This window comes from Pseudomonas silensiensis, from assembly GCF_050434865.1.
Lineage (GTDB): Bacteria > Pseudomonadota > Gammaproteobacteria > Pseudomonadales > Pseudomonadaceae > Aquipseudomonas > Aquipseudomonas fluorescens_W.
In genome coordinates, this window is the sequence record NZ_JBNDJH010000017.1 from 1 (window position 1) to 56,607 (window position 56,607).

Genomic DNA, 56,607 nt, shown 5'->3' on the forward strand with positions numbered 1-56,607 from the left:
AAGGGGTGGGACGAGAAGTCTCCCACGGTCTGTACTGGTCAGAGTCAGAATCGAGTCTGTAGTCCCACCCACCCCTTCAAGTCTAAACATACAAGTGAGCCTGCTCGCGATGGGCGCACCGCCGAATTGAATTGATAACCCCGCAATGGAACGCACGATTACGGCCAGGACCGCCGGGATGTTATGTCGACTTCCGCAATTGCCCACAACCACAACAAAGGCAACAGGAGCATTTCACATGAGTTCAACAAACGCCGGGCCAAGCGCCGGGCAACTGGAAACCCGTGGCATCGAACCGGTGCCGGAAGCAGAGTGCAACGGTCATCCGTTGCAACTGTTCTGGGTCTGGTTTGCTGCCAACATCTCCATCCTCGGCCTGCCGCTGGGTGCGACCCTTGTAGCCTTTCGCGGCTTGGCGATCTGGCAGGCGATCATCGTCGCGATCCTGGGGGCTGCCGGTTCCTTCGCGGTGGTCGGGATCATCTCCATTGCCGGTCGCCGTGGTCGCGCCCCGAGCCTGACGTTGTCGCGAGCGATCTTCGGCGTACGCGGCAACATCGGCCCGACCCTGGTCTCGCTGATGTCGCGTCTCGGCTGGGAAACCGTCAACACCACCACCGCCGCGTTCGTGTTGTTGTCGCTGTGCTCGATCCTGTTCGGCTCGCCGGTGGAAGCCAAAAGCGCGCCTGTGCTGACGTTGATCTTCATTGCGATTTTCGTGCTGCTGACCCTGTCGGTGTCGGGTCTTGGTCACGCCACCTTGCTGGTCATCCAGAAGTGGGCAACCTACGTGTTCGGTGCGCTGAACATTTTGGTCGGCGGTTTCCTCTGCGCCACCATCGACTGGAGCGCGGTGTTCAACGCCACACCGGCACCGCTGAGCGCGATGATTATCGGCGTCGGCACCATGGCTGCCGGCACCGGGATCGGTTGGGCCAACGCCGGTGCCGACATGTCGCGCTACCAGCACCGCAGCGTCAAAGCCGCACGCCTGGTGGCGTCGGCAGCGTTCGGCGCGGGGATTCCGCTGGTGCTGCTGATCACCCTCGGCGGTCTGCTGTCAGTGGGCAACAATGACCTGGCCTCCGCCACTGACCCGATCATTGCCATCCGCGACATGCTGCCGACCTGGATGGCCGTGCCGTACCTGATCACCGCGTTCGGCGGGTTGCTGCTGTCGAACAACCTGTCGGTGTACTCCGCCGGTTTGACCACGCTGACCCTCGGCCTGAAGGTCAAACGCGTTTACGCGGTGGTCGTCGACATCGTTGCGATTTTCGCCGGTTCGATCTATTTCATGCTGATCGCCGACAGTTTCTACGGCCCGTTCATTACCTTCATTTCGCTGCTGGCGGTGCCGATCACCGCGTGGGTCGGGATCTTCGTCGTCGACCTGATCCATCGTCATTACTACAGCCCCCAAGACCTGCTGGACGTCAGCCCGAGCAGCGCTTACTGGTACAGCGGCGGTATCGAGTGGCGTGCCTTCGGTGCATGGGCGGTGGCAATCGTGCTGGGCTTCAGCTTCACCACCATCGGCACCACCGAACAAACTGTCTGGTTCCGCGGTTTCCTGTCCGACTCCTGGCTGGGCCATAACGGCCTCGGCTGGATCGTGACGTTCCTGGTGGCCGGCGGCATTTACTTTGTACTCGGCGGGGCCAAGGATCGCCGCGCTGCGTTGGTCGAGAACGCTCATGCCTAGATTGCTGCACACCGGCCAGGTCATGATCGACCTGGTCATGGCCGTGGATAAACTGCCGCATTCGGGCGGCGACGTGCTGGCGCAATCCGCCAGTTTCGAGGCTGGCGGCGGCTTCAATGTGATGGCTGCCGCCCAGCGCAATGGCTTGCCGGTGGTGTACCTCGGTCGCCACGGCACCGGGCGTTTCGGTGATCTTGCCCGTGAGGCGATGAACGCTGAAGGTATTCGGATCGGCATCACTCACCGCGCCGAACGGGATACGGGATTGTGCGTCGCGTTGACCGAAGCCTCGGCCGAGCGCAGTTTCATTTCCTATATCGGTGCTGAAGGTGAGCTGAATGCCGAGGATTTGGCCAGCGTGCCGGCCAGGGCGGGTGACTATGTCTACGTCAGCGGCTACAGCCTGCTGCATGGCGGCAAAGCCCGGGCACTGGTGGATTGGGTGCTGGATTTGCCGCGAGGAATCAACGTGGTGTTCGATCCGGGCCCACTGGTGGATTCACCGGATGAGCCGTTGATGCAAGCCTTGCTGGCGCGCATCGATCTATGGACCAGCAACAGTGTCGAGGCGTTGAAGTTTACCGGTGCGTCGGACATTGCCGAGGCCTTGAGCCGGTTGGCCGATCACCTGCCGGCCGACGTGTTGATGGTGGTGCGTGACGGCCCGCAAGGGTGCTGGATCAGCCAGCGCGGAGACCGCCAGCATGTGCCGGGTTTCAAGGTTGAGGCGGTGGACAGCAATGGCGCGGGGGATGCGCATGCCGGGGTATTTGTGGCCGAGTTGGCGCAAGGGTTGGTCCCGGTTGACGCGGCGCGGCGGGCTAATGCGGCGGCGGCGTTGGCGGTGACTCGATGGGGGCCGGCGACTTCGCCGGGGGCTGCGGAAGTGGATGCGTTAATCAGCCAGACCTCCGGCGCCTGATCGGCCGCCATCGCGAGCAGGCTCGCTCCTACACTGAATCTGTGAACGACACAAATCCCCTGTAGGAGCGAGCCTGCTCGCGATGAGGCCATAAGATTCAACATCAATCCTGACCTTGCCCGGTCGCAGCCGCGCACGACTGCGACCTTATTCGTCTTGTTAAACGTCCAGCTTGCGCGCCGCCTCAACGCCAGCGGCACTGAGTTTGATCGGCAGGTTCAACGAGTGCTCACCGGCCTCGTTGCAGATCACATGGCCATGCTGGATCAATCCACGATCCTGCAGCGTGGCGAGGGTGCTGGCCACGACTCTCTCTCCGCGGTAATTGTCCAAGACCTCTTTGCCCAAACCGCTTGGATGGGCATGCAGCAGACGGGTCAGGACTTCATTCTCAAGGTTTTTATCGGCGTTCATGGTTACCTCTTCGTGGTGTGGATAGGTCCATTTAATTAGAGTCCTTATCTGATATTGGTCAGCCCCCGATTTGGATTGGTGCCTGATGAACGACGAACGGTCTAGGCCTGCTGCAACGCTTTGCTGGTAACGGCCCGACGCCAGATCAGACGACCGACGCTGATCAGCCAATTCAATACAGCAACCCCTAACACCGTGAGCAACAGCGTCGCCATCCCCTGTTCCACGATGATTTTCCCGGCCAGCAACGGAAAGCCAAACACGCCGATAAAGTAGGACAGGCTGAACAGCAGCAGGGATTGCGCGGTGGTGCCGTCCGGTGCCTCGTTGGCCGCCAGGCCGTTGATCACCGAATAGGTCAGCCCGTAACCGACCCCGAGCATCACCGCCGCCAGCACGTAGCTGAAGCCGTCGTTGACCACAAAAGCGAACATCAGGATCGAGACCATCATTAAGCCCGACAGCAGGCAGGACGCCCGGAACGGGTCGCGCTTGACCACGAAACCGGCGATCAGCATGCGGCTGCTGATCGCTGCGCTCATGAAACCGAGGAAGAACAGTGAATAGTCGAGTGAACGCGCCGCCGCGTAACTGGTTTGAAAACTCGACAGACCGCCGAAAACGCAACCACCGAGGCCGACCATGATGATCGGGAACACGGCTCTGGACGACAGCACTTGCACCGCCGCACGCCAGGAAATTCGTGACACCGCTGCCGAGTGCCCCGGCGCTTTTTTCAGCTGCGAATCCAACCGCCAGAACAGCAGCACACCGATCAGGCTGGCCAGCGCCGCGAGGTAAAACGCCGCGGTGATCGGATACCCGAGGGCACTGGCAGCGCGGCCTAACAAGGGACCGATGCCGATCCCGGTCATCATGCTGCCCGACAGCAGCGCAAAGTATTTCGCCCGTTGGGCAGGCGTTACCAGACTCGCCACAATGATCGGGCCGAGGGTATAGAACACGCCCCAACCCAGTCCCAGCAATAGCCCGAAAAACAACAGCAAATTGCCGAAGCCTGGCGCCAAGGCGAAGCCCAGGCTGGCGGCCACCAGCAGAATGCCGAACAACGCAATCGAACGCGCCGCGCCGAGCAAATCGGACAAGTGCCCGGAGACGATCACCGCTGCAAACGTACTGAGCATCGCCGCCGAAATCACGCTGCCGGCATCGTGCTCGTTGCCGCCGCGGGAACCGATCAACAACGACAGCAAAAAGGTCGAGCCATAGGACAGCGACAGCAAATAGCTGGCCAGGCAAAACAGGCCGAACAATCTGCTGGAGACTTGAGGTGTTGCACTAGGCATGACGCGGTTCCTTGACCCGATAGAAGAGAGCTTCATCTATCTATCACGCAAGGCGCTGATGTCAGGTATGAGGTTATCGATTTCAGGGTTAGCGCTGGCCGGAGTAAAGCCTTGGGCGGGTTCGGCGGATGACGTTTTGGCTTTGCCATGTGACGAGCGACGCGCGCCGACTTAGTATGGCGTTTTCCACTTTTGACGAAGGCACGTCCATGACGATCGAGATCCGCCCGGCGACCCCGAGCGATGCACCGCAAATCCTCGGGTTCATCACTGAACTGGCCGACTACGAACGTGCCCGCCACGAAGTCATCGCCAGCGTCGCCGACATCGAGCGCAGCCTGTTCAGCGAAGGCGCCACCGCTCACGGGCTGATCTGCCTACGCGATGGCTCGCCAATTGGCTTTGCGGTGTTTTTCTTCAGTTATTCCACGTGGCTGGGCAGCAACTGCCTGTACCTCGAAGACCTCTACATCACCCCCGAACAACGTGGCGGCGGGGCGGGTAAAACCTTGCTGCGCCACCTGGCGAAAATCGCCTGCGCCAATGATTGCGGTCGATTTGAGTGGAGCGTGCTGGAGTGGAATAAACCGGCGATCGAGTTCTACAAATCGTTGGGCGCGCAGCCGCAGGAAGAGTGGGTGCGGTATCGGATGGACGGGGCGGTGTTGCGGGAGTTTGCCGAGGGCTAGATCGCAACCGGCGTCTATTAAAGATCGCAGCCTTCGGCAGCTCCTACACCTATCCGTAGGAGCTGCCGAAGGCTGCGATCTTTTTTTGGTTTCGTCTCAATATATGGGATTGATATTTATATATTGAGATTTTGTTGCGTCCGGGTTTATAGTCCAGCTCACTCACTGCCAATAAACAAAACAGGTGAAGCGATGCTGGCGCAATTGATCGCGCTCGATTGGGGGACAACCTCATTACGTGCTTACAAACTCACCACGGGTGGCCAGGTGCTCGAACAGCGTTCGCTGTCGTCGGGGATCATGCAGCTGCCCAGGACGCCGCGAATGATCGCGGGTCAGGAATGTACCGACGGTTTTGAACTGGCCTTCGATGAGGCCTGCGGTGACTGGCTCGACGCGCAGCCCGATTTGCCGGTGATTGCTTGCGGTATGGTCGGCAGCGCACAAGGCTGGCGTGAAGCGGCCTACTGCGATACGCCGGCGAACGTCGCCAATCTCGGAACCTCCCTACAAACGGTTCGCAGTCTTCGCGGTGTCGATGTGCACATCGTGCCGGGCGTGATTCAGCGGTCTCGCTTGCCAAACGTGATGCGCGGCGAAGAAACCCAAGTGCTCGGCGTCCTGCAGAATCTGCCGGCCGAGGCGGGTGGCGATCTGTTGATCGGACTGCCGGGCAGTCATTCGAAATGGGTGGAAGTGGCCGACGGCTGCATCGTGCGGTTCGATACCTTCATGACCGGCGAAGTCTTCGCCGTGCTCAGCGAACACAGCATTCTGGGGCGCACCCAGCAAAAGGGCGCGTCCTTCGATGGCCAAGCCTTTGATCGTGGTGTGCAGGTGGCCCTGTCGGCGGATGGCGAGATCGGGCCGTTGTCGACGTTGTTCAGTGCCCGCAGCCTCGGGTTGACGGGCGAACTCAGCGCCACCGCCCAACCGGATTACTTGTCCGGTCTGTTGATCGGCCATGAACTGTCAGCGTTGGCGAGTGTTCAGCGACGCCGACGCAACAGCGTTCATCTGCCTTCGATCATCCTCATCGGTAATGCCCAACTCTGTGCCCGCTACAGCCGGGCGCTCGACGCCTGTGGTTTTGCCCGGGTGACCCTGGCCGAACAAGCCACCGAGCGCGGCTTGTGGCAACTGGCGGTTGCCGCCGGATTAATCGCACCCAACCCATCCCGTTAAACCTGACTGGAGGTCTGACATGCTCAAGCAAGCATTGGCGCAAAACGGTCTGATCGCGATTTTGCGTGGCCTGCGCCCGCAAGAAGCGGCAGCCATCGGCGAAGTCCTTTATGCCGCCGGATTTCGCGTCATCGAAGTGCCGCTCAATTCCCCTGAACCGTACGAAAGTATCCGCATCCTGCGCAGTACTTTGCCCGCCGATTGCCTGATCGGCGCCGGCACGGTGTTGACGCCGGAGCAGGTCGAGCAAGTGAAAGCGGCGGGCGGTCAGGTGATCGTCATGCCACACAGCGATGTCAAGGTGTTGCGCGCAGCGAAAGCGGCGGGGCTGTTCCTGTCGCCGGGTGTGGCCACACCGACTGAAGCCTTTGCTGCATTGGCCGAAGGGGCGGACGTACTGAAGATGTTCCCGGCCGAGCAGATGGGCCCGGCAGTGGTCAAAGCCTGGCTCGCGGTGCTGCCTGCGGGAACGATTCTGGCGCCGGTCGGCGGGATCACACCGGACAACATGCAGGTGTTTATCGACGCGGGCGTCAAAGGTTTCGGCCTCGGTTCCGGGTTATTCAAACCGGGGATGACGCCAGAGGAAGTGGCCGTAAACGCCAAGGCGTATGTCGCTGCCTGGAAAGCCCTTCGCTAAGACTTTTTGGCGCTGCGAGCGCTACATCTATAAGAGAGACAATGAGATGAAAATCACCAAACTGACCACCTTCATCGTTCCGCCGCGCTGGTGCTTCCTCAAGGTCGAAACCGACGAGGGCGTGACGGGCTGGGGCGAACCTGTGGTCGAAGGTCGTGCCCACACGGTGGCGGCTGCCGTTGAAGAATTGTCCGACTACCTGATCGGCAAAGACCCACGCAACATTGAAGACATCTGGACCGTGCTTTACCGCGGCGGCTTCTACCGGGGCGGCGCAATCCACATGAGCGCGTTGGCCGGTATCGACCAGGCGTTGTGGGACATCAAGGGCAAAGCCCTGGGGGTGTCGGTCAGCGATCTGCTGGGCGGGCAGGTGCGAGACAAGATTCGTGTCTATTCGTGGATCGGCGGCGACCGTCCGGCGGACACCGCTCGCGCTGCGAAAGAGGCCGTCGAGCGTGGTTTCACTGCGGTGAAAATGAACGGCACCGAAGAACTGCAATTCCTCGATTCCTTCGAAAAAGTCGACCTGGCCTTGGCCAACGTCGCCGCCGTGCGCGATGCGGTGGGGCCGAACGTCGGCATCGGCGTGGACTTCCATGGCCGGGTGCACAAGCCGATGGCCAAGGTGCTGATGAAGGAACTCGACCCGTACAAACTGATGTTCATCGAAGAGCCGGTGCTCAGCGAAAACTACGAAGCGCTGAAAGAGTTGGCGCCGCTGACCAGCACCCCGATTGCCCTCGGTGAGCGGCTGTTCTCGCGCTGGGATTTCAAGCGTGTGCTCAGCGAAGGCTACGTCGACATCATCCAGCCGGACGCGTCTCACGCCGGCGGTATCACCGAAACCCGCAAGATCGCCAACATGGCCGAAGCCTACGACGTGGCGCTGGCGCTGCACTGCCCGCTGGGCCCGATTGCACTGGCGGCGTGTTTGCAGCTGGATGCGGTTTGCTACAACGCGTTCATCCAGGAACAGAGCCTGGGCATTCATTACAACGAGAGCAATGATCTGCTGGATTACGTCAAGGATCCGCGGGTGTTCGACTACGACAAAGGCTTCGTGAAAATCCCCAATGGCCCGGGCCTGGGGATCGAGATCAACGAGGAGTACGTGATCGAACGCGCGGCCGTCGGCCACCGCTGGCGCAACCCGATCTGGCGCCATGCCGATGGCAGTTTTGCCGAGTGGTGATCGATCTCTGATCTACCACAAGTCCCTGTGGGAGCGGGCTTGCCCGCGATAGCGTCCTGTCAGTCACATCAATACCGAATGTGCCGCCGCCATCGCGGGCAAGCCCGCTCCCACAGGGTGCAGCGCAAGCCTTCAAATCGACCTCAATAAACATAAGAAGAGGCATTCCCCATGCAACCGCAAACCCTCGCAGGGCAGGCGTCGTTGGTGACGCCCAGTCGCAAGCGTTTTTTCATCATGGTGCTGCTGTTTATCACCGTGGTGATCAACTACCTGGACCGCAGCAACCTGTCCATCGCCGCTCCGGCACTCACCAGCGAACTGGGCATTGACCCAATCCACGTCGGGCTGATTTTCTCCGCATTCGGCTGGACCTACGCCGCCATGCAAATCCCCGGCGGCTGGTTGGTGGATCGCGTTCCGCCGCGCATCCTTTACAGCGTCGCGTTGCTGCTATGGTCGATCGCCACTGTCATGCTCGGCTTCGCGGCTAGCTTCATCGCACTGTTCGTATTGCGCATGGCAGTCGGTGCACTGGAAGCCCCGGCGTATCCGATCAACAGCCGTGTGGTCACCACCTGGTTCCCCGAGCGCGAACGCGCTACCGCCATTGGTTTCTACACGTCCGGGCAGTTCGTCGGACTGGCGTTCCTGACACCGGTATTGGCTTGGCTGCAACATCAATATGGCTGGCACATGGTGTTTGTCAGCACCGGTGCGGTGGGCATTCTCTGGGCGGTGATCTGGTACGCGGTGTATCGCGAGCCACGGGATTTCAAAGGCGCCAATGACGCCGAAATCGACCTGATCCGCGAGGGCGGCGGGCTGGTGGATATCCAGGCTGAACAAGCCAAAGTCAAAGCCAAATTCAGCTGGACCGACCTCGGCATCGTGCTGACCAAACGCAAGTTGTGGGGCATCTATCTCGGCCAGTTCTGCCTCAACTCGACGTTGTGGTTTTTTCTGACGTGGTTCCCGACCTACCTGGTGAAATATCGCGGCATGGACTTCATCAAGTCCGGCCTGTTGGCGTCGCTGCCGTTTCTCGCCGCCTTCGTCGGTGTGCTCTGTTCCGGGTTCTTTTCCGACTGGCTGATCCACCGCGGCTACACCATAGGTTTCGCCCGCAAGTTACCGATCATTGGCGGCCTGCTGATTTCCACTTCGATCATCGGCGCCAACTTCGTCGAGTCGACACCGCTGGTGATTGCCTTCCTCGCGTTGGCGTTCTTCGGTAACGGGCTGGCTTCGATCACCTGGTCGCTGGTTTCAACGTTGGCCCCGGCACGATTGCTCGGGTTGACCGGTGGGGTGTTCAACTTCATCGGCAACCTGTCGGCGATTACCACGCCGATCGTCATCGGTTTCCTCGCCACCGGTGATTCGTTCGCTCCGGCGATCACCTATATCTCGGTTCTGGCGTTGATTGGCGCGCTTTCCTACATCTTGCTGGTCGGCAAAGTCGAGCGTATCAAGTTGTAGTTGCGGCATGCGGGCGACCATAATGCCGCCCGTTCACTCGCTCAACGGTAAAGGCTGGATATGCAGGAAGACGCCCCAAAAATCGCCAAGGACGCCGCACCGACCGGCACCCAGACACTGCTTCGTGGATTGGGTGTGGTTCAGGCCGTGGCCAGCGGTGCCCGCGATCTCAAGGAGATCGCCCGGCTGATCGGCACCACGCGCAGCACCACTCATCGTCTGGCCAGTTGCCTGGTGGACGAGCGTTATCTGCGCGTGGTGCCGCAAGTCGGTTATCTGTTGGGGCCGAAGTTGATCGAGCTGGGCTTCCAGGCGCGTGAAGAATTGCCGCTGGTCACATTGGCCGGGCCGTATCTGGATGAGTTGTCGGCGTTGACCGGCGACACCATTCACCTGGCGATTCGCGAAGGCGACGAGGTGCTGTACCTGCACAAGAATCCGGGGCGCAATGGCCCGGAAATGCGTTCGCGGGTTGGCCATCGCATGCCGTTGGCGCGCACCGGGATCGGCAAGGCGCTGATGCTCGATGACACGCAGGAAGAATGGCAGCGGCTGTACGAAGTCAGCTTGCCGGCGGGTGGGAAAAATCAGTTCTGGCCGCAGCACCCGGAGCAGTCCTGGGAGCAGTTTCAGCAGCGCATGGTCGAGTACGTGGCGGGCGGTTATGCGTTCGATCTGGAAGACAACGAACCGTCGATCCGCTGTGTAGCGGCGCCGATCCGCGATGCCAGCAAACGCATCGTTGCCGGCATCAGCATCGCCAGCACTGTGCCGTACATGCCGCTGGAGAAAATGGCCGAGCTGATTCCCCTGATCAAAGGGGTCACAGCCCGGCTGTCGGCGGAGCTTGGCGCGAAGGTCTGATTAGACTTTCAGCGTCGCCATATCGATGACGAAGCGGTACTTCACATCACCGGCGATCATGCGGGCGTAAGCCTCGTTGATCTGGCGGATGTCGAGCATTTCGATGTCACAGGTGATGTTGTGCTCGGCACAGAAATCCAGCACTTCCTGGGTTTCGGCGATGCCGCCGATCAGCGAGCCGGCCAGCACACGACGGCCCAATACCAGTTTGGCGGCATGGACCGGTGGATCGATCGGTTCAATCAAGCCCACCAGAATGTGCACTCCGTCGAAACGTAGCGTATCGAGGTAGGGATTGAGGTCGTGCTGCACCGGAATGGTGTCCAGCAGGAAGTCGAAATGTCCTGCCGCAGCCTTCATCTGTTCGGCATCGGTGGACACGATCACGTGGTCCGCACCTTGGCGACGACCTTCTTCAGCCTTGCTCGCCGAGCGAGTGAACAGCGTCACTTCGGCGCCCATGGCCTTGGCGAACTTGATGCCCATGTGGCCGAGGCCGCCCATGCCGAGAATCCCGACCTTGTCGCCCGCCTTCACGCCGTAGTGCTTGAGCGGCGAATAGGTGGTGATGCCGGCACACAGGATTGGCGCGGCGCTGGCCGGGTCGAGTTTTTCCGGGATGCGCACCACAAAATGTTCGCTGACCACGATGCTGTCGGAATAGCCGCCCATGGTGTTGCTGCCATCGACGCGGTCCGGGGTGGCGTAAGTCATGGTCGGACCTTCGAGGCAGTATTGCTCGAGGTTCGATTGGCAGGCTTCGCAACTGCGGCAGGAATCAACCATGCAGCCGACACCGACCAGATCGCCGATTTTATGCTTGGTGACATTCGCACCGACGGCGGTAACTTTGCCTACGATCTCGTGGCCGGGCATCAGTGGGTAAACGGCAATGCCCCACTCGTTTCGTGCCTGATGGATGTCGGAATGGCAGACGCCGCAGTAGAGAATGTCGATTGCAACGTCGTCAGCCCGTGGGCTGCGGCGCTCGAATTTCACGGGGGCGAGGGGAGTGGTGGCCGACTGGGCGGCGTATCCGATGGCGGTGTACATGATGAACCTCGCAAAAGCTGTGACGGGTGAGGTGGCGCATTCTGGGCGCCGCACCGGCCACCGGCCATGGCGATTCCTCCGGGTGTCATGCCTAATCCTCCGGCATCAGCCTTCAATGGGTCGCATTGATCATCAGACCTGCGATGATGCTTTCATCCCTGTTTCCGCGACTTTTTTGTGAAGAGCTCTCATGTTGTTGACCCGTCATCTGGATGCCAATGCCACGCTGGTTTCGCTGATTCAGCCTTTGACCAATCGCGACGGTTTCGCGCCCACGGCGTTGCCGGGTGTGCAGGTTTTGCGGGCCAGTTGTGATGTGGCTCGCGGCCCGCAAATTTACGAGCCGAGCCTGGTCATTATCGCCCAAGGCAGCAAACTGGCGTATCTGGGGCCGCGTACGCTGGAATACGGCGCCGGGCATTATCTGATTCAGGCATTGCCGGTGCCGTTCGAGTGCGAGACGTTTTCAGCACCCGATGGCCCGATGCTGGGCGTTTCCATCGCCATTGACCGGGTGTTGCTCGGTGAGTTGGTCTTGGCCATGGGGCTGGCGCCCGGGCGTAGTATTGCGGCGCAAACGCCAGCGTCCATGACCTCGGCGGTGCTCGACGATGCGATGCGTGGTTGTGTTGAACGGCTGCTGCGTTGCCTGCACGATCCGCTGGAATGCCAGGTGATGGGGCAGGCGCGATTGCGCGAGTTGTTGTTCGTCGCCTTGCGCGGGCCGCAAGCCGATGTGCTGCGGGCGCTGGTCGAGCAACAGGGGCAGTTCGCCCGGATCGCGGCGTCGCTCAGCCATCTGCATGCGCATTACACCGAGCCGCTGAACGTCGAAACCCTGGCAAGTTGCGCGAACATGAGTGCGTCGACGTTTCACGAGCATTTCAAACGCAGCACCTTGTTGTCGCCGGTGCAGTATTTGAAGCGTTTGCGTTTGCTCAGGGCCCAGCAGTTATTGCTGGGCGAGGGATTGGGCGTGGCGCAGGTGGCGCATCGGGTCGGGTATCAAAGTACGTCGCAGTTCAGTCGCGAGTACAAGCGCTACTTCGAGCGTAATCCCGGGGATGAACGCGCGGCCTGAGTTGGCAATGAGGCCCCTGTAGGAGTGAGCCTGCTCGCGATTGCGGTAGGTCAGTCGACATCTATTCTGGATGACACACCGCAATCGTCGGAACGCCGCCCGGAGCCGGCTCACTCCTACAGGGGGATTGTGGTGTGGCTTAAATGGCAGGCAACAAAAAGGCCCCCGTTCGGGAGCCTTGATGTTCAGCCATTCGACTTACATGTTCGGGTAAGTCGGGCCGCCTGAGCCTTCCGGCGCCACCCAGGTGATGTTCTGTGCAGGGTCCTTGATGTCGCAGGTCTTGCAGTGAACGCAGTTCTGGGCGTTGATCTGGAAGCGCTTCTCGCCGTCTTCCTTGGTCACCACTTCGTACACGCCGGCCGGGCAGTAACGCTGGGCAGGCTCATCGTAGAGCGGCAGGTTCTTGGCGATCGGGATGCTCGCATCGGCCAGCTTCAGGTGGCACGGCTGTTCTTCTTCATGGTTGGTACCGGAGATGAACACCGAGCTGAGTTTGTCGAAGCTGATCTTGCCGTCCGGTTTCGGGTAGTCGATCTTCTTGCAGTCGGCCGCAAGCTTGAGGCAAGCGTAATCCGGCTTGGTGTCGTGCAAGGTGAACGGCAGTTTACCGCCGAAGATGTTCTGGTCGAGCCAGTTGAAACCGCCACCGACGATGGCGCCGAACTTGTGGATCGCCGGGCCGAAGTTGCGGCTGGCGAACAGTTCGTCGTAGAGCCAGCTCTTCTTGAACGCGTCGACGTAAGTGGTCAGCTCTTCGGTGCCGTCTTTCTCGGCGAACAGCGCCTCGGCCACGGATTCAGCGGCGAGCATGCCGGACTTCATGGCGGTGTGGCTGCCTTTGATCTTGGCGAAGTTCAGGGTGCCGAGGTCGCAACCGATCAGCGCGCCGCCCTTGAAGACCATTTTCGGCAGCGAGTTCAGGCCGCCTTTGCAGATGGCGCGAGCGCCGTAGCTGATGCGCTTGCCGCCTTCCAGGTACTGCTTGAGCACAGGGTGATGCTTGAGGCGCTGGAACTCGTCGAACGGCGACAGGTAAGTGTTGCTGTAGGACAGGTCGACGATCAGACCGACTACGACCTGGTTGTTTTCCAGGTGATAGAGGAACGAGCCACCGGTGTTCTCGGTGCCCATGATGTCCAGCGGCCAACCGGCGGTGTGGACCACCAGGCCGGGTTGATGCTTGGCCGGGTCGATTTCCCAGATTTCTTTCAGGCCGATGCCGTAGTGCTGGGCGTCGGCATCGCTGTCGAGGTTGAAGCGCTTGATCAGTTGCTTGCCGATGTGGCCACGGCAACCTTCGGCGAACAGCGTGTACTTGCCACGCAGTTCCATGCCCGGGGTGTACAGGCCTTCTTTTGGGTTACCTTCGCGGTCAACGCCGAGATCGCCGGTGATGATCCCGCGAACCACGCCGTTCTCGTCGAACAGCGCTTCCTGAGCGGCGAAGCCCGGGTAGATTTCCACGCCCAGGTTCTCGGCCTGCTGGGCCAGCCAGCGGCACAGGTTGCCCAGGGAGATGATGTAGTTGCCTTCGTTGTGCATGGTCTTGGGCACAAAGAGGTCGGGAATCTTCTGCGCGCTGTCGGCGTTCTTGAGAACGAAGATGTCATCGCGGGTGACTGGAGTGTTCAGCGGGGCGCCGAGTTCTTTCCAGTCCGGGAACAATTCGTTCAGGGCGCGTGGTTCGAACACGGCGCCGGACAGGATGTGAGCACCGACTTCGGAGCCTTTTTCGACCACGCAGACGCTGATTTCCTTACCGGCTTCGGCGGCCTTCTGCTTCAATCGGCAGGCGGCGGAAAGACCAGCGGGGCCGGCACCGACGATGACCACGTCGAATTCCATGTATTCGCGTTCCACAGGTTATCTCCTACTCAAGGCTCAACAGTTTTTTTTCTAATTGGAGGTTTGGTGTCGCATCCATGAATTCCTGCGCAATGCAGGAAGAGGACAATCGATGAGCCACCTTTCTCTCTAAGGTGGCGCATTATATCTACACCACTCCTAGCGTCCAATACAAACGTTTGTTTGAATCGGCTCAAAGCCAGAGAAATCAAAGTCACGCGGCTTATGACTGGCCATTTTGCCGTATTGACCGGAATAGGCGTTGCGGTCAAGATACGGTCGGTTTTGCGCTCGCCGTAGGCTGACTGTTGGTATCAAGAGCACCTCTAAAGACAGGGCGATGGCAGTACAAGGTGATGCGCAGTGCAGATTCTGGCGCGCAGTTTACACGCCGCGATAATGAATGACTCGTCAGTCACCACTGACGAACGGTCATCTTCATCGTGAGCGCTTGTCACTTGACACCTTTGCCAGCGTTTTTAGAGGTGCCCTTGCGCCGATGAGCATCAAACCGCCAGGTTCGCCTAGGCGACTTTCTTTTCACCGGAGAGTAACGAGGAATCCATGAAGGTTCTTGTAGCTGTCAAACGCGTTGTGGATTACAACGTCAAGGTTCGCGTCAAGGCGGACAATTCCGGCGTCGACCTCGCCAACGTCAAGATGTCGATGAACCCGTTCTGCGAAATCGCAGTGGAAGAAGCCGTACGCCTGAAAGAGAAAGGTGTTGCGACTGAAATCGTCGTCGTCTCCATCGGCCCGTCCACCGCTCAAGAGCAACTGCGCACCGCGCTGGCTCTGGGTGCCGACCGCGCCATCCTCGTCGAATCCGCTGAAGACCTGACTTCGCTGGCCGTTGCCAAGCTGCTCAAGGCTGTTGTCGACAAGGAACAGCCTCAGCTGGTGATCCTTGGCAAACAAGCCATCGACAGCGACAACAACCAGACTGGCCAGATGCTCGCGGCATTGAGCGGCTACGGTCAGGGCACGTTCGCGTCCAAAGTCGACATCAGTGGCGACAGCGTTGCCGTGACTCGCGAAGTCGACGGCGGCGCGCAGACAGTTTCCCTGAAACTGCCGGCCATCGTCACCACCGACCTGCGTTTGAACGAGCCGCGCTACGCGTCCCTGCCGAACATCATGAAAGCCAAGAAGAAGCCTCTCGAAGTGCTGACTCCGGACGCTTTGGGCGTTTCCACCGCCTCCACCAACAAGACCGTGAAAGTCGAAGCGCCAGCTGCACGCAGCGCGGGTATCAAGGTCAAATCGGTGGCTGAACTGGTCGAGAAACTGAAAAACGAAGCGAAGGTAATCTAAATGACTATCTTGGTTATTGCTGAACACGACAACAAAGTGCTGGCCCCGGCCACGCTGAACACCGTGGCTGCCGCCGTTAAAATCGGTGGTGACATCCACGTTCTGGTTGCAGGTCAGGGCGCTGGCGCCGTGGCTGAAGCCGCTGCGAAAATCGCTGGCGTGGCTAAAGTGCTGGTGGCCGACAACGCCGCCTACACTCACCAACTGCCGGAAAACGTTGCTCCTCTGGTGGCCGAGTTGGGCAAGGGCTACAGCCACATCCTGGCTGCTGCCACTTCCAACGGCAAAAACATCCTGCCGCGCGTTGCCGCTCAGCTGGACGTTGACCAGATCTCCGAGATCATCTCGGTCGAAAGCGCTGACACGTTCAAGCGCCCGATCTACGCCGGTAACGCCATCGCCACCGTTCAATCGAACGCTGCGGTCAAAGTGATCACCGTGCGTGCCACCGGTTTCGACCCGGTTGCCGCTGAAGGTGGTTCGGCGGCTGTTGAAGCCGTTGCCGCTGCTCACGATGCGGGTATTTCCAGCTTCGTCGGCGAAGAACTGGCCAAGTCCGATCGTCCGGAACTGACCGCTGCCAAGATCGTTGTTTCCGGCGGCCGCGGCATGCAGAACGGCGACAACTTCAAACACCTGTACGCCCTGGCCGACAAGCTGGGCGCTGCCGTCGGTGCTTCCCGCGCCGCGGTCGACGCCGGTTTCGTACCCAACGACATGCAGGTCGGTCAGACCGGCAAGATCGTTGCGCCACAGCTGTACATCGCCGTCGGTATCTCCGGCGCGATCCAGCACCTGGCCGGCATGAAAGACTCCAAAGTGATCGTCGCGATCAACAAGGACGAAGAAGCGCCGATCTTCCAGGTGGCCGACTACGGCCTGGTGGCAGACCTGTTCGAAGCAATCCCTGAGTTCGAGAAGCTGGTCTAATCCAGCGGCCTGACTTATAAAGAGCCCGACCTTTTGGTCGGGCTTTTTTTTGTTCCGGATTTGAGTGGGAGAGTATTGCCATGGATCTGCGCCGCGTTTACGGCTGGTCATTGCTGCTGGGTCTGACGGTGTTGCCGGCGCTGTCCGTCGCCGCGGGCAAGTGCGAACGCCTGGTGGTCACCGGCAGTCCGGACGCACCGCCGTACCTGTGGCAAGACCCGCAAAACCCCAAGCACCTGATCGGCGCCAGTGCAGATTTGTTGCAGCAGGTGGCGGGGGAGTTGGGGATCAAGGTTGAACTGCTTTACGCCGGCAAACGCTCTCAGGCCCTGGACGAAGTGCGCAGTGGGCGAATGGACATGCTGGCGGATGCGTCATTGACGGTCAGTCAACTGGAATCCCTGGATTACATTCATCCGCCGTTACTGGAAAACGATTACCTGGTCTGGACCCGAAAAGACTCGACGCTGGTCTACAACGAAGCGCAGGACCTTCACGGCCATCCCGGCGCATTGTCGGAAAAGTCTCGTATGACCCCGGCATTTGGCACGTTTGCCGAGCAGCAATTGACCCTAGCCCGTACGCCTAACCTGACCCAGGCCTTTCAGAAATTGCTGCTGGGTGAGGTGGAATTTGTCCTTGCCGGACGCTACTCGGGCATGGCGGCCGCGCAGACACTGAACCTGGCCAACGACCTGATCGCCCGTCCTCAACCGATCGACAAACCTGGCCTGTTCCTCGCGGTTTCCCACAACTCCGCCTGCAACGATCCGTGGTTGCGCGGACAGCTGGCCAAAAAGATGACAGAATTGCCCGCGTCCGGACTGACGGAAGCCGTGCTGCAACGCAATATCGAGCGCTGGAAGGCGCAGCTCTCACAACCGCAGCAACAACCTGTCAGTACCCCAAAACAGTAGGGATTTTTAGTGAGTATTCGACCTCTTTTCGCTGCCCTGGCCGTTCTGGCTCTGGCGGGTTGTGCAGCCGATCCGGCGCCGAATGAACAAATGCGCCTGACCGAACAGGCACTCGAGCAGGCCAAGGCCGTGGGCGCCACCTCCGCCGACGTGCCGGAAATGAAACTGGCCGAAGACAAGTTCAACCGCGCCAAGGGCAGCATGAACGACCAATCCTTCAAGAACGCGCGCATGCGGGCCGAGCAGGCCGAGCTGGACGCGCGTCTGGCCGAAGCCCGGGTTCTGACCCTCAAGAGCGAGGAGCAGTTGAACGTGCTTAATACCCGCATCACTCGCCTGCGCAAGCAACTGGGAGATGCCCAATGAGCCTCAAGACCAAAGCCCTGGGCGGTTTGATCCTGGCAGGCTGCGCCAGCCTCTATGGTTGTGCCGGTCAGCACAGCGAGGCCGCGTTGCAGCAGGCCAGTACTGACTTCCAGAAGGTCAAGGAAGATTCCAACGTGCTGCGAATCGCGCCCAAGGACGTGATTCGTGCCGGTGAGTCGCTGGCCCGCGCCGATCGTCTGTCCAGCTACTGGGGCAGTGGAACGGACGTGCTGCATTACGCTTACCTGAGTGAGCGCTATAGCGAAATCGCGCGCGAACACACCAACCAGGTGCTCAACGAAGAACGTGCGGCGAAGCTCGAACTGGAGCGTCAGCGCCTGCAACTGGCCCTGCGCGAATCCAAACTGCTCAGCGTGCAGCAGCAGGGCAAGTGGCTCGAAGAACAGATTGTCGCGTTGGCGACCACCCAGACCGACCGTGGCCTGGTGATGACCTTGGGCGACGTGTTGTTCGACACGGGCGAAGCGGAGTTGAAAAACTCGGCGAACCGCGTGGTGTTGAAGATCGTGCAGTTCCTGCAGCTCAACCCCAAGCGCGTAGTGCGCATCGAAGGCTATGCCGACAGTACCGGCGGCAAGCAGGAAAACCTCAAGCTGTCCCGTGACCGTGCGCAATCGGTGGCGGACGTGCTGATGGATTTGGGCATCGACGATAAACGCATCCAGGTCGAAGGCTACGGTGATGAATATCCGGTCGACGTGAACGCTTCCGAACGGGGACGTGCGCAGAACCGTCGGGTAGAAATTGTGTTCTCTGACGAAAAAGGCCAGCTCGGCGCTGCCCGCTAAGGGCTGCGTCACTGGAAAACCCGGCCTGCCCGTCAGCGTCGGGTTTTTTTACGCCTGCTAATCAACTCACAAAACAGTACAGTTTTTGCTGACACTGCGCTGTACGGTCGACTATTGTGGCAACTGTCCCAGTACACTTCTAAACTGTTCCGGTATTGTTTCACACAAGAATAAAATGCCCGTGAAATCGAGTGCTGCGTCATGACCAATCTCTTGCTCTACCAACGTATTGCTCAGCAACTGGCCGAAGACATCCGCCGTGGCGTCTATCAACCGGGGGAACGCGTGCCTTCGGTGCGCAAGATGAGCTCGCAGCTCAACGTCAGCCATGCGACGGTGTTGCAGGCTTACGCCAACCTCGAGGATCAGGGGTTGATCCGCGCCCGGCCGCAGTCGGGTTACTACGTGCACCAGACCCCGGCCCTGACCGCGCCGACACCGGACATCGCCCGGGTGGAGCGTCCTGGTCTGGTCACTCGCAGCAGCATCATCCAACAAGTCTTGGTCGAATCCCGCCGCGAGGGTGTGTTTCCCTTGGGTGCAGCCGTACCGAGCGTTGATTATCTACCAGTGCGGGCGCTGCATCAGCAACTGGCCAAAGTCACCCGTTTTCATAGCCCGCGGGCGTTCAGCTACATGTTCAGCCCCGGTTTCGAACCGTTGCGCCGACAAGTGGCGATCCGCATGCGCGATGCCGGCGTGGTGGTCGATCCGTCGGAAGTGGTGATTACTCACGGCTGCGTCGATGCGTTGCAGATGTCCCTGCGAGTGCTGACCCGCCCGGGCGACCTGATCGCCGCCGAATCGCCGACCTACTACGGTTTGCTGCAACTGGCTGACTTGCTGGGCCTCAAGGTCATCGAGATCCCGAGCGATCCGGCCACCGGCATGAGCCTCGAAGCGTTGCAGCTGGCGGCCAACCAGTGGTCGATCAAGGCGCTGGTGCTGACCACTCGTCTGAGCAATCCATTGGGCGGCACCATGCCCGAAGAGCGGCAGAAGCAACTGCTGCGGCTGGCCTCGGATTTCGATATCCAGATTGTCGAAGATGATATCTACGGCGAACTGATGTTCGAGCAGGGTCGCACCAAATCACTGAAAGCCTACGATCGACTGGATCGGGTGATCTATTGCTCAAGCTTCTCCAAAACCTTGTCGCCGGGCGTGCGGATCGGCTGGATGATTGCCGGCAAGTACCAGCAGGAAATCCAGCGTTTGCAGACCTTCAGCACCCATTCGGCCTGCAGTGTCACGCAGATGGGCATTGCGGCCTACCTGGAGAACGGTGGTTACGACCGGCATTTGCGCTATATCCGTCAGGAGTACCGCAAGAACCTCAGCGCTTTCCAACTGGCGGTGCAGCAATACTTCCCGGAAGGCACGCAGATGACCCGGCCGACCGGCGGCTTCATTCTGTGGGTCAGCCTGCCGGGGCGGGTCAACACCCAGGAGCTGCATGTTCGTGCGTTGCAGCAGGGCATCAGCATCGCGCCGGGGCTTATTTTCAGTAACACCGAGCAGTTCAATCACTGCATTCGGTTGAACTGCGGCACGCCTTGGAACCGTGAAGCCGAGCGTGCGTTGATGACCCTGGGCATGCTCGCTACCCAGCTCTGTCAGGAGATGGTCGGGGGCTTTTGAGGGGGCGGGCAGGTTATTTCTGCCCGCGCTTGTCATGTCGCGTGCAACAGGCGAGCATATGGCTCCTGCCGTTTGTACCGTTGGGTCCATGAAGCCGATTTTTCCCGCTGTCTGGCTATCGATCTGCCTGCTGATGACCTTCCAGACAGAAGGCGTATTGGCGGCTTCCGTTCAAGAAAAACCGGCAGCCAGCGCCACCGCGAAAAAACCGGCACCGGTCAAGAAAGCCGCGCCGGTCAAAAACAAAGCGGCCAAGGTGAAAAAGCGACCGCCGATTGCCTCCAAGTCTAAATCCGCCAGTGAAATCGCGAAAACCAAGCTTCCTTCGGCCGACCTGGATTTGAGCCTGCCCCAAGACATGGCCGAGGAGCTGAAACCGCTCGGTACGGTAGCGTTGCCACGGCACGATGCAGTATTGCCGCAAATGTTTGGTGAGAAGGCGGGTCCGTTTCAGCTCAACGGGAGGTTGATCAGCAACGAAATGAAGTTGCAACTGCGCAACGAAGAGCGCCGTGAAGTCGAAGGCGCAGCGCTGGAATTCGAGTTCAAACGATAATTTCTTCCCGTCCGTGACCCGATGGCCAGACGCTTTGTCGGAGACTGGTCAGTCACGCTCCTTTAAGCGTAAAAACCCGGGTCCAGACAATTTTAAACAAGCGTTTTAGCGGTTACTCTGTGCCACGTCCTTTAACACATCGCCCTTCGAGGAGCTCGTCGTCATGAAATGCCGTGAAGGCTGTGGCGCCTGTTGCATTGCCCCTTCCATCAGTTCACCGATTCCCGGCATGCCCAATGGCAAGCCCGCCGGAGAACGTTGCGTACAACTCTCTGTCGATAACCTGTGCGGCATTTTCGGCAAACCGGAACGTCCTGCAGTGTGTTCGGCGTTCGAAGCCGACATCGAAGTCTGCGGAAGCAGCAGTGACGAAGCGATCAAATTGCTGGGTTGGTGGGAGCAAATGACGGCGGCGTGATGTGTTCAACGAACGGATCTTCAACAATAAGGAATAAGATTATGGGTTCGCTGCATCGTATGGCTGTGTTGTGTGGTTTGACGGTAATGTTCGCCACCACGGCTGCTCACGCCGAAGACTGGAAAGTCGCCAAGGAACAGGACGGCATCAAGATCTCCTTGAGCGAGGTGGCCGGCTCCGATTACAAGGCCTACCGTGGTGTCACGCTGATGAAGACCACCGTGGCCAAACTGCGCGCATTGCAGGAAGACGTGCCAGGGGCCTGTGCCTGGATTCACGAATGCAAGACCCAGAAATTGCTCAAGCACGAAGGTGATCAGAGCTGGACCTACACCCAGTTCAATACTCCTTGGCCGGTTACTGAGCGTGATTCGGTGCTGCATGTGACCACCATCGAGGGTGCTGACGGCAGTTTGACCCGCAAGCTCGAAGGCGTACCGAAGTACCTTCCCGAAGAAAAAGGCTTCGTCCGGGTTACCAAGGTCGACGGTTTCTGGAAGTTCGTGCCCAAGGGCGATCAGATTGAAGTGACTTATCAGGTGCACACTGAGCCGGGCGGTAGCATTCCGTCGATGGTGGCCAACAAGTTTGTGGTCGATGCGCCGTTCAATACCTTGAAAGCCCTGAAAGAACGCGCCGAGAAGTAATCGCTCTTTTTGATAAAACGCCCTGACTTTGTTCGGGGCGTTTTCTATTTGGCAGGGCGGTTTTTTTGATTGGGGGCATATCCGTTCCTGGGGTAATGGCCGCTTAGGGTTCCGCCCTTACGGCGGGTCACTTGGAAAAGCCCCAAGTAACCAAGGGCTCTTGCCCCTTTCGTTCGGTGCCTCGCCCAGGCTCGGCATGCCCTCGCTCCGGTCCTGCTCCGTGGGCCCGCCGCCATCGGCCATCCATGGCCGGGGGCGGCTAACCCGGCATCCATGCCGGGTTGCCCACTGCGCAGAACCTCCACTCGGCCTCTCGAGGCGGCGGTGCATCCAGATCAAAAGCTGCAGGCGAGCTAACGCTCGGCCTGTTGAGTGGTGAGGAGCAAAAGCTGTCCGCCGATCTGCTTTATGTGGGAGCGGGCTTGCTCGCGAAGCTGTTGATCTTGCCGTTGCTGTTGCTGTTGCTGTTGCTTTGCTTTGGCTTCAGATCTGCCGCCCCTTTCCCAGAGGCCGAACGCAGGCGTTGCGCAGGGGGCACCGCGGCAAGGATGCCGCGGTAGCCGCCCCCGGCCATGGATGGCCGATGGCGGCGGGCCCCCGGAGCAATGCCGGAGTGAGGGCATGCCGAGCCTAGGCGAGGCACCGAATGGAGGGGCAAGAGCCCTTGGTTACTTGGGGCTTTTCCAAGTGACTCGCTGTAAAAGCGAAACCGCCAGTCGCCGTGACCGCAGAAACGGATATGCCCTCGATCAAAGAGCAGCGATTACCGAAGAAACGGATATACCCCCGAACTAACGGGCATTCGGAGCTAGAAACTTTATTTTGTTTCCGAATATACGTTGCACGAAATTTTCACAAAGCCTCCAAGACAATTCGCCCGCGCCAACATGCGGACAGTAATCAATGGCAATGCCGCGAGTGATCGTGCAACATTTGCGCACCGCGCAAGCCCCGGGGCCGAGAACTGGCCAACAGAGGGCAAGGCGCCGCTGTATTTTTGAAACTTCAACTTCCAATGGGTCCTAAAACGACATGGCAAACCCGGACGCCCTGAGTCAGCAGCGAGCTTCTAGTCGCCTGCTGCAACCGACCGTCAAATCGCATCTGGCCTACACGCTGCTGTGTGCCCTGGTCATGATGGTCATGTTCAGCCTGCTGCGCGTTGCGCTGCTGGTTTACAACCGCGAGATGATCCTCGACACCCCGGCCTCGACCTTTCTCGAAGCATTCGCCAACGGTCTGCGTTTCGACCTGCGCCTGGTGGTCTACCTCAGCATTCCATTGCTGCTGGCGCTGTTCAGCGCCCGGGCGATGGCCGCACGCGGATTCTTCCGGTTCTGGCTGACCATCGCCTCGAGCATCGCGCTGTTCCTGGGCCTGATGGAGATGGACTTCTACCGCGAGTTCCACCAGCGCCTCAACGGCCTGGTCTTCCAATATGTAAAGGAAGACCCGAAAACTGTGATGAGCATGCTCTGGTACGGTTTCCCGGTGGTTCGCTACCTGCTGGCCTGGGCCGTGGGCACGTTGATCCTGACCCTGGCGTTCAAAGGCGCCGACCGCGCCACCCGGCCTCGCGGTCCCTTCAGCGGCGGCAGCATCGGCACGCGCCAGATCGCCCCTTGGTATGCGCGCCTCACAGTGTTCGTCGTCTGCCTGCTGGTCTGCGTGGTCGCCGCTCGTGGCACCCTGCGTCAGGGCCCGCCACTGCGTTGGGGTGACGTTTACACCACCAACTCGAACTTCGCCAACCAGTTGGGCCTCAACGGCACCTTGTCGCTGGTCGCCGCGGCCAAGAGCCGTATGTCCGAAGATCGCGACAACGTCTGGAAGGCCACGTTGCCACAGCCTGAAGCGCAGAAAATCGTGCGTGACATGCTGGTAATGGCAGACGACAAACTGGTGGATGCCGAAACTGCAGCCGTGCGTCGCGACTACACGCCGCCGGCCGACAAGACCCTGCCAATCAAGAACGTCGTCGTGATCCTGATGGAAAGCATGGCCGGTCACTCGGTGGGCGCCTTGGGCGCACCGGGCAACATCACGCCGTACCTCGACAAATTGTCGAAAGAAGGCCTGCTGTTCGACCGCTTCTTCTCCAACGGCACCCATACCCACCAGGGCATGTTCGCCACCATGGCCTGCTTCCCGAACCTGCCGGGTTTCGAATACCTGATGCAGACGCCGGAAGGCAGCCACAAGTTGTCCGGCCTGCCGCAATTGCTCAGTGCCCGTGACTATGGAGACGTGTACGTCTACAACGGCGACTTCGCCTGGGATAACCAGTCGGGTTTCTTCAGCAACCAGGGCATGACCAACTTCATTGGTCGTAACGACTTCGTGAACCCGGTGTTCTCCGATCCGACCTGGGGCGTGTCCGACCAGGACATGTTCGACCGTGGTCTGGTGGAGCTCAAGGCACGGGAAAACGGCAAGCCGTTCTATGCGCTGCTGCAAACCCTGTCCAACCACACGCCCTATGCCTTGCCGACACCATTGCCGGTTGAGCGCGTGACCGATCGCGGTAGTCTGAACGAGCATTTGACCGCCATGCGCTACGCAGACTGGGCGCTGGGCCAGTTCTTTGAAAAGGCCCGCAAGGAGCCGTATTTCAAGGAAACCCTGTTTGTGATCGTCGGCGACCACGGTTTTGGCAATGAGCGCCAGATCACCGAAATGGACCTGGGCCGCTTCAACGTGCCGATGCTGATGATCGCACCGGGCATCCAGGAAAAATTCGGCCAGCGTGACCATACCGTAGGCACTCAGATCGACATCGTGCCGACCATCATGGGCCGCATCGGTGGCGAAGTGCGTCATCAGTGCTGGGGCCGCGATTTGCTCAACCTGCCTGAAGGCGACACCGGTTTTGGCGTGATCAAGCCGTCGGGTAGCGAGCAGACCACCGCCATCATCACGGCTGATCAGATTCTGGTGCTGCCGAAGGAAAAGGAAATGGCGCCGAAGATGTACCAGTACGAACTGGGCGCAACACCTCACGCCGAGATCGTTCCGGATGCACCGCGTACCGCTGAGCTGAAACTCAAGCTCGAAGCCTTCCTGCAAACGGCGACCAAGAGCCTGATCGACAACACCGCCGGTGTGGTTGATGGCAAGCCGGATTAAGTCTTGATGCAATAAAAAAGAGGCCCTGAAAAGGGCCTCTTTTTTTTGCCTGTTAAACCTTTATATCTTGCCGAGCAACAGCAGGATCAACAGCACCACCAACACCACGCCGATGATACCCGACGGGCCATAACCCCAACTTCTGGAGTGCGGGAAGACCGGTAAACCACCTACCAGCAGGAGGATCAGAATAATGATTAGAATTGTGCCCATGTCTATTTCCTTGTTGGAAGTGTTCTTGAATTACCTGGCGTTTAACCGTCAGCCGGGCTGATATAAAACCGGGCTGCTTACAAAATCCGACTGTGGCAAATGAAAGAAAATTCCAAGTTTTTTTAATGTTTTTCGAAGAAAGGCTTATTTCGTTTTTTATGGCACAAGTTGGTTCAGGCACTTTCCCGGTTTGCTCGGGCCATTCAGCAATCTGATGGAGCGTGGGTCGGGCATTGTCCTTCGCTACACTCGATGCATCTTCCCCGGAACAACAAGGCTGTTTGCTATGCAAAATCGCATGATGATCACTGGTGCGGGCTCGGGCTTAGGTCGCGAAATCGCGCTGCGCTGGGCGCGTGAAGGCTGGCAGCTGGCCTTGTCGGATGTCAGCGAACCCGGTCTGCAGGAAACCCTGAAACGGGTTCGCGAAGCCGGCGGCGACGGTTTTATCCAGCGTTGCGACGTGCGCGATTACAGCCAGCTGACCGCTTTCGCCCAAGCCTGCGACGAGAAACTCGGTGGCATCGATGTCATCGTCAACAACGCCGGCGTTGCCTCGGGCGGGTTCTTCAGTGAACTGTCCCTGGAAGACTGGGACTGGCAGATCGCAATCAACCTGATGGGCGTGGTCAAGGGCTGCAAGGCCTTCCTGCCGCTGCTGGAAAAAAGCAAAGGCAAGATCATCAACATCGCGTCGATGGCCGCCCTGATGCAAGGCCCGGCCATGAGCAACTACAACGTGGCCAAGGCTGGCGTGGTGGCGTTGTCTGAAAGCCTGTTGATCGAACTGGCGCAGCAGGAAGTCGGCGTGCATGTGGTGTGCCCGTCGTTCTTCCAGACCAACCTGCTGGACTCCTTCCGTGGCCCGACGCCGGCCATGAAAGCCCAGGTCGGCAAGTTGCTGGAAAGCTCGCCGATCAGCGCGGCGGACATTGCCGACTACATCTATCAACACGTTGCCGCCGGCGAATTCATGATCCTGCCTCACGAACAGGGCCGTATGGCCTGGGCACTCAAGCAGAAGAACCCGCAATTGCTCTACGACGAAATGACCGTCATGGCCGACAAAATGCGCGCCAAGGCCAAACAATCCGCAGGTTGAGCTTGCCCCCTGCACAACACCGTCGTTAGGGTGGCCGCCATCGGCCATCCTCGCGAGACGTTTTGCATGCTCAATTACCTGTGGTTTTTTCTCGCCGCGCTGTTTGAAATCGCCGGCTGCTTTGCCTTCTGGATGTGGCTGCGCCAGGGCAAAAGCGCCTGGTGGGTCGTGCCGGCTCTGCTCAGCCTGACCTTGTTCGCGCTGCTGCTGACCCGCATCGAAGCGACCTACGCCGGCCGCGCCTATGCCGCTTACGGTGGCATCTACATCATCGCGTCGATCGGCTGGCTGGCGGTGGTCGAGCGGATTCGTCCGCTGGGCTCGGACTGGCTCGGTGTGGCGCTGTGTGTGATCGGGGCGAGCATCATCCTTTTCGGCCCACGCTTCTCCGCTTCCTGAAGGATCGGTCCTTCATTCAATGGCTTTGTGGGACGTTTCCATAGGAGCTGTTCGGCGTGCGCTGTAGGGCGGGACTGATTTGCTGCTGTCGCATTGTAGGCCCGCCGAGTGCAGGGCATCTTCAGGGTTCGATAACCCTGAAGGACGAATGCCATGCTTGTACTCAGTCGCGTTGTGGGCGAATTGATTTCCATCGGTGACAACATTTCCGTGCGCATTCTTGCCGTCAACGGAGGCAGTGTGCGCTTCGGTGTCGAAGCGCCGCAGAACGTCAACGTGCACCGCTCCGAGGTCTACGACCGCATCCAGGTCAAACTGGCGAAAAACAAAGGACGCTGAGGCCTCAGTCGAACAGGTGCTTGGGCACATCGTGCTTGAGCATCAACTGGCATTGCTCGCTTTCCGGGTCGAAGACAATCAGCGCCTGGCCCTTGGTCAACGCCTGGCGAACACGCAGAACACGGGTTTCCAGCGGCGTGTCATCGCCGTTGTCCGTACCGTCACGGGTCACGAAATCCTCGATCAGGCGGGTGAGGGTGTCGACTTCAAGTTGGTCGTGGGGAATCAGCATAAGCACCTCGGCTAAACAATGGCGCGATGCTACGGCGAATGAAGGGTTGGGGCTAGCCTGGGCCTCAAGTCTTGCCTGATCGATCGCCATCGCGGGCAAGCCCGCTCCCACAGGTTTTGTGGTGTACACCACATTTGTGATCACCAGCAATCACTGTGGGAGCGGGCTTGGTCCGGGCGGCGTTCCGACGATGACAATCTACCTGGCGACCCAAAAACTGGATCAGCTTTCGGACCGCTGCCCTACGAGGCTGTCCACCGACGGCACCCGCGTATCGCTTTCCATCTGCGTCTCATGTTCGATCTGATGACTGAACCGGTCCAGCGAACCCTTGGCCGGTTGTGCATCGCTGGCAAACACCGGCGGACTCAGAATGTAGGCGCCGAGCAGGCGGCTGAGGGCGGCGAGGCTGTCGATGTGGGTGCGTTCGTAGCCGTGAGTGGCGTCGCAGCCGAAAGCGAGCAGGGCGGTGCGAATGTCATGCCCGGCAGTGACCGCCGAATGGGCATCGCTGAAGTAGTAGCGGAACAGGTCGCGACGCACCGGCAATTCGTTGTCACTGGCCAGGCGCAGCAGATGCCGCGACAGGTGATAGTCGTAAGGTCCGCCGGAATCCTGCATCGCCACGCTCACTGCGTGTTCGCTGGAATGCTGACCCGGCGCGACCGGGGCAATGTCGATGCCGACGAATTCGCTGACGTCCCACGGTAACGCCGCCGCCGCGCCACTGCCGGTTTCCTCGGTGATGGTGAACAGCGGATGACAGTCGATCATCAGCTCTTCGCCGCTGTCGACGATCGCTTTCAGCGCCGCCAGCAATGCGGCAACGCCGGCCTTGTCGTCGAGATGTCGGGCGCTGATGTGGCCGCTTTCGGTGAACTCCGGCAAAGGGTCGAAGGCGACAAAGTCACCGACGCTGATGCCCAGAGAGTCGCAATCGGCACGCGTGGCGCAATAAGCATCAAGGCGCAATTCGATGTGATCCCAACTGATCGGCATTTCATCCACGGCGGTATTGAACGCATGCCCGGACGCCATCAGCGGCAGCACGCTGCCACGGATCACGCCGTTGTCAGTAAACAGGCTGACCCGGCTGCCCTCGGCAAAACGGCTGGACCAGCAACCGACAGGCGCCAGGGTCAGACGGCCGTTGTCCTTGATCGCGCGAACCGCCGCGCCGATGGTGTCGAGGTGAGCGGAGACCGCCCGGTCGGGGCTGTTTTTCTTGCCCTTGAGGGTGGCGCGGATGGTGCCGCGGCGAGTCATCTCAAAGGGGATACCCAGCTCTTCAAGCCGCTCGGCGACATAACGCACGATGGTGTCGGTGAACCCGGTCGGGCTGGGAATGGCGAGCATTTCCAGCAGGACTTTTTGCAGGTAGTTCAGATCCGGTTCTGGAATGTTGCTGGTCATGGAAACTCCTGATGAATTAAGCGCTGATCGTTCCCACGCAGCGCGTGGGAACGATCATGAAGAGGAATGTCAGACCGCCGGCTGACTATGCGGAAACAACAAATCCACAAACCGCTCAGCCGTCGGCTGCGGCTCATGGTTAGCCAACCCGGCACGCTCATTGGCTTCGATAAACACATACTCCGGTTGATCGGCGGCGGGCACCATCAGGTCGAGCCCGACCATCGGAATGTCCAGCGCTCGCGCCGCGCGCACCGCCGCATCCACCAGTGTCGGATGCAGGATCGCCGTCACATCTTCAAGAACCCCGCCGGTATGAAGATTCGCCGTACGCCGTACGAACAGATGCTCGCCCGCCGGCAGAATGCTGCTGTAGTCAAAACCCGCCGCTGCCAAGGTGCGCTCGGTCTCATGGTCCAGCGGGATTTTGCTTTCACCGCTGGTCGCCGCCTGACGACGCCGGCTCTGGGCTTCGATCAGTGCACCGATGGAATGCTGACCATCGCCCACCACTTCTGCCGGCCGACGAATCGCTGCGGCGACCACCTCAAAACCGATCACCACAATCCGTAAATCGAGGCCTTCGTGGAAGCTCTCCAGCAGCACTCGACTGTCGAACCGGCGAGCAGATTCGATGGCTTGCTGGACCTCTTCAATGGTCCGTAGATCCACCGCGACACCTTGGCCCTGTTCGCCATCCAGCGGTTTGACCACCACCCGTTCGTGCTCGTCGAGAAACGCCAGATTGTCATCGGCGTTGCCGGCCAGTTGCTGCGCTGGCAGGTTCAAACCGGCAGCCTTGAGCACTTTGTGCGTCAGGCTTTTGTCCTGGCACAGGCTCATGCTGATGGCGCTGGTCAAGTCGCTGAGGGATTCGCGGCAACGTACCCGGCGCCCGCCATGGCTGAGGGTGAACATCCCGGCGTCGGCGTCATCGACTTGTACATCGATGCCGCGACGGTGAGCTTCCTCGACGATGATTCGTGCATAAGGATTGAACTCGGCTTCGGGACCCGGGCCCAGAAACAACGGCTGATTGATGCCGTTTTTGCACTTGATCGCGAAGGTCGACAGGTTGCGAAACCCGAGCTTGGCGTAAAGACTTTTCGCCTGCTGGTTGTCGTGCAGCACTGACAGGTCCAGGTAACTCAGCCCACGGCTCATGAAGTGCTCGATCAAATGCCGCACCAACACTTCACCGACGCCCGGTCGCGAACATTGTGGGTCGACCGCCAGGCACCACAGGCTGCTGCCATTTTCCGGATCGTTGAACGCCTTGTGATGGTTGAGGCCCATGACGCTGCCGATGATCGCGCCGCTGTCCTCATCTTCGGCCAGCCAATAGACGGGCCCACCCTGATGACGCGGAGTCAGCAGACTCGCGTCGATCGGCAGCATGCCGCGCAACTGATACAGCTGATTGATCGCCTGCCAGTCCGTATCGCTCTGGGCTCGACGGATGCGAAATCCGCGAAACACCCGAGTGGATTGGCGGTAGTCGCTGAACCACAGGCGCAAGGTGTCGGAAGGGTCGAGAAACAACTGAGCCGGCTCCAACCCCAGCACTTGCTGAGGCGCCGCCACGTACAGGGCGATGTCGCGTTCACCTGACTGTTCATTGAGCAGCTCTTGGGCCAGGCTCGCCGCATCCGGGAAGGTATGGCCGATCAGCAACCGGCCCCAGCCGCAATGCACGGCGATCGGTGCGGTGCCCAATTCACTGCCGTCTTCGGCCAGGCGTGCCTGCAAGCGTTCGTAAGAGGGCGTCTGACCGCGCAACAAGCGTTGGCTGTAGGCCGTGGCGTGGGGTTTCATCGATCAGATTCCTTGTTCACTGAGCCACAGGTTCAGCGCCGCCAATTGCCACAGCTTGGAACCGCGCAACGGGGTCAATTGACCTTGTGGGTCGGTCAGCAGGCGGTCGAGCATGGCCGGGTTGAACAGACCGCGATCCTGACTCGGATCCAGCAGCAGTTCGCGCACCCAGTTCAGCGTATCGCCCTGCAAATGCTTCAGGCCAGGGACCGGGAAGTAACCTTTCTTGCGATCGATCACTTCACTCGGAATCACCAGCCGCGCCGCTTCTTTCAAGACTTGCTTACCGCCATCCGGCAGTTTGAATTTGCCCGGCACGCGCGCCGACAGTTCCACCAGGCGATAGTCGAGAAACGGCGTACGCGCTTCCAGGCCCCAGGCCATGGTCATGTTGTCGACGCGTTTGACTGGGTCGTCCACCAGCATGATCGTGCTGTCCAGACGCAGGGCTTTGTCCACTGCCGCATCGGCACCGGGCTGTGCGAAATGTTCCTTCACGAAGTCGCCAGCGGCGTCATTCGCTGTCAGCCATTTCGGCTGCACGGTGGCGGCGTAGTCGTCGTAGCTGCGGTCGAAAAACGCATCGCGATAGGCGGCGTACGGATCTTCGGCACCGTCGACTTGTGGGTACCAGTGATAACCGGCGAACAGTTCGTCGGCACCCTGGCCGCTCTGCACCACTTTGCAATGCTTGGCCACTTCGCGGGACAACAGATAGAAGGCGATGCAGTCATGGCTGACCATCGGCTCGCTCATGGCGCGGAACGCTGCGGGCAGTTGCTCGATGATCTCTTTTTCGTCGATGCGCAATTGGTGATGCTGGGTGCCGTAGTGCTTGGCAATCAGGTCCGAATACTGGAACTCGTCGCCGCGCTCGCCGCCGGCATCCTGGAAACCGATGGAGAAGGTCGACAGGTTTTCAACACCGACTTCACGCAACAGACCGACCAGCAGGCTCGAATCGACGCCGCCCGAAAGCAGAACACCGACGTCGACTGCCGCACGTTGACGGATCGCCACGGCGTCACGGGTGCTGTCGAGTACACGGTCACGCCAGTCTTCGAGTGTCAGATTCATCTCGTCGGCGTGTGGGCCGTAGGGCAGGGTCCACCAGGTTTTCTGCTCGGTGGAGCCGTCCGCGTCGATGCGCATCCAGGTCGCCGGTGGCAGTTTTTCGATGCCGGCCAGCAAGGTGCGCGGGGCCGGGACCACGGCGTGGAAATTCAGATAATGATTGAGTGCCACCGGATCGAGGATCGGGTTGATGTCGCCGCCCTTGAGCAGTGCCGGCAACGCCGAGGCAAAGCGCAGGCGCTGGCCGGTGCGCGACAGGTACAGCGGCTTCACGCCCAGACGGTCTCGGGCGATGAACAGGCGTTTAGCGTCGCGCTCCCAGATGGTGAAGGCGAACATGCCGTTGAGCTTGGGCAGCAGTGCTTCGCCCCAGGCGTGGTAGCCCTTGAGCAGCACTTCGGTGTCACCACCGGAATAGAACGCGTAACCAAGGCTTTCAAGCTCGGTGCGCAGTTCCGGGAAGTTGTAGATCGCGCCGTTGAAGGCCAGGGACAAGCCCAGTTGGTTGTCGACCATCGGCTGCGCCGAGCCGTCCGACAGGTCCATGATTTTCAGGCGACGATGGCCCAGGGCAATCGGCCCTTGGGCATGAAAGCCCCATGCGTCAGGGCCACGAGGGGCCAGGTGATGGGTGATTCGTTCAACGGCCGCGAGGTCCGCAGGTTGATGATCAAAGCGTAACTCGCCAGCTAATCCGCACATAAATTCCTTACCGGTTTTTCCGTTGGGGAGGGTCAATCGATACCGCGCCAAAAACGGCGGGTACTCAGAAACTGACCCGGCTGAATCCCCGGAGTTTTAGACCGATAAGTTATAAGTCGCGCCGTCAGACTTTTCCGCGGATCAACTGGCGCACCGCGAAACGGTTGGGATGACAGGCCTCGGCAACCGTTCTGGGCAGGGGCAGAGGTTCGTTTTCGATCCATGCCGCGAGTAATTCACCCGACAGTGGCGCGGTGATCAAGCCGCGAGAACCGTGGCCGCTGTTGACGTAAAAACCCTCAAGCCAGGGGCAGGGAATGTCCGGCACTTGCCGGGCGTCCTTGCTCAGTACGGCGTAAGCGTCGGCGAACGCTGCTGGCTCGGCCAACGGGCCAACGATCGGCAGGTAGTCCGGGCTGGTGCAGCGAAATGCAGCGCGCCCTTCAAGCTGTTGCGGGTCCAGTGCCTGAGCATGTAGTCGCGTGGTCAGGTCGGGGGAGATTTCCTCGAGCAAGGCCAGGTTGCCGAGGTGTTCGGCGAGCGTCGGGGTCAGGTCATCGCTCTTGAAGTCGAAGCTGGCGCCGAGGGTGTGTTCGCCCAGCCGAGCCGGCGCCACATAGCCTTCGGCGCAGACGACGGTGGCCAGACTCTGGCTTTCAGGGGTTTGCGCCAGTCGGGTGATCTGGCCACGAATGCGTTTGAGGGGCAGCTCGGCGCTGTGCGGGAAACGCTTGATCTCGGCAGCGCCGGCCAGGATCACCACGGGGGCACTCGCCAGCAAATCATCACCGTCCCAGGCCTGCCACTGATCATCAACCTTGCGCAGTTCCAGTACGTCGCGATGGGGCATCCACTGGATGTTTGCCGAAGACGCCTGCCAATGGCACAGCGCCGGCGGATGAACCCAGCCACCTTCCGGGAAGAATAAACCGCCGTGCTCCAGGGCGATCCCGGCCTGAGCCTGGGCTTGCGATTGATCGAGCAAGTGCACCAGGTCTGGTGAAAAGGCGCCGGCCAATTGCGCCTGACGCTCGGCTTCCTTGGCGTTGAAGGCCAGTTGCAAGACCCCGCAATCGTCCCAGTCGACGCCCCGTTGCAGATGTTCGAGCAAGCGCCGGGTGTGGCCGAAACCACTGACAATCAACTGCGACAACGCGGTGCCGTGGGCCGACAGCTTGAGGTACAGCACGCCCTGAGGATTGCCCGAGGCTTCCTGCGCCAGCGCATCGTGACGCTCCAGCAGACTCACTTGCCAACCCCGCGCCGCCAGGCTGGCGGCGCTGGCGCAACCGGCCAGGCCGGCGCCGATCACCAAGGCACGACGCTCGCCGTTCAGTGGCGTCGGACGCGCAAACCACGGTTTAGCCACGGCGGGCACCGGGACTTCCTCAGGCCAGCCGAGGAACACACCTCGCAGGATTTCCCATTTGTGGCCGATGCCGGGCGTGCGTTTCATCTTGAAGCCCGCCGCGTTCAGCAGACGGCGCACCCAACCGGTGCTGGTAAAGGTGCTGATGGTCGAACCGGGCGCCGCCAGACGTGCCAGTTCGGCGAACAGTTCGGCGGTCCACATGTCGGGGTTTTTCGCCGGGGCAAAACCGTCGAGAAACCAGGCGTCGATCTGCGCGTCCAGTTGCGGCAATTGTTCCAGGGCATCGCCGATCAGCAGGGTCAGGGTCACGCGACCGTTGTCCAGCACCAGGCGCTGGAAGCCTGGGTGGATGGCGACGTATTGCGTCAGCAGTTGATCGGCAAACGGTTTGAGCTCCGGCCACAGGGCCAAGGCACGCTGTAGATCGGGCAGGCTCAGCGGGTACTTTTCGACACTGACAAAATGCAGCCGCGCCCCGGCCACCGCGTGCTGTTCGAACAGCTGCCAGGCGCAAAGGAAATTCAATCCGGTGCCGAAACCGGTCTCGCCAATCACCAGTCGACCGCCGGCCGGCAACGCGGCGAAGCGTTCACGCAAAGCGTTCTGTTCGAGGAATACGTAGCGGGTTTCGTCCAACCCCGACAGATCGGAAAAATACACATCATCGAACACCCGCGAGCGCGGGAGCCCTTGGTCGTCCCAGTCGAGCTGGGCGTGGGGCAATACAGGTTTCATGGCAGGCTCGGCAACGGCAAGGCGGCCATTCTAGCCGATCGCCGGGTTGGTGCTTGATCCATGGCAACGTGTGCGTTCGCAGATTCGCTGAAAATCTGTAGAAACTATTGTTGCTGCGAAGTAAGGGATTTCTCCCACGGGAAACAACTCAATCCGCTAGTCTTGCTCAATTCTGGAAGGAGCCGTCCCATGTTCGAATCCGCCGAAATCGGTCACGCCATCGACAAAGAAACCTACGACGCCGAAGAACCGGCCCTGCGTGAAGCCTTGCTCGAAGCGCAGTTCGAACTTCACCAGCAACGCCGCTTTCCGGTGATCATTCTGATCAATGGCATCGAAGGCGCCGGCAAGGGCGAGACGGTCAAGTTGCTCAACGAATGGATGGACCCACGCCTGATCGAGGTCCGCACGTTCGATCAGCAGACCGACGAAGAGCTGGCGCGGCCACCGGCCTGGCGCTACTGGCGGATGCTCCCGGCCAAGGGCCGCATGGGGATTTTCTTCGGCAACTGGTACAGCCAGATGCTGCAAGGCCGGGTTCATGGTTTGTTCAAGGACCCGGTGCTGGATCAGGTAATCAACCAGTCCGAGCGCTTTGAAAAAATGCTCTGCGATGAAGGCGCACTGATCTTCAAATTCTGGTTCCACCTCTCCAAGAAACAAATGAAGGCGCGGCTCAAGGCCTTGGCGGATGACCCGCTGCACAGCTGGCGCATCAGCCCGCTGGATTGGCAGCAATCGAAAACCTACGACAAATTCGTGAAGTACGGCGAACGCGTGTTGCGCCGTACCAGTCGTGATTACGCGCCTTGGCATGTGATCGAAGGGGTGGACCCTCATTACCGCAGCCTGGCGGTGGGCAAGATCCTGCTCGAAGGCCTGCAAAATGCCCTGAAGCGTCCCGAAGTCCATCCCGACAAGGTCAATGCCGCGCCGTTGCCCATCCATGTCGATCAGTTGAACCTGCTCGACAGTCTGGATTTGACCCTGAGCCTGGACAAGGACGATTACGAAGAACAATTGATTACCGAGCAGGCGCGATTCTCCGGTCTGATGCGTGACAAACGCATGCGTCGGCACGCCTTGGTGGCGGTGTTCGAGGGCAATGATGCGGCAGGCAAGGGCGGGGCGATCCGCCGGGTTGCGGCGGCCCTCGATCCGCGTCAATACAGCATCGTGCCGATTGCCGCGCCTACCGAAGAGGAACTGGCGCAGCCTTATCTGTGGCGTTTCTGGCGGCACATCCCGGCCAAGGGCAAGTTCACGGTGTTCGATCGCTCGTGGTACGGGCGGGTGCTGGTGGAGCGCGTCGAAGGCTTCTGCCCGCCGGCGGACTGGTTGCGGGCCTACAGTGAAATCAATGATTTTGAAGAGCTGATCGCCGAGGCCGGGGTGATCGTGGTCAAGTTCTGGCTGGCCATCGACAAGCAGACGCAACTCGAACGCTTCCAGGCAAGGGAAGAAATTCCCTTCAAGCGTTTCAAGATCACTGAAGATGACTGGCGCAATCGTGACAAATGGGACGCCTATCGCGCGGCGGTTGGTGACATGGTCGATCGCACCAGCACCGAGGTATCGCCCTGGACGCTGGTGGAAGCCAATGACAAGCGCTGGGCGCGGGTCAAAGTCCTGCGCACCATCAATCTGGCGCTGGAAGAGGCGTTTGAAAAGTCCGATAAACGCGAGAGGAAAGTGAAACAGCACAAGAAGTGAGCGATGGTTACGCATACGCGGGGTGAATGATTGTCGCGGTCGGTAATGCACTGGACTTATGCTCGGTCCACTCTCAACCGACAACAACAATGAGGTATGCCATGCGTGAAGTGGTGATCGTCGACAGCGTGCGGACTGGCCTGGCCAAATCCTTTCGCGGCAAGTTCAACCTGACCCGTCCGGACGACATGGCGGCCCATTGCGTCAATGCGCTGCTGGCGCGTTCGGGCATCGATCCGGCCAGCGTCGAGGACTGCATCGTCGGTGCCGGTTCCAACGAAGGTGGCCAGGGCTTCAACATCGGGCGCAACATCGCGGTGCTGTCGCGCCTGGGCACCGGCACTGCCGGCATGACCCTCAACCGTTTTTGTTCGTCGGGCTTGCAGGCGATCGCCATCGCCGCCAACCAGATTGCTTCGGGTTGCAGCGACATCATCGTCGCCGGTGGCGTCGAGTCGATCAGCCTGACCATGAAAAGCATCAACACCGACAACCTGATCAACCCGCTGCTCAAAGAGCAGGTGCCGGGCATCTATTTCCCGATGGGCCAGACGGCCGAAATCGTCGCTCGTCGTTACAACGTCAGTCGCGAAGAACAGGATCAGTACGCGCTGCAAAGTCAGAAACGTACCGCTCAGGCTCAGGCCGATAGATTGTTTGACGACGAAATCGTACCGATGGCGGTGAAATATCGGGTTGAAGACAAGGCCACCGGTCAGGTGCAGATCCTTGACGGTGTCGTCGATCACGATGACTGCAATCGCCCGGGCACCACCCTGGAAAGCCTGGCGGGATTGAAACCGGTGTTTGCCGAAGACGGTTCGGTGACAGCCGGCAACTCTTCGCAGCTGTCCGATGGCGCGTCGATGACGCTGGTGATGAGCCTGGAAAAAGCACTGGAACTGGGGTTGAAGCCGAAGGCTTTCTTCCGTGGTTTCACCGTGGCCGGTTGCGAGCCGGATGAGATGGGTATCGGCCCGGTGTTCTCGGTGCCGAAGTTGCTCAAGGCCAAGGGGTTGCGGGTTGCCGATATTGATTTGTGGGAACTCAACGAAGCGTTCGCCTCGCAATGCCTGTACAGCCGCATTCGGTTGGGGATTGATAACGACAAGTACAACGTCAACGGCGGTTCGATTTCCATCGGCCATCCATTCGGCATGACCGGTTCGCGTCAGGTCGGGCATCTCGTGCGTGAATTGCAGCGCCGCAACGTGCGTTACGGCATCGTCACCATGTGTGTGGGTGGCGGGATGGGCGCGACCGGGTTGTTTGAAGCGGTGCGTTAAGACTGCAAGAGTTGTGTTGCCTGGTTAACCGCTATCGCGAGCAGGCTTGCGATAGCGGCGCCGCGGTCTACAGGCTCATCCGCAGAAGCAGCATCCGCTCAATGTAAGCCTGTACCTCCCGCGCCAATTTCTCCGGGTTTTCAAACGGCCCCTCGAGGGTGTTTTCCCGGGTGCTGAAATACAAATCCCCATTCACACGACACACCCGGTCACAACGGAAGTGCGTGGCGGGGGCATTGTCCTGGGCGCGTTTGCCGTACATGGCGATCTCCTGAGGAATGTTCCTGTTGGCGAATCCCATGAGCTTATGCATGAACCACTTGCAGCGCCTGGCCAACCGATCGACGGCATAGCGCCAATTTAATGGTGCGACCTGCACAGTTTCATTCGCGGCCAACGCCCAACTGTCCCTGTGTGCCGAACAGCTCTAAGCCTAGAATGACCTTTCTCGCCACTTGGCTTCGGGGTTCGCAATGCACATTTCATCGGGTCGCTGGGTTTACGGTCTGTTCCTGGCCTTGCTGACCGCGCTGTTGTGGGGAATCCTGCCAATCAAACTCAAACAAGTCCTGCTGGTCATGGACCCGGTGACGGTGACCTGGTTTCGCCTGATCGTCTCCGGCGGGTGCCTGTTCATTTATCTGGCAGCGACCAAACGCCTGCCGAGCCGAAAGGTGCTCGGGCCGCGCGGAGGCTGGTTGGTGCTGATGGCGGTGCTCGGCCTGGTGGGCAACTACGTGCTGTACCTGATGGGCCTGAACCTGCTCAGCGCCGGTACCGCGCAACTGGTGGTGCAGATGGGCCCGATCATGTTGTTGATCGCCAGTTTGTTTGTGTTCAAGGAACGGTTCAGCGTGGGGCAGGGGATTGGCCTGCTGGTGCTGTTGATCGGCTTTGCCCTGTTTTTCAATCAGCGGCTGGCCGAGTTGCTGACCTCGCTGACCGATTACACCGCCGGTGTGCTTTTGGTGTTGCTGGCGTCCACGGTCTGGACGTTCTACGCCCTGGGCCAGAAGCAATTGCTCACGGTGTGGAATTCGCTGCAGGTGATGATGGTGATCTACCTGTTCTGCGCGCTGTTGCTGACGCCGTGGGTGCATCCGCTGGAAGCGTTGCAACTGAGTCCGCTGCAAGGCTGGCTGCTGCTGGCGTGCTGCATGAATACGCTAATTGCTTATGGCGCGTTTGCCGAGGCTCTGGCGCATTGGGAGGCATCGCGGGTCAGTGCGACGCTGGCGATTACGCCGTTGGTGACATTTGCTGCGGTGGCCGTGGCGGCGTGGTTGTGGCCGGAGTTTGTGCAGGCCGAGACGATCAATGGTCTGGGGTATGGCGGGGCGGTGCTGGTGGTGCTGGGGTCGGCGCTGGTGGCGTTGGGGCCTTCGTTGATTGCCGGGCTCAGGGCCCGGAAGGTGCGGATGGCGGCCAGTTAGACCGCGTTATCGTTCTTCGCGAGCAGGCTCGCACACAGGAGAATGCGATTACCTGTGGGAGCGAGCCTGCTCGCGAAAGCTGAGTGTCAGGCGCTACAAAACTCAGCCCTTGGCCCCAGCCTCCAGCATATTCTCCGGCCTTACCCACGCATCAAACTCTTCATCCGTCAGATACCCGAGTTGCAACGCCGCCTCACGCAGGGTCAGCCCTTCGGCGTAAGCCTTTTTGGCGATCTCCGCCGATTTGTCATAACCAATGTGCGGGTTCAGCGCTGTCACCAGCATCAACCCACGCTCCAGATGTTCAGCCATTTTCTCTGCGTCCGGTTCCAGACCGGCGATGCAGTGCTGCTGAAAGTTGCTGCAGCCATCGCCGAGCAGGCGGATCGATTGCAGCAGGTTGTGGATGATCACCGGTTTGAACACGTTCAGTTGCAGGTGCCCCTGACTCGCGGCAAACCCGATGGCGACGTCGTTGCCCAAGACCTGACACGCCAGCATCGATAGCGCTTCGCACTGAGTCGGATTGACCTTGCCCGGCATGATCGAGCTGCCCGGTTCGTTGGCCGGCAGTTTCACTTCGGCGAAGCCTGCGCGCGGCCCGGAGCCCAGCAGGCGCAGGTCGTTGGCGATTTTCATCAGGGTCACGGCGAGGGTTTTCAGCGCGCCGGACAGCGTGGTCAGCGGTTCATGGCCCGCCAGGGCGGCAAATTTGTTGGGGGCGGTGACGAACGGCAGGCCGGAGAGGGCGGCCAGTTCGGCAGCGATGGCTTCGCCAAAACCGTGGGGCGAATTCAGCCCGGTGCCAACCGCGGTGCCGCCCTGGGCCAGTTCACAGACGGCCGGCAGCGCGCTGCGGATTGCCCGTTCGGCGTAATCCAGCTGCGCGATGAACGCCGACAGTTCCTGACCGAAGGTGATCGGCGTTGCGTCCATCATGTGGGTGCGACCGGTCTTCACCAGCTTCATGTGCCGCGCCGACAGCTCGGCCAATCCGCCCGACAGTTCGTTGATCGCTGGCAGCAGTTGCTGTTGCACTGCCTGGACTGCCGCGATGTGCATGGCGGTAGGGAAACAGTCGTTGGAGCTCTGGGAGCGGTTGACGTGGTCGTTAGGGTGAACCGGCGACTTGCCGCCGCGAGCATTACCGGCCAGTTCGTTGGCGCGACCGGCGATCACTTCGTTGACGTTCATGTTGCTCTGGGTGCCGCTGCCGGTCTGCCAGACCACCAGCGGGAACTGGTCGTCGTGGCTGCCGTCGAGCACTTCGTCGGCGGCCTGTTCGATCAGCCGGGCGATGTCGGCGGGCAGGTCTCCGTTGCGGTCATTGACCCGCGCCGCGGCTTTCTTGATCAGCGCCAGGGCGTGCAGCACCGCCAGCGGCATGCGTTCGTTGCCAATCGCGAAGTTAATCAGCGAGCGTTGCGTCTGAGCGCCCCAGTAGGCTTCATCCGGGACTTCCACCTGGCCAAGGCTGTCGGTTTCGATACGGCTCATCATGCACACTCCTGTAGGTCTGATAGCGCAGTTTAGGCCGTGATCGCCGGTCGTGGTTCCATCAGTCTGGAATTTGACCGTTCAACCCCTCTAAATCAGTCCTGACAAGGCTTGGGGTTGAGCGACACACTTTTTTAGGCGCAGAATGGACGCCCTTGGGGTTTTACCTCGCCTGCTAGAAAAGGAAACTCGATGACTCGTCTTCGTGCCATCTGTACCGCGGTTGCACTGGTTTGCGCCAGCGGCCCTGTTTTTGCCGATACCGCCAGCCACAACGCCAGTGCCGAAGCTTTCCTGACCCTGGCGCACGCTGACAAATTGGGCACTCCGGTGTACATGCAAGTGCAGCAAATGTTCGCTCAGCGCTTTGAACAAACCAAAGCCCCTGAATCGAAAAAGGCCTTGCTGGAAACCTACCAGGCCAAAGCCAACGCCGCGCTGGACCAAGCCATTGGCTGGAACAAGCTGAAGCCAGACATGGTCAAGCTCTACACCACCAACTTCAGCGAATCCGAGCTGAAAGACCTGGTCGCGTTCTACCAGTCGCCACTGGGCAAGAAAGTCCTGGAAAAAATGCCGCAGCTGACTCAGCAATCGGCCCAGATGACTCAAGCCAAGCTGGAAAGCGCCGTGCCTGTGGTCAACAAACTGCTGGCTGACATGACGGCCGAGCTGGAGCCTAAAGGCGCCGCCGCTCCAGCCAAGAAAAAGCCTTAAGCGGAGTTCGGTATGACCATGCAACAACGCATCGAATCGACGCTGGGCCTGTTGCAGCCGCAGCATCTGCAAGTGCTGGATGAAAGCCACATGCACAGCCGTGGGTTGCAGACCCACTTCAAGGCCGTGGTGGTCAGCCAGCAGTTCGAAGGGCTCAACCGCGTCAAGCGTCACCAGAAAGTCTACGGCACGCTTGGCGAGCTGATGGGCGAGTTCCATGCGTTGGCGCTGCATACCTACACGCCAGAGGAATGGGCACAGATCGACGCGGCTCCGGCCTCGCCGACCTGTGCTGGCGGCAGCAAGCATTAAGCATCGGTTTTTTGCTAGAATCCGCAACGCGCCGCTCACCCGGCGCGTTTTTTTTCGCATCCGGTTCACCCCTTACGAGGGTAGCCACCTGGAGAATCACCCATGACACAACAGATTGTCGTGGCGGCACTGTATAAGTTCGTCACCCTGGAAGATTACGTCGCCCTGCGCGAGCCACTGCTGCAAGCGATGGTCGACAACGGCATCAAAGGCACGCTGCTGATCGCCGAAGAAGGCATCAACGGCACCGTGTCCGGCAGCCGCGAAGGCATTGACGGGCTGATGGCCTGGCTCAAGAACGACCCGCGTATGGACGACATCGACCACAAAGAATCGTACTGCGACGATCAGCCGTTCTATCGCACCAAAGTCAAACTCAAGAAAGAAATCGTCACCCTCGGCGTCGAAGGCGTGGACCCGAACAAAAAGGTCGGCACCTACGTCAATCCAGAGAACTGGAACGCGTTGATCAGCGATCCGGAAGTGCTGTTGATCGACACCCGCAACGACTACGAAGTCTCGATCGGCACCTTCGAAGGCGCCATCGACCCGAAGACCACCAGTTTTCGCGAATTCCCCGACTACATCAAAGCCAATTTCGACCCGGCCGTGCACAAGAAAGTCGCGATGTTCTGCACCGGCGGCATTCGTTGTGAAAAGGCGTCGAGCTATATGCTCAGCCAGGGTTTCGACGAGGTCTATCACCTCAAGGGCGGCATTCTGAAGTACCTCGAAGAGGTGCCGCAGGAAGAAACCAAATGGCAGGGCGACTGCTTCGTGTTCGATAACCGTGTGACCGTGCGCCACGACCTCAGCGAAGGCGACTACGATCAATGTCATGCCTGTCGTACACCGATCAGCGTCGACGACCGCGCATCCGAGCACTACGTGGCCGGCATCAGTTGCCCGCATTGCTGGGATAAGCTGAGCGAGAAGACCCGTCGCAGTGCCATCGACCGGCAAAAGCAGATCGAACTGGCCAAGGCTCGCAACCTGCCTCATCCGATCGGCTACAACTACAAGCAAACTCCTTCCGAGGCTTGAATCATGTCCGTGCAACGCCTGCTCTATGTGATGGACCCGATGTGTTCCTGGTGCTGGGGCTTCGCGCCGGTGGCCAACGCGCTGGTCGAGCAGGCGCAAGCAGCGGGGGTGGACGTGCACCTGGTGGTGGGCGGTTTGCGCACCGGCAGCGGTTCCGCGCTGGAGCCGACCACCCGGCGCTACATCCTTGAGCATTGGCAGGCGGTCACCGAGGCCACGGGTCAACCGTTCAAGCTGGAAGGCGCGTTGCCCGACGGGTTTGTCTACGACACCGAACCTGCCTGTCGGGCGCTGGTGACCGCGCGCAGCCTGGCGCCGGATTGCGCGTGGAAACTGCTCGGGCTGATTCAGCACGCGTTTTACGCCGAAGGTCGCGACGTCACGCATGCCAGTGTTCTGGTGGAGCTGGCGGAGCAGGCCGGTCTGCCGCGCATAGAATTCGCCGCCGCGTTCGACCGTGCCGATCAGCATGCCGCGACGGCGGCCGATTTCACCTGGGTCCAGGACCTGGGCATTGCCGGTTTCCCTACCTTGCTGGCTGAGCGTGATGGTCAATTGGCGCTATTGACCAATGGCTATCAGCCCCTCAGCGTATTGTCTCCGTTGCTCGGCCGCTGGCTGGAGCGCGCTGCCTGTGCATGATCTGCCCGACGACGCGCCAGCTTCTTCACGTGTCGACCGTCTGAGCTGGGCAGAAATCCGTCGCCTGGCGCTGCATCACAAAAAATCCCTGTGGATCGCCAACGGCGTGGCGGTGCTGGCAACCCTGTGTAGCGTACCAATTCCCTTGCTCCTGCCGTTGCTGGTGGACGAAGTGCTACTGGGTCACGGCGACGCCGCGCTGAAGATCATGAATCACGCGCTGCCCGACAACTGGCAGAAAGCCGCGGGTTACATCGGCCTGATGCTGCTGGTGACGTTGGGACTGCGGTGCGCTGCATTGCTGTTCAACGTGGTGCAGGCCCGGTTGTTTGCGGCGCTGGCCAAGGACATCGTCTACCGCATTCGCGTGCGACTGATTGAACGGCTCAAGCGCATTTCGCTGGGGGAATACGAAAGCCTGGGCAGCGGCACGGTCACCACCCACTTGGTGACCGACCTGGACACGCTGGACAAGTTCGTTGGCGAAACCCTCAGTCGTTTCCTTGTGGCCATGCTGACCCTGGTCGGCACCGCCTCCATCCTGATGTGGATGCACTGGAAGCTGGCGTTGCTGATCCTGCTGTTCAACCCGTTGGTGATCTATGCCACCGTACAGTTGGGCAAACGGGTCAAACACCTGAAGAAACTCGAGAACGACAGCACCTCGCGTTTTACCCAAGCGCTGACCGAAACCCTAGACTCCATTCAGGAAGTGCGCGCCGGCAACCGTCAGGGATTTTTCCTAGGACGCCTGGGTCAGCGCGCCCGGGAAGTGCGCGATTACGCGGTGAACTCGCAGTGGAAAACCGATGCCTCGAACCGTGCCAGCGGCTTGCTGTTCCAGTTCGGCATCGATATTTTCCGTGCGGCGGCGATGCTCACCGTGTTGTTTTCCGACCTGTCCATCGGCCAGATGCTCGCGGTGTTCAGCTACCTGTGGTTCATGATTGGTCCGGTGGAACAGCTGCTGAATCTGCAGTACGCCTATTACGCGGCCGGCGGCGCGCTGTCGCGGATCAACGAGTTGCTGGCCCGGGCCGATGAGCCTGAATACCCGGGCGGTGTCGACCCGTTCAACGGTCGCGAAACCGTTGGCATCGAAGTCCAGGGATTGAGTTTCGGTTACGGCGACGAGCTGGTGTTGAACCAGATGAACCTGTCGATCGCCCCCGGCGAAAAAGTCGCGATTGTCGGCGCCAGCGGTGGCGGCAAAAGTACCCTGGTGCAGTTGTTGCTGGGCCTGTACACGCCACTGGCCGGGACGATCCGCTTCGGCGGCTCGACCCAACAAGAGATTGGCCTGGAAACCGTGCGGGAAAATGTCTCCGTGGTCCTGCAACACCCGGCGCTGTTCAACGACACCATCCGCGCCAACCTGACCATGGGCCGCGAACGCAGCGACGAAGCCTGCTGGCAGGCGTTGGAGATTGCTCAGTTGCACCACACCGTTCGTGAGTTGCCCAACGGCCTGGACAGCATTGTCGGACGTTCCGGCGTGCGTTTATCCGGCGGGCAGCGCCAACGCCTGGCGATTGCGCGAATGGTGTTGGCCGAGCCCAAAGTGGTGATCCTCGACGAAGCCACTTCGGCACTGGATGCCGCCACCGAATACAACCTGCACCAGGCGTTGGCGCGGTTCCTGAGCAACCGCACCACGCTGATCATTGCGCACCGGTTGTCCGCGGTGAAGCAGGCCGACCGGGTGCTGGTGTTCGACGGCGGGCAGATTGCCGAGGATGGCGACCATCAGCAGTTGATTGCCGATGGTGGGTTGTATGCCAAGCTTTATGGGCATTTGCAGCAACATTAGATCTCTGCCACAGGACGTTCAGCGCATTTTCACGGTCGTCGAAACCGAATTCGTTGATAACAACCGAGCACTCTTTTGAAAGGGCTCCCGCAACGGATAGGGGGAGCCCGAAGTGCCTAGTAAATAGATCTCGAAACCGGCATTGGCGGTATATATCTATAGGAGGCGCACATGTACGGCATTGAGGCCGATCCTCTGCTTGCCTGAACCGGGAACGCACCCTAGTCTAGCTGTAGCGATCATGGTGGATGATGATCTGGCAGTGCTAAAACAAGGGACCTCATGAATCAAACGCGGACTCTCGGAACGCCACGGTTGTTAGGCATCGTCTGGCCATTTATTGCCGTCGTGTTATTTCAAGCCTTGCTGGGCGGCGTCAGCCTGTATGTTCTGTCGGCGGTTCGCGGCTATGTTGCCGGCGAAAGCCTGTGGTCCAAAGGTCAAAAAGACGCCATCTATTACCTCAATCTCTACGCTGAAAACCGCGACGAGACGATTTTCCTCAAATACCAGAACGCCATTGCCGTACCGCAGGGGGGCCACGAGTTGCGTGTGGCGCTGGATCATCGGCCACCGAATATCGAAGCGGCACGGGTGGCGATCCTCAAGGGCGGCAACCACCCGGATGACGTCTCCAGTGTGATCTGGCTGTACCTCAATTTCCGGCACTTCAGTTACCTCGAAAAAGCCATTGACCTTTGGACGGTGGGCGACGCGTACCTGGTGCAACTCGATGACGTTGCGAAGGAAATGCATCAGCACATTCCTGGCAATCAGGCCGCCGAGGCCGACATCAAGCGCTGGAAAGACCAGATATTCGCCATCAATGAGGGTGTGACACCGGCGGCGAAAGCCTTCAGCGATGCCTTGGGCGAAGGTTCGCGGGTGATCCTGCGGCTGCTGCTGGTGACCAACCTCGCCACCGCCCTGGGCTTGATTGCATTAGCACTGATGCGTACTCACAAACTGCTGAAGCAGCGCCATGCGTTCGCCGAGGCCCTGCAGTTGGAGAAGGACCGGGCGCAGATCACCCTTCAATCGATTGGCGACGGCGTAATCACCACGAATGTCGACGGCGCGATCGCCTACATGAACCCGGCCGCCGAGGCGCTGACCCACTGGAAGGCCGAGCAGGCGACGGGTTTGCCGCTGGCGGCGCTGTTCAATCTGCTGGACGAGAACGCTCAGGCCGATGGCTTCACGCTGATCGAGCACATTTTGAGCGGACAGCTCAGCGGTGGCAGCGAACACTCAAAACTGATCCAGCGACTGGATGGCAGCACGGTTTCGGTCACCCTGGTCGGTGCGCCGATCCGCAACGCCGGCAAGGTCAGCGGCACGGTGCTGGTGCTGCACGACATGACCCAAGAGCGGCAATACATTGCCAATCTGTCCTGGCAGGCGACCCATGACGCCTTGACCGGGCTCGCCAACCGCCGCGAGTTCGAATATCGCCTGGACCAAGCGCTGCACAACCTGACACGGCAGTCGGGGCGCCATGCGCTGATGTTCCTCGATCTGGATCAGTTCAAACTGGTCAACGATACCTGCGGCCATGCGGCGGGTGACGAGTTGCTGCGGCATATCTGTGCTCTGTTGCAATCCGGTTTGCGCGAAGGCGATACCCTGGCCCGGTTGGGTGGCGACGAGTTTGGCATCCTGCTGCAGAACTGCGCCCCGGAAGCCGCCGAGAAAATCGCCGAAGGCCTGCGTCAGACCGTGCAGAACCTGCACTTCGTCTGGAAAGGCCGACCCTTCGTGACCACTGTGAGCATCGGGCTGGTACACGTCGCTCAGAATCCGACCACTCTCGAAGCCTCGCTGCGCGCTGCCGACATGGCCTGCTACATGGCCAAGGAAAAGGGCCGCAACCGGGTTCAGGTCTATCACGCCGATGATTCGGAACTGTCCCTGCGCTTCGGCGAGATGGCTTGGGTGCAGCGTTTGCACATGGCGCTGGAAGAAGACCGCTTCTGTCTATTTGCACAGGAAATCGCCCCCCTTGGTCATGTCGAGCGGGGCGGTGGACATATCGAAATTCTGTTGCGCCTGCACGATGAAGCCGGACGCATGATTTTGCCCGACAGTTTTATTCCGGCTGCCGAGCGTTATGGTTTGATGACGTCCCTTGACCGCTGGGTTGTACAGAACGTTTTCAAGATTATTGCCCAATGCATAGCCGAACAGCGCAAAGGACCATTGGCCATGTGTGCGATTAATCTGTCAGGCACAACTATCGGAGATGAGGCGTTTCTGCACTTCCTGCGTGAACAGTTTGTTACTTACTCCATACCGCCTGAAATGATTTGTTTTGAAATCACTGAAACCAGTGCTATTTCAAATCTCGGAAGTGCAATTAAATTTATTAATGAACTCAAAGGTTTAGGTTGCCACTTTTCACTGGATGACTTTTGCGCCGGAATGTCCTCGTTCGCCTACTTGAAACATTTACCTGTAGACTTCCTGAAGATCGACGGGAGTTTCGTAAAGGATATGCTGGACGACCCGATTAACCGCGCCATGGTCGAAGTGATCAATCACATCGGTCATGTAATGGGTAAGCGAACAATTGCCGAGTTTGTTGAAACACCCCAGATCGAGCAGGCATTGCTGGAGATCGGGGTGGATTACGCTCAAGGGTATGTTATTGAACGCCCGCATTTGTTTACCTGCGACAGTTTACAAAGTCGTCCAGCCAGGCCTCAGCCTTTGTTATTCAAGGCGCCTGGCACGTTCCGTTGAAATCTCTTGCTGATCCTTATAATCACAATCAAAAGGAGCTCGACAGTGATCGACACATTCAACCGAACCGGACCACTCATGGAAGCTGCAAGTTATCCCGCGTGGGCTCAACGCCTGATCCAGGATTGCAGCGAGAGCAAGCGCCGGGTTGTCGAACACGAACTGTATAAGCGTCTGCGTGATAACAAACTCAGTGCAAAGACCATGCGTCAGTACCTGATTGGTGGCTGGCCGGTAGTCGAACAGTTCGCGTTATATATGGCACAGAACCTGACCAAGACTCGCTTTGCCCGACATCCAGGTGAAGACATGGCGCGTCGCTGGCTAATGCGTAACATACGCGTCGAATTGAACCATGCTGATTACTGGGTGCACTGGAGCCGTGCTCACGGTGTCAGCCTGGAAGATTTGCAAGCGCAAAAGGTTGCCCCTGAACTTCACGCCTTGAGCCACTGGTGCTGGCACACCAGTTCGTCGGATTCGCTGATCGTTGCCATTGCCGCCACCAACTACGCCATTGAAGGGGTGACCGGGGAGTGGTCGGCGCTGGTCTGTTCCAGTGGCGTCTACGCGGCATCATTCCCCGAGGAAGATCGCAAGCGGGCCATGAAGTGGTTAAAAATGCATGCCCAGTACGACGATGCCCATCCGTGGGAAGCCCTGGAAATCATCTGCACGCTGGCGGGCATGAACCCAAGCCAATCCCTGCAAGCGGAATTGCGTCAGGCGGTCTGCAAAAGCTACGACTATATGTTCCTGTTCCTGGAGCGCTGCATGCAACTTGAGCAGGCGGGAAAGGCTCCTGTCGCGCGTGAGCGCATGGAGCTGGCCGAGAGCTGATCGTTTAATACACGCCATTGAAAAAGCCCGCTCCCCTGTCTGTATCGAAAGGGGGCGGGCTTTTTCGTACTGGCAGCAATCAGTCAGGCGCTGATCTTCAATCCGACCAGCCCGGAAATGATCAGCGCCACACTGGCGAGCCTGAACAGCGCCATGGATTCACCGAACAGAATGATCCCGGCAATGACCGTCCCGACCGCACCGACACCCGTCCAGATCGCGTAGGCCGTGCCCAGCGGCAATTCCTTCATGGCGAGGCCCAGCAAACCAAGGCTGATGGCCATGGCGGCAACGGTCAATGCGGTGGGGAGAGGGCGGCTGAAGCCATCGGTGTATTTCAGGCCGACGGCCCAGCCAACTTCGAACAGGCCGGCGAAAAACAGAATGATCCAGGACATGAGAGACCTCCATCGATTGACGGGGTCGTCCCCAGATTAATGACTCGATCGAGCCGCGAGGTCGTCCTCGCGTTTTGCAATAGAGTGCCCATCATTAACCTGGGGATCAAGTTTGCGGATCAGTCGGTGGCCTGTTGAGCCGCCGCCTCACGATCTTCTTTCTCGCTCATCCTGCGGAAATAGGTCGAGAGCAGCGCCCCGGAGATGTTGTGCCAGACACTGAACAACGCGCTCGGCACCGCCGCCAGCGGCGAGAAGTGCGCACTGGCCAAGGCCGCACCCAACCCGGAGTTCTGCATGCCGACTTCCAGCGCCAGGGATTTACGCTGGGCCAGTGGCAACTTGAACAGCCTCCCGGTGAAGTAACCCAGCAGATAGCCGAAGCTGTTGTGCAGCATCACCACGGCCATGATCAGCAGGCCGGATTCGGCAATCTTCGCCTGGCTGGCAGCCACCACGGCTGTGACGATAATGACGATGCTCACCACCGAGATCAGCGGCAGCACCTCCACCGCGTGACGAACCCGATCACCCAGCAGGCGCTGGGCAACCACGCCAAGCACGATCGGCAACAGCACCACTTGCAGGATCGACCAGAACAACTCCATGAACGAAACCGGCAACCAGGCTGAGGCCAGCAACCAGATCAGAGCCGGCGTCAGCAGCGGGGCGAGGAGGGTGGTGACAGCGGCGATGGCCACCGACAGCGCCAGATCACCGCGGGCCAGCCAGGTCATCACGTTCGACGAGGTGCCGCTAGGGCAGCAGCCGACCAGGATGACGCCGACAGCAATCTCCGGCGGCAAGTGGAAAGCCTGGCAAAGCAACCACGCCACACCGGGCATGATCACGAAATGCGCAACCACGCCCAGGGCCACGCGCCATGGATGGCGAGCGACTTCGGCGAAGTCTTCGAGTTTGAGGGTCAGGCCCATGCCGAACATCACCAGGCCCAACAGAGGCACGATCGCACCCTTCAGGCCGATGAACCAGGTCGGTTGCAGGAACGCCACGACGGCGAAAATCAGTACCCAGTAAGCGAAGGTGTTGCCGACAAAACGACTCAATGCAGCCAGTGCGCGCATGGCCTGTTCCTTATTCTTGAGTAACACCATAAAACCAATGTGGGAGCGAGCCAGGTGGCGAGGGGATAAATACCCTCGCCACATCGCCCGCTCCCACATTAGCAATCACCAGCTTTTAGATCCCCTGCGGAGTCTCTTCGCCGCCCAACGCTTCAACCAGCGCCGGCAGGAAGTCGCCGAAGGTCAGCATCATCAGGGTGAAGCTGGCATCCAGTTGGCCGAGGGCTTCTTCGCCACCGTCCTGTTCCGCCTGGTCTTGCAGCAGGTCTTCGAACTTCAGGCGCTTGACCACCATCTTGTCGTCAAGCACGAAAGACAGCTTGTCTTGCCAGGCCAGCGACAGCTGAGTGACCACTTTGCCAGTGCTTAGGTGCAGCTGGATTTCTTCGCTGGTCAGGTCCTGGCGCTTGCAACGCACGATGCCGCCGTCTTCGTGGGTATCACGCAGCTCGCACTCATCCAGCACGAAGAAATCGTCCGCGGCTTTCTGGGTGGTAACCCACTCAGTCATGGTCGCGGTAGGGGACATCTTCACGGTCAGCGGACGTACCGGCAGCGTGCCGATGACTTCACGCAGGGTGGACAGCAAGTCTTCGGCACGTTTCGGGCTGGCCGAGTTGACCAGGATCAGGCCCTGTTTCGGCGCGATGGCAGCGAAAGTCGACGAACGACGAATAAAGGCGCGCGGCAGGAAGGCCTGGATGATTTCATCCTTGATCTGATCGCGTTCCTTTTTGTAGACCTTGCGCATTTGTTCGGCTTCGATCTCTTCGACCTTTTCCTTCACCGCGTCACGCACGACGCTGCCCGGCAGAATGCGTTCTTCTTTACGGGCGGCGATCAGCAGGAAGTCGCCACTGACGTGCGCCAGCGGAGCATCTTCGCCCTTGCCGAATGGCGCGACGAAACCGTAGGTGGTCAACTCCTGGCTTGCACATGGACGCGCCAGTTTGGTGGCCAGTGCAGTTTCCAACGCCTCGGCATCAAAAGGCAGATCTTGGGTCAGGCGATAGATAAGCAGGTTTTTGAACCACATGGGGCGAGTCTCTCCTTTATACAAAGGGGGGCATTATTCTCTTCGCGGCGCCATAGGCCAACCCTTCTCTAAGCCTTTGGAAGGCCTGAAAAAATTAATTAAAAAAGTGCTTGCCAGAGATGTGGTCGCTCCGTAGAATGCGCGCCACACCGAAAGTGAAGGGTGATTAGCTCAGCTGGGAGAGCGTCTGCCTTACAAGCAGAATGTCGGCGGTTCGATCCCGTCATCACCCACCATTCGCTTCCAGTGTTACGCGCAGCGGTAGTTCAGTCGGTTAGAATACCGGCCTGTCACGCCGGGGGTCGCGGGTTCGAGTCCCGTCCGCTGCGCCATATTCGGTTATCTGGAACGCTGAACGCCAGGTCACCACGGAAAAGCCCGCTTAACGCGGGTTTTTTTCTGTCCAAAAGTTTGTAAGTTGTTCCTGCAGGTCGCGTCGTTTTATGGGTTTTCAGATTTTTTGAAAAATTAATCAATTAAATCAACACTTTATGAAAATCTGTGGCACAATGCGCCCCGCAACGAAGGTAAAGGGTGATTAGCTCAGCTGGGAGAGCGTCTGCCTTACAAGCAGAATGTCGGCGGTTCGATCCCGTCATCACCCACCACTTACTTTCAACGCTACGCGCAGCGGTAGTTCAGTCGGTTAGAATACCGGCCTGTCACGCCGGGGGTCGCGGGTTCGAGTCCCGTCCGCTGCGCCATATTCGGTCACCTGGAACGCTGAACGCCAGGTCACCACAGAAAGCCCGCTTAATGCGGGCTTTTTGCTGTCTGGGGTTTGGCTTCTACCGAAGCGCCACCGAGAAAGCGACCTTCGGGTCGCTTTTTTTCGTTCTGCCTCCTTATCGTTCGGCGTTGCGGCTGTGTCGATAGTCGCTCACGGCTTCATACACGGCTTTGCGCAACCGGTTAATGCCGCCAATCGGGCGGTGAGCCTCAAGGCCAAACCAGGGGTTGAACGACTGGTTATCGCATTGCACGTTCAGCGCAGGCGTATCGAAGTCCTGGGCGGGTACTTTGACCCGCGCCACGGTCTCGAACAGGGCATCGCTTTGCTGCCACTCAATGCTCGTGTCTTCGATCGGCATGTACTTGGCCGGGTCCTGGCGCTGAATCTGCAGGACGAAGCAGGCCGGTATCCGGTCAGTCGACAGTTGCTGGTTCAGCGCATTGCGCAGGAAGTTCGGCAACTTCTGGTTTTGCGCAGGCAGGGTGTAAGTCGGGCAGCTTGCCGGATCGGGCATGACGCGGAACTTGGCATTGGCTTCGCCGAATTTGTAGGGCGATACCGAAAAGTAAGTCGTCTGGGTCGGGCTTTTCGGGGCGGGTGACAGTGTCGCCAGCGCTATAAACAGATGGGGAACCTGCCAGGTCCGTGGGTCCCAGCCTGGAAAGAACGCCATCAGCTTCTTGCCGTCAGCCTGGGCGGCGACATTCTGACGGTACTCGGCGACATCGCTGACGAAGAAGTTCGGATGGCTGAACATCACGAAGTCCTGTTCACCACGGCTCTGTTGATCATGCAGCAGTTGTTTACCGGGCACGTCGAGCAACTTGATTGCCATGCCTCGTGCATCGCGGATGCTGTCGAACTGTGGGTAGGCATTGCCGTTGGACAGCCGGATCGTCGCTTGCCAGGTTTTGCCGGGTTGGCTGAACACACCCTGACGCAGTTCGCCCGCCAGATCCGCCAGCACCTGAACCTCGGCCTTCACGCAGCCATGGGCCTTGGCATGGGCGTCGCGCAGGTAACGGGTGCTTTCACGGTGCTGATCGACGATGCGCACGGCGGTCTGGATGATGTCTTGGGTCATCGCTGATTCGCCATCCGGAATCAGTTCTTCAGCCGAAACCGGGCCGCTGTGCTGCCAGGCAAACCACGCCGTGACCAGCGCCCAGCCGAGCAATCCAAGGCCCAGCGACCACAGCAGGGTTTTGCCGAGAAAGGCGCCAAAACGCATCCAGAGTCTACTCATGGCAATTGCGCCTCCAACGGGCCGCCCAATACTTTCAAGTACTCCAGCAACGCCCAGCGTTCCTCCGGTTGCAGCCAGCGGCCGATAACGCCGTTGCCACGCTTGCCAGCACGGAACTCGTGGCCGCTGTTGTGATTGCCGGTGATGCGCGTGTCGAACATGAAGCCATTGGCGAAGGCCTCGGTGCGATAGCCGAGGTGCCTCGGGTCGTACTCGAAAGTGCCTTTGTAGAAGGTGGTTGCGCGTTCATCCTGGGGCGAGAGCAACTGATAAATGCTCGGCACCGAACCGTTATGCAGAAACGGTGCGGTGGCCCAGACTCCCGCCAATGGTCGCGCCTTGTAGGCGCGCAATTCGCGCACGCCAATCGGCAGGCCGAAACCATCCATGTCCGGTCGTTCGGCTGTAGGAATGTTTGCTTCACGGTAGGCCCGATTTCCGACGAAAGCGGTGACGTAGGCCAACCCTTTAGCCGATGAGAGCTTGCTCAAATCCAGCGATTCAGTGGGCTTCGGCTGCAATTGCACATCCAGCTGTGCCAGCTCTGACGGGTCCCATTGCAAGGCCGTGAGGTCGAAGCGATGGTCGGCAATGTTATTGGCTGCGCCGGCGTCTGTGCCAATGAACTCCACGGGCAGCATTTTCAGATGCTGCACCCAGCGCCCGTTGCTTTGAACTGATCGAGGTACATGGCAGCCGGCGCAGTTCTCGGTGAATAATTCGCGACCTTTTGCAGCCTGGGTTTTGTCGATGGCACCCAGCAGTTCTTCCGGCCAGGCCGGTGGTTTTAGCCGTTGCAGGGTTTGTTCGATCAGGTGCAGATCGCCCAAGCGGACACTGGACGGATAACGGGCGTCTCCTTTAAGCGGTTGGCCGTCAGCGTCGAAGAAATTCAGCGTGGCGCCCACCCCCAAGGCCTCGCCAATGTTGCGGGCCATCGGTTGTTGCGCCGAACCGTTCCACTGCACCCAGTCGAAGGTCCACATGTCCCACAGTTGCGGATAGTCGACCGGAGCGTTGGCCACGCGGTAGTTGGTGGCGGAAATCGCATCGCCGAAACTGGCGTTGGCAATGCGCCCGAAAGCGTCGGTGCGGCCGGGGCCTTCTTCAGTGGGATAGAGCCCGCGATGGGTGTCGTTCCAGGCCACCTTCAAGAAGGTGTCGAGCGAGACTTTGACGTCTTCGCGCAGTTGTTGATGCCGGGCCTCGTAGTCCTGGCCCAACACGTTGCGTGCGAAACGTTCGAATTTCCATGGGTTGTAGTAAGTCGACGTCAGACTCGCTACCAGCGCTTGTCCGAAACTGCCACCGCGCAACGTAGGAACGCTGGATGGCAGAACGTGCTGCGCCGAACCGCCATCGATGCGCACGGCCTGGCCGTTAAAGCGCAGTTCGCCGGTGTGGCAGGCGGCGCAGGTGATGTCGAGAAACTCGTCCTGGCTTCCAGGGTTCTGATGACGGGCGAAGCCCACTGGCAGATTGCCGGGGTTGTTTGGCGTGGGTCTCTGGCTGGGGTCGATCAGAAAACCGAAGCGGGCGAGGTATTCGGGAGCGGCGAATCGCTGTTGCGAGAACGGTAATTCGAGGGCCTTGAACCAGTCATAGCGCAAGCCTTTGACCTGAGTGCCCTGGGGCGTGAAGTAGTAAGTTTCGCGGTCGCTGGCACTCCATTGCTCCAGGTAATGCACCTGCTGCACGGGTGACCAGGCCGGTAGTTTCGGGTTGGCGACGTAGTACAGAACCACGGCGAGGCCCAGCCCCAGCAGGACTGCGAACAGAACCAGCAAGCGAAAGAGGAGGCGCAAGATAAACATCCTTGTCGATTTGTAGCTTCCTTATGCCCTAGCACCTGAGATGCGGCAAGTGGCCATTACGCCAGATGCTGGGGTTCTGCTATCGGTCTCTGTGAGCGCAAGATGACAGAAGCTTCATCGTCCCATTCCCGAAATGCGTTAAAACACCTGAACTTATCAGAAGTTTCCTGCTCTCATGCCGGTAGCCATTGGTCGTGGCCGCCTGATAAGCTCGCGGCTTTACTCGATTGCCCTTTAGGCGCATGAACAAGGAAATAGCATGAAACAGCATCGGTTGGCGGCGGCGGTGGCCCTGGTTAGCCTGGTACTTGCGGGTTGTGATTCGCAGACCAGCGTAGAGCTGAAAACCCCGGCGCAAAAAGCTTCCTACGGGATTGGCCTGAACATGGGCAAGAGCCTGGCTCAGGAAGGCATGGATGATCTGGACTCCAAAGCCGTAGCCCAAGGCATCGAAGATGCCGTCGGCAAGAAAGAACAGAAGCTGAAGGATGACGAACTGGTCGAAGCCTTCGCAGCACTGCAAAAGCGTGCTGAAGAACGTATGGCCAAAATGAGCGAAGAGTCGGCAGCTGCCGGCAAGAAATTCCTCGAAGACAACGCCAAGAAAGCCGGTGTAACCACCACTGCTTCGGGCCTGCAGTATGAAGTGGTCAAGAAAGCCGATGGCGCACAGCCTAAGCCGACCGACGTAGTGACCGTTCACTACACCGGTACCCTGACCAACGGCACCGTTTTCGACAGTTCCGTCGAGCGTGGCAGCCCGATCGATCTGCCGGTCAGCGGTGTGATTCCGGGTTGGGTCGAAGGCCTGCAACTGATGCACGTTGGCGAGAAGTACAAACTGTACATCCCTAGCGAGCTGGCTTACGGCGCCCAAAGCCCAAGTCCAGCGATTCCAGCCAACTCGGTGCTGGTATTCGATCTGGAACTGCTGGCAATCAAGGATCCAGCAAAACAAGACGCCGCTACCAAGTAATCAGCGTCTGCTCTAAAAACAACGCCTCGCTTATGCGGGGCGTTGTTGCATCTGGCGTTCAGCAAAGGTAAACAAAGCGAACGGATGCTGTAGGCTGGAGTCATAGCCATTGAGGACGCCTGTGCTAGCCGCGCCAGAGCGCCAAGTCAATGAAATCTTGGGTTTTTTTATGTGAGTAAAAAACGCCCGATCTGAGTCAGGCCCTTATGAAACGGGGCTTTCAGCCGTGAAATGCAGCTCTGTTCACAAGGTTATCCACAATTTGTGTGGATAACATTTCAGTGGGAGGAATGATGAAAACACCCTGGAATTTCGCTCGTTTCCTGCCTCTGGCCGGACGCCTGCTCGCGCGTGGACGTTTGCCGACCTTGCTCTTCGCGGTGGCCAGCAAAGGTGCCAGCCAGGGTAACCGGCTGGGCAAGCTCAAGGATGATCTGCGCCTGTTACAGGCACTTTGCCTGGCTTACTGGCGCGGTGAGTATCGGGCCATCAGCCCCAAAGCCCTGATATCGGTGGTGGCTGGCCTGATGTACTTCCTCAGTCCGCTGGATGCCGTTCCGGACTTCATTCCAGTGTTCGGCATGCTCGATGACATCGCAGTGCTGGCCTGGCTGATGAAAGTTCTCGACGATGAACTCAACGCCTTCCGCGCCTGGCGTAATCGTCAGATGCCGGAAAAGCTTGCGGTGGTCGAACGCCTGCCCGATACCCCGGAGCAACTTCAACTTCAGGGGCCGAAAAAAAACTGAACTGATTCAATCTCATCCATAGATTGATA

At 59.5% G+C, this 56,607-nt stretch carries 51 protein-coding genes and 4 tRNA genes; 38 read left to right on the forward strand and 17 right to left on the reverse strand.

All coding sequences use genetic code 11. From position 1 onward, the window contains the following. Window positions 1-238: 238 nt before the first annotated feature. A complete protein-coding gene (locus QF010_RS22385; protein WP_033056982.1) occupies window positions 239-1,705 on the forward strand; it encodes a purine-cytosine permease family protein in 1,467 nt (488 codons plus the stop codon). Continuing rightward, the gene (locus QF010_RS22390; protein WP_429510797.1) at window positions 1,698-2,627 is read left to right on the forward strand and encodes a PfkB family carbohydrate kinase; all 930 of its coding nucleotides are present in this window, start codon (window positions 1,698-1,700) and stop codon (window positions 2,625-2,627) included. The genes QF010_RS22385 and QF010_RS22390 overlap by 8 nt, the downstream gene beginning before the upstream one ends. 159 nt (window positions 2,628-2,786) lie before the next feature. Here QF010_RS22390 and QF010_RS22395 read toward each other — a convergent pair whose 3' ends face one another. Together QF010_RS22395 and QF010_RS22400 are read right to left on the reverse strand one after the other, a co-directional pair. Continuing rightward, window positions 2,787-3,041, reverse strand: coding sequence for a hypothetical protein (locus QF010_RS22395; RefSeq protein WP_033056985.1), 255 nt, complete (start codon window positions 3,039-3,041; stop codon window positions 2,787-2,789). Window positions 3,042-3,142: 101 nt separating this feature from the next. After that, the gene (locus QF010_RS22400) at window positions 3,143-4,348 is read right to left on the reverse strand and encodes an MFS transporter (protein WP_429533974.1); all 1,206 of its coding nucleotides are present in this window, start codon (window positions 4,346-4,348) and stop codon (window positions 3,143-3,145) included. Between the two features lie 209 nt (window positions 4,349-4,557). Between QF010_RS22400 and QF010_RS22405 the strand changes: the two genes are divergently transcribed. From QF010_RS22405 to QF010_RS22430, 6 genes are all read left to right on the forward strand, one after another. Next, window positions 4,558-5,037, forward strand: coding sequence for a GNAT family N-acetyltransferase (locus tag QF010_RS22405; protein WP_033057004.1), 480 nt, complete (start codon window positions 4,558-4,560; stop codon window positions 5,035-5,037). 192 nt (window positions 5,038-5,229) lie between these two features. After that, window positions 5,230-6,222, forward strand: a complete 993-nt coding sequence (locus QF010_RS22410) for a 2-dehydro-3-deoxygalactonokinase (protein WP_429533975.1) — start codon at window positions 5,230-5,232, stop codon at window positions 6,220-6,222. 19 nt (window positions 6,223-6,241) lie between these two features. Next, window positions 6,242-6,862, forward strand: a complete 621-nt coding sequence (locus QF010_RS22415) for a 2-dehydro-3-deoxy-6-phosphogalactonate aldolase (RefSeq protein WP_429533976.1) — start codon at window positions 6,242-6,244, stop codon at window positions 6,860-6,862. 46 nt (window positions 6,863-6,908) lie between these two features. Further along, window positions 6,909-8,057 (forward strand): galactonate dehydratase, encoded by a 1,149-nt coding sequence (dgoD, locus tag QF010_RS22420; RefSeq protein ID WP_008152275.1) that lies wholly within the window; start codon window positions 6,909-6,911, stop codon window positions 8,055-8,057. 171 nt (window positions 8,058-8,228) lie between these two features. Next, entirely contained in the window at window positions 8,229-9,539 is a 1,311-nt protein-coding gene (locus QF010_RS22425) for an MFS transporter (protein ID WP_429533977.1), read from the forward strand. A gap of 60 nt (window positions 9,540-9,599) precedes the next feature. Next, window positions 9,600-10,403, forward strand: coding sequence for an IclR family transcriptional regulator (locus QF010_RS22430; RefSeq protein WP_008152270.1), 804 nt, complete (start codon window positions 9,600-9,602; stop codon window positions 10,401-10,403). Here QF010_RS22430 and QF010_RS22435 read toward each other — a convergent pair whose 3' ends face one another. Beyond that, complete coding sequence (locus tag QF010_RS22435; RefSeq protein ID WP_033056996.1) at window positions 10,404-11,456, reverse strand: NAD(P)-dependent alcohol dehydrogenase; 1,053 nt, start codon at window positions 11,454-11,456, stop codon at window positions 10,404-10,406. Window positions 11,457-11,646: 190 nt separating this feature from the next. Between QF010_RS22435 and QF010_RS22440 the strand changes: the two genes are divergently transcribed. Continuing rightward, window positions 11,647-12,537, forward strand: coding sequence for an AraC family transcriptional regulator (locus QF010_RS22440; protein ID WP_429510794.1), 891 nt, complete (start codon window positions 11,647-11,649; stop codon window positions 12,535-12,537). Window positions 12,538-12,735: 198 nt separating this feature from the next. Here QF010_RS22440 and QF010_RS22445 read toward each other — a convergent pair whose 3' ends face one another. Beyond that, window positions 12,736-14,400: an electron transfer flavoprotein-ubiquinone oxidoreductase gene (locus QF010_RS22445; protein WP_033056999.1), complete on the reverse strand. Its 1,665-nt coding sequence runs from the start codon at window positions 14,398-14,400 to the stop codon at window positions 12,736-12,738. 549 nt (window positions 14,401-14,949) lie between these two features. Between QF010_RS22445 and QF010_RS22450 the strand changes: the two genes are divergently transcribed. The 10 genes from QF010_RS22450 to QF010_RS22495 all read left to right on the forward strand — a co-directional run bounded on the left by QF010_RS22450 (window position 14,950) and on the right by QF010_RS22495 (window position 25,109). After that, window positions 14,950-15,699, forward strand: a complete 750-nt coding sequence (locus tag QF010_RS22450) for an electron transfer flavoprotein subunit beta/FixA family protein (RefSeq protein WP_033057000.1) — start codon at window positions 14,950-14,952, stop codon at window positions 15,697-15,699. After that, entirely contained in the window at window positions 15,700-16,629 is a 930-nt protein-coding gene (locus QF010_RS22455; RefSeq protein ID WP_123364825.1) for an electron transfer flavoprotein subunit alpha/FixB family protein, read from the forward strand. Window positions 16,630-16,709: 80 nt separating this feature from the next. After that, window positions 16,710-17,546, forward strand: coding sequence for a substrate-binding periplasmic protein (locus tag QF010_RS22460; RefSeq protein ID WP_429510793.1), 837 nt, complete (start codon window positions 16,710-16,712; stop codon window positions 17,544-17,546). Between the two features lie 9 nt (window positions 17,547-17,555). Then, window positions 17,556-17,912, forward strand: coding sequence for a DUF4398 domain-containing protein (locus tag QF010_RS22465; RefSeq protein WP_033055263.1), 357 nt, complete (start codon window positions 17,556-17,558; stop codon window positions 17,910-17,912). Next, window positions 17,909-18,721, forward strand: a complete 813-nt coding sequence (locus QF010_RS22470; protein ID WP_033055264.1) for an OmpA family protein — start codon at window positions 17,909-17,911, stop codon at window positions 18,719-18,721. Before QF010_RS22465 ends, QF010_RS22470 begins: the two co-directional genes overlap by 4 nt. A gap of 201 nt (window positions 18,722-18,922) precedes the next feature. Then, window positions 18,923-20,362 carry an aminotransferase-like domain-containing protein gene (locus QF010_RS22475; RefSeq protein ID WP_008146981.1) on the forward strand — a complete coding sequence of 480 codons (1,440 nt, stop codon included), beginning with the start codon at window positions 18,923-18,925 and terminating at the stop codon, window positions 20,360-20,362. Between the two features lie 88 nt (window positions 20,363-20,450). Beyond that, on the forward strand, window positions 20,451-20,918 hold the full coding sequence (locus QF010_RS22480) for a hypothetical protein (RefSeq protein WP_033055265.1): 468 nt from the start codon (window positions 20,451-20,453) through the stop codon (window positions 20,916-20,918). A gap of 163 nt (window positions 20,919-21,081) precedes the next feature. After that, window positions 21,082-21,336: a YkgJ family cysteine cluster protein gene (locus QF010_RS22485; RefSeq protein ID WP_056745406.1), complete on the forward strand. Its 255-nt coding sequence runs from the start codon at window positions 21,082-21,084 to the stop codon at window positions 21,334-21,336. A 41-nt stretch (window positions 21,337-21,377) separates the two neighbouring features. Continuing rightward, the gene (locus QF010_RS22490) at window positions 21,378-21,983 is read left to right on the forward strand and encodes an START domain-containing protein (RefSeq protein ID WP_033055268.1); all 606 of its coding nucleotides are present in this window, start codon (window positions 21,378-21,380) and stop codon (window positions 21,981-21,983) included. Between the two features lie 1,032 nt (window positions 21,984-23,015). Continuing rightward, a complete protein-coding gene (locus tag QF010_RS22495; protein ID WP_033055269.1) occupies window positions 23,016-25,109 on the forward strand; it encodes an LTA synthase family protein in 2,094 nt (697 codons plus the stop codon). A gap of 60 nt (window positions 25,110-25,169) precedes the next feature. On the opposite strand, the gene QF010_RS22500 is transcribed toward QF010_RS22495, so the two are convergent. Then, window positions 25,170-25,328 carry a DUF3309 family protein gene (locus tag QF010_RS22500; protein ID WP_174602692.1) on the reverse strand — a complete coding sequence of 53 codons (159 nt, stop codon included), beginning with the start codon at window positions 25,326-25,328 and terminating at the stop codon, window positions 25,170-25,172. A 280-nt stretch (window positions 25,329-25,608) separates the two neighbouring features. Between QF010_RS22500 and QF010_RS22505 the strand changes: the two genes are divergently transcribed. The 3 genes from QF010_RS22505 (at window position 25,609) to csrA (ending at window position 27,162) form a co-directional block, all read left to right on the forward strand. Beyond that, the gene (locus tag QF010_RS22505) at window positions 25,609-26,424 is read left to right on the forward strand and encodes an SDR family oxidoreductase (protein WP_033055270.1); all 816 of its coding nucleotides are present in this window, start codon (window positions 25,609-25,611) and stop codon (window positions 26,422-26,424) included. A 66-nt stretch (window positions 26,425-26,490) separates the two neighbouring features. Beyond that, a complete protein-coding gene (locus QF010_RS22510) occupies window positions 26,491-26,823 on the forward strand; it encodes a YnfA family protein (protein WP_033055271.1) in 333 nt (110 codons plus the stop codon). A gap of 153 nt (window positions 26,824-26,976) precedes the next feature. Continuing rightward, window positions 26,977-27,162 carry a carbon storage regulator CsrA gene (csrA, locus tag QF010_RS22515; RefSeq protein WP_008151243.1) on the forward strand — a complete coding sequence of 62 codons (186 nt, stop codon included), beginning with the start codon at window positions 26,977-26,979 and terminating at the stop codon, window positions 27,160-27,162. A gap of 4 nt (window positions 27,163-27,166) precedes the next feature. Here the strand turns inward: csrA and QF010_RS22520 are convergent, their stop codons facing one another. From QF010_RS22520 to mnmC, 5 genes are all read right to left on the reverse strand, one after another. Further along, window positions 27,167-27,394, reverse strand: a complete 228-nt coding sequence (locus QF010_RS22520) for a YheU family protein (protein ID WP_003199186.1) — start codon at window positions 27,392-27,394, stop codon at window positions 27,167-27,169. Between the two features lie 222 nt (window positions 27,395-27,616). Beyond that, window positions 27,617-28,807 (reverse strand): osmoprotectant NAGGN system M42 family peptidase, encoded by a 1,191-nt coding sequence (locus QF010_RS22525; protein WP_033055272.1) that lies wholly within the window; start codon window positions 28,805-28,807, stop codon window positions 27,617-27,619. A gap of 69 nt (window positions 28,808-28,876) precedes the next feature. Next, window positions 28,877-30,622 carry an N-acetylglutaminylglutamine synthetase gene (gene ngg, locus QF010_RS22530; RefSeq protein WP_429533978.1) on the reverse strand — a complete coding sequence of 582 codons (1,746 nt, stop codon included), beginning with the start codon at window positions 30,620-30,622 and terminating at the stop codon, window positions 28,877-28,879. 3 nt (window positions 30,623-30,625) lie between these two features. Then, entirely contained in the window at window positions 30,626-32,398 is a 1,773-nt protein-coding gene (locus tag QF010_RS22535) for an N-acetylglutaminylglutamine amidotransferase (protein ID WP_429533979.1), read from the reverse strand. A gap of 124 nt (window positions 32,399-32,522) precedes the next feature. After that, the gene (mnmC, locus tag QF010_RS22540) at window positions 32,523-34,505 is read right to left on the reverse strand and encodes a bifunctional tRNA (5-methylaminomethyl-2-thiouridine)(34)-methyltransferase MnmC2/FAD-dependent 5-carboxymethylaminomethyl-2-thiouridine(34) oxidoreductase MnmC1 (RefSeq protein ID WP_429533980.1); all 1,983 of its coding nucleotides are present in this window, start codon (window positions 34,503-34,505) and stop codon (window positions 32,523-32,525) included. Window positions 34,506-34,694: 189 nt separating this feature from the next. Here mnmC and pap point away from each other — a divergent pair, with 189 nt between their 5' ends. Next, on the forward strand, window positions 34,695-36,218 hold the full coding sequence (gene pap / locus QF010_RS22545) for a polyphosphate:AMP phosphotransferase (RefSeq protein WP_033055276.1): 1,524 nt from the start codon (window positions 34,695-34,697) through the stop codon (window positions 36,216-36,218). 101 nt (window positions 36,219-36,319) lie between these two features. Then, on the forward strand, window positions 36,320-37,504 hold the full coding sequence (locus QF010_RS22550; protein WP_033055277.1) for a thiolase family protein: 1,185 nt from the start codon (window positions 36,320-36,322) through the stop codon (window positions 37,502-37,504). 67 nt (window positions 37,505-37,571) lie between these two features. Here QF010_RS22550 and QF010_RS22555 read toward each other — a convergent pair whose 3' ends face one another. Beyond that, a complete protein-coding gene (locus QF010_RS22555; protein WP_033055288.1) occupies window positions 37,572-37,766 on the reverse strand; it encodes a DUF6316 family protein in 195 nt (64 codons plus the stop codon). A 211-nt stretch (window positions 37,767-37,977) separates the two neighbouring features. Here QF010_RS22555 and QF010_RS22560 point away from each other — a divergent pair, with 211 nt between their 5' ends. Next, entirely contained in the window at window positions 37,978-38,937 is a 960-nt protein-coding gene (locus tag QF010_RS22560; protein WP_429533981.1) for a DMT family transporter, read from the forward strand. Window positions 38,938-39,039: 102 nt separating this feature from the next. Here the strand turns inward: QF010_RS22560 and QF010_RS22565 are convergent, their stop codons facing one another. Further along, window positions 39,040-40,434 carry a class II fumarate hydratase gene (locus tag QF010_RS22565; RefSeq protein WP_429533982.1) on the reverse strand — a complete coding sequence of 465 codons (1,395 nt, stop codon included), beginning with the start codon at window positions 40,432-40,434 and terminating at the stop codon, window positions 39,040-39,042. 192 nt (window positions 40,435-40,626) lie between these two features. On the opposite strand from QF010_RS22565, the gene QF010_RS22570 reads away from it, so the two are divergent. The 7 genes from QF010_RS22570 to QF010_RS22600 all read left to right on the forward strand — a co-directional run bounded on the left by QF010_RS22570 (window position 40,627) and on the right by QF010_RS22600 (window position 48,541). Further along, window positions 40,627-41,151, forward strand: a complete 525-nt coding sequence (locus tag QF010_RS22570; RefSeq protein WP_033055281.1) for a DUF2059 domain-containing protein — start codon at window positions 40,627-40,629, stop codon at window positions 41,149-41,151. A 12-nt stretch (window positions 41,152-41,163) separates the two neighbouring features. Then, window positions 41,164-41,463: a BolA family protein gene (locus tag QF010_RS22575; protein ID WP_008151216.1), complete on the forward strand. Its 300-nt coding sequence runs from the start codon at window positions 41,164-41,166 to the stop codon at window positions 41,461-41,463. Window positions 41,464-41,565: 102 nt separating this feature from the next. Next, window positions 41,566-42,507 carry an oxygen-dependent tRNA uridine(34) hydroxylase TrhO gene (gene trhO / locus QF010_RS22580; protein ID WP_033055282.1) on the forward strand — a complete coding sequence of 314 codons (942 nt, stop codon included), beginning with the start codon at window positions 41,566-41,568 and terminating at the stop codon, window positions 42,505-42,507. Between the two features lie 39 nt (window positions 42,508-42,546). After that, a complete protein-coding gene (locus QF010_RS22585; RefSeq protein WP_177338865.1) occupies window positions 42,547-43,149 on the forward strand; it encodes a DsbA family protein in 603 nt (200 codons plus the stop codon). Then, window positions 43,142-44,959 (forward strand): ABC transporter ATP-binding protein, encoded by a 1,818-nt coding sequence (locus QF010_RS22590; protein WP_429533983.1) that lies wholly within the window; start codon window positions 43,142-43,144, stop codon window positions 44,957-44,959. The genes QF010_RS22585 and QF010_RS22590 overlap by 8 nt, the downstream gene beginning before the upstream one ends. Before the next feature lie 282 nt (window positions 44,960-45,241). After that, on the forward strand, window positions 45,242-47,701 hold the full coding sequence (locus QF010_RS22595; protein WP_033055285.1) for an EAL domain-containing protein: 2,460 nt from the start codon (window positions 45,242-45,244) through the stop codon (window positions 47,699-47,701). 78 nt (window positions 47,702-47,779) lie between these two features. Then, a complete protein-coding gene (locus QF010_RS22600) occupies window positions 47,780-48,541 on the forward strand; it encodes an iron-containing redox enzyme family protein (protein ID WP_429533984.1) in 762 nt (253 codons plus the stop codon). Between the two features lie 83 nt (window positions 48,542-48,624). On the opposite strand, the gene sugE is transcribed toward QF010_RS22600, so the two are convergent. The 3 genes from sugE to rdgC all read right to left on the reverse strand — a co-directional run bounded on the left by sugE (window position 48,625) and on the right by rdgC (window position 51,060). Beyond that, window positions 48,625-48,939: a quaternary ammonium compound efflux SMR transporter SugE gene (sugE, locus tag QF010_RS22605; protein ID WP_008151200.1), complete on the reverse strand. Its 315-nt coding sequence runs from the start codon at window positions 48,937-48,939 to the stop codon at window positions 48,625-48,627. Between the two features lie 119 nt (window positions 48,940-49,058). Beyond that, window positions 49,059-50,024 carry a bile acid:sodium symporter family protein gene (locus QF010_RS22610; RefSeq protein ID WP_033055287.1) on the reverse strand — a complete coding sequence of 322 codons (966 nt, stop codon included), beginning with the start codon at window positions 50,022-50,024 and terminating at the stop codon, window positions 49,059-49,061. A gap of 115 nt (window positions 50,025-50,139) precedes the next feature. Further along, entirely contained in the window at window positions 50,140-51,060 is a 921-nt protein-coding gene (gene rdgC, locus QF010_RS22615; RefSeq protein ID WP_008151195.1) for a recombination-associated protein RdgC, read from the reverse strand. A 160-nt stretch (window positions 51,061-51,220) separates the two neighbouring features. Here rdgC and QF010_RS22620 point away from each other — a divergent pair. The 4 genes from QF010_RS22620 (at window position 51,221) to QF010_RS22635 (ending at window position 51,764) form a co-directional block, all read left to right on the forward strand. Continuing rightward, window positions 51,221-51,296: transfer RNA gene (locus QF010_RS22620), tRNA-Val, on the forward strand. A gap of 19 nt (window positions 51,297-51,315) precedes the next feature. Further along, window positions 51,316-51,392 (forward strand) — tRNA-Asp (locus QF010_RS22625). A gap of 200 nt (window positions 51,393-51,592) precedes the next feature. Further along, window positions 51,593-51,668 (forward strand) — tRNA-Val (locus tag QF010_RS22630). 19 nt (window positions 51,669-51,687) lie between these two features. After that, window positions 51,688-51,764 (forward strand) — tRNA-Asp (locus tag QF010_RS22635). 141 nt (window positions 51,765-51,905) lie between these two features. On the opposite strand, the gene QF010_RS22640 is transcribed toward QF010_RS22635, so the two are convergent. After that, window positions 51,906-53,039, reverse strand: a complete 1,134-nt coding sequence (locus QF010_RS22640; RefSeq protein WP_033059100.1) for a catalase family protein — start codon at window positions 53,037-53,039, stop codon at window positions 51,906-51,908. Then, a complete protein-coding gene (locus tag QF010_RS22645) occupies window positions 53,036-54,844 on the reverse strand; it encodes a di-heme-cytochrome C peroxidase (protein WP_033059239.1) in 1,809 nt (602 codons plus the stop codon). The genes QF010_RS22640 and QF010_RS22645 overlap by 4 nt, the downstream gene beginning before the upstream one ends. A gap of 268 nt (window positions 54,845-55,112) precedes the next feature. On the opposite strand from QF010_RS22645, the gene bamJ reads away from it, so the two are divergent. Further along, complete coding sequence (gene bamJ, locus QF010_RS22650) at window positions 55,113-55,829, forward strand: BamJ family beta-barrel-assembly machinery protein (RefSeq protein WP_033059101.1); 717 nt, start codon at window positions 55,113-55,115, stop codon at window positions 55,827-55,829. A 293-nt stretch (window positions 55,830-56,122) separates the two neighbouring features. Then, window positions 56,123-56,578, forward strand: coding sequence for a YkvA family protein (locus QF010_RS22655; RefSeq protein WP_033059103.1), 456 nt, complete (start codon window positions 56,123-56,125; stop codon window positions 56,576-56,578). The last annotated feature ends 29 nt before the right edge of the window (window positions 56,579-56,607 follow it).

Excerpts from the sequence above, each read along its gene's own strand:
- QF010_RS22460 (WP_429510793.1), top strand. The coding sequence starts at position 16,710 with ATGGATCTGCGCCGCGTTTACGGCTGGTCATTGCTGCTGGGTCTGACG.
- csrA (WP_008151243.1), top strand. The coding sequence starts at position 26,977 with ATGCTTGTACTCAGTCGCGTTGTGGGCGAATTGATTTCCATCGGTGAC.
- QF010_RS22585 (WP_177338865.1), top strand. The coding sequence starts at position 42,547 with ATGTGTTCCTGGTGCTGGGGCTTCGCGCCGGTGGCCAACGCGCTGGTC.
- QF010_RS22470 (WP_033055264.1), top strand. The coding sequence starts at position 17,909 with ATGAGCCTCAAGACCAAAGCCCTGGGCGGTTTGATCCTGGCAGGCTGC.
- QF010_RS22390 (WP_429510797.1), top strand. The coding sequence starts at position 1,698 with ATGCCTAGATTGCTGCACACCGGCCAGGTCATGATCGACCTGGTCATG.
- QF010_RS22485 (WP_056745406.1), top strand. The coding sequence starts at position 21,082 with ATGAAATGCCGTGAAGGCTGTGGCGCCTGTTGCATTGCCCCTTCCATC.
- QF010_RS22425 (WP_429533977.1), top strand. The coding sequence starts at position 8,229 with ATGCAACCGCAAACCCTCGCAGGGCAGGCGTCGTTGGTGACGCCCAGT.
- QF010_RS22450 (WP_033057000.1), top strand. The coding sequence starts at position 14,950 with ATGAAGGTTCTTGTAGCTGTCAAACGCGTTGTGGATTACAACGTCAAG.
- bamJ (WP_033059101.1), top strand. The coding sequence starts at position 55,113 with ATGAAACAGCATCGGTTGGCGGCGGCGGTGGCCCTGGTTAGCCTGGTA.
- QF010_RS22595 (WP_033055285.1), top strand. The coding sequence starts at position 45,242 with ATGAATCAAACGCGGACTCTCGGAACGCCACGGTTGTTAGGCATCGTC.
- QF010_RS22550 (WP_033055277.1), top strand. The coding sequence starts at position 36,320 with ATGCGTGAAGTGGTGATCGTCGACAGCGTGCGGACTGGCCTGGCCAAA.
- QF010_RS22535 (WP_429533979.1), bottom strand. The coding sequence starts at position 32,398 with ATGTGCGGATTAGCTGGCGAGTTACGCTTTGATCATCAACCTGCGGAC.
- QF010_RS22405 (WP_033057004.1), top strand. The coding sequence starts at position 4,558 with ATGACGATCGAGATCCGCCCGGCGACCCCGAGCGATGCACCGCAAATC.
- QF010_RS22575 (WP_008151216.1), top strand. The coding sequence starts at position 41,164 with ATGACCATGCAACAACGCATCGAATCGACGCTGGGCCTGTTGCAGCCG.
- QF010_RS22395 (WP_033056985.1), bottom strand. The coding sequence starts at position 3,041 with ATGAACGCCGATAAAAACCTTGAGAATGAAGTCCTGACCCGTCTGCTG.
- QF010_RS22565 (WP_429533982.1), bottom strand. The coding sequence starts at position 40,434 with ATGAGCCGTATCGAAACCGACAGCCTTGGCCAGGTGGAAGTCCCGGAT.
- trhO (WP_033055282.1), top strand. The coding sequence starts at position 41,566 with ATGACACAACAGATTGTCGTGGCGGCACTGTATAAGTTCGTCACCCTG.
- QF010_RS22430 (WP_008152270.1), top strand. The coding sequence starts at position 9,600 with ATGCAGGAAGACGCCCCAAAAATCGCCAAGGACGCCGCACCGACCGGC.
- QF010_RS22410 (WP_429533975.1), top strand. The coding sequence starts at position 5,230 with ATGCTGGCGCAATTGATCGCGCTCGATTGGGGGACAACCTCATTACGT.
- QF010_RS22435 (WP_033056996.1), bottom strand. The coding sequence starts at position 11,456 with ATGTACACCGCCATCGGATACGCCGCCCAGTCGGCCACCACTCCCCTC.
- mnmC (WP_429533980.1), bottom strand. The coding sequence starts at position 34,505 with ATGAAACCTGTATTGCCCCACGCCCAGCTCGACTGGGACGACCAAGGG.
- QF010_RS22525 (WP_033055272.1), bottom strand. The coding sequence starts at position 28,807 with ATGACCAGCAACATTCCAGAACCGGATCTGAACTACCTGCAAAAAGTC.
- QF010_RS22510 (WP_033055271.1), top strand. The coding sequence starts at position 26,491 with ATGCTCAATTACCTGTGGTTTTTTCTCGCCGCGCTGTTTGAAATCGCC.
- QF010_RS22570 (WP_033055281.1), top strand. The coding sequence starts at position 40,627 with ATGACTCGTCTTCGTGCCATCTGTACCGCGGTTGCACTGGTTTGCGCC.
- QF010_RS22505 (WP_033055270.1), top strand. The coding sequence starts at position 25,609 with ATGCAAAATCGCATGATGATCACTGGTGCGGGCTCGGGCTTAGGTCGC.
- QF010_RS22555 (WP_033055288.1), bottom strand. The coding sequence starts at position 37,766 with ATGTACGGCAAACGCGCCCAGGACAATGCCCCCGCCACGCACTTCCGT.
- QF010_RS22560 (WP_429533981.1), top strand. The coding sequence starts at position 37,978 with ATGCACATTTCATCGGGTCGCTGGGTTTACGGTCTGTTCCTGGCCTTG.
- pap (WP_033055276.1), top strand. The coding sequence starts at position 34,695 with ATGTTCGAATCCGCCGAAATCGGTCACGCCATCGACAAAGAAACCTAC.
- ngg (WP_429533978.1), bottom strand. The coding sequence starts at position 30,622 with ATGAAACCCCACGCCACGGCCTACAGCCAACGCTTGTTGCGCGGTCAG.
- rdgC (WP_008151195.1), bottom strand. The coding sequence starts at position 51,060 with ATGTGGTTCAAAAACCTGCTTATCTATCGCCTGACCCAAGATCTGCCT.
- QF010_RS22455 (WP_123364825.1), top strand. The coding sequence starts at position 15,700 with ATGACTATCTTGGTTATTGCTGAACACGACAACAAAGTGCTGGCCCCG.
- QF010_RS22440 (WP_429510794.1), top strand. The coding sequence starts at position 11,647 with ATGTTGTTGACCCGTCATCTGGATGCCAATGCCACGCTGGTTTCGCTG.
- QF010_RS22480 (WP_033055265.1), top strand. The coding sequence starts at position 20,451 with ATGAAGCCGATTTTTCCCGCTGTCTGGCTATCGATCTGCCTGCTGATG.
- sugE (WP_008151200.1), bottom strand. The coding sequence starts at position 48,939 with ATGTCCTGGATCATTCTGTTTTTCGCCGGCCTGTTCGAAGTTGGCTGG.
- QF010_RS22655 (WP_033059103.1), top strand. The coding sequence starts at position 56,123 with ATGAAAACACCCTGGAATTTCGCTCGTTTCCTGCCTCTGGCCGGACGC.
- QF010_RS22600 (WP_429533984.1), top strand. The coding sequence starts at position 47,780 with ATGGAAGCTGCAAGTTATCCCGCGTGGGCTCAACGCCTGATCCAGGAT.
- QF010_RS22640 (WP_033059100.1), bottom strand. The coding sequence starts at position 53,039 with ATGAGTAGACTCTGGATGCGTTTTGGCGCCTTTCTCGGCAAAACCCTG.
- QF010_RS22415 (WP_429533976.1), top strand. The coding sequence starts at position 6,242 with ATGCTCAAGCAAGCATTGGCGCAAAACGGTCTGATCGCGATTTTGCGT.
- dgoD (WP_008152275.1), top strand. The coding sequence starts at position 6,909 with ATGAAAATCACCAAACTGACCACCTTCATCGTTCCGCCGCGCTGGTGC.
- QF010_RS22520 (WP_003199186.1), bottom strand. The coding sequence starts at position 27,394 with ATGCTGATTCCCCACGACCAACTTGAAGTCGACACCCTCACCCGCCTG.
- QF010_RS22490 (WP_033055268.1), top strand. The coding sequence starts at position 21,378 with ATGGGTTCGCTGCATCGTATGGCTGTGTTGTGTGGTTTGACGGTAATG.
- QF010_RS22495 (WP_033055269.1), top strand. The coding sequence starts at position 23,016 with ATGGCAAACCCGGACGCCCTGAGTCAGCAGCGAGCTTCTAGTCGCCTG.
- QF010_RS22610 (WP_033055287.1), bottom strand. The coding sequence starts at position 50,024 with ATGCGCGCACTGGCTGCATTGAGTCGTTTTGTCGGCAACACCTTCGCT.
- QF010_RS22385 (WP_033056982.1), top strand. The coding sequence starts at position 239 with ATGAGTTCAACAAACGCCGGGCCAAGCGCCGGGCAACTGGAAACCCGT.
- QF010_RS22400 (WP_429533974.1), bottom strand. The coding sequence starts at position 4,348 with ATGCCTAGTGCAACACCTCAAGTCTCCAGCAGATTGTTCGGCCTGTTT.
- QF010_RS22475 (WP_008146981.1), top strand. The coding sequence starts at position 18,923 with ATGACCAATCTCTTGCTCTACCAACGTATTGCTCAGCAACTGGCCGAA.